Below are 57,671 nucleotides of genomic sequence, written 5' to 3'. Positions count from 1 at the left end.
ATTAGATCATCAAGGCCGTATCATAGCAGATGGAACGCCAAAAGACGTGATGATCACATTTGAGGGAGAAATGAAAGAAGCCGGCATCTGGCGTCCGAAAATATTTCCCGAGAAATGGTCCAATGTCTTACAAGATCCGTTTCATTCACTGAGTCAAACACTCTTGCAAACCTTTGAGGCGAGAAAAGAACGTCATGAGAAATTGTCATCAACAGATCGAGAGGTCATTATTCGCACAGATCATCTACAATTAAGCTACGGGAAAAAAAGCATTATAGATGACCTGCACCTTAATATAAAAGCAGGAGATTGGGTTGCGATCATCGGTGAAAATGGGAGCGGAAAAAGTACGTTTCTTAAACATGTCATCCGTTTAGAACCAATAAAGAAAGGTCACATTTTCTTAAAAGGAAAACACCTGAAAAAGTGGTCTGACCGAACATTATATGAAAAAGCAGGCTTTGTATTTCAAAATCCAGAACTTCAATTTATACAGGACACAGTGTTTGATGAAATCGCATTTGGTGGGAGACAGCGAAATTGGCCAGAGCCTGTTGTGCAAGAAAAAACGAATCAGCTATTGGTAGAGTTCGGCCTAGAGAAGCATAGAGATGCGCATCCTTTCACCTTAAGCTTAGGACAAAAAAGAAGATTAAGTGTTGCCACAATGCTTCTTTTTGATCAGGATGTACTCATTTTAGATGAGCCGACCTTCGGGCAGGATGAGAAAACGGCGAGGGAGTTAATCCGGCGTTTAAAAGAACGTCAACGACAAGGCACCACTATTATCATGGTCACACATGATATGGAACTCGTTGATGAGTGCGCTGATCAGGTGCTTGTTTTTCATCAAGGGGAGCATGTTTATGATGGTACGCCTTTTGATTTATTTTCTCATCAGGAACTTGTCACTTCCTGTGAGCTGAGAGTGCCGTTACATTACCGCTATATGGCTGAAAGAAAGGAAGTGATGACGATTGCAAAGTAATCACTCCTTTCTATCCACTGTAAACCCAGTCATGAAATTACTGGCCCATCTCCTTGCGATGTGCTGTCTGATGGCGATTTCTGATCCTAAAACGACGTTCATCATCTGGCTGTTTGCACTTGGAATTGGACTTGTCCTAGGCGGCTGGAATTTGAAATACCTCATCACCAGACTTGTACCTTATCTGCTCTTTTTCATTCTCGTGTTTTGGATGATCGCGGCCTTTGGCAAGGGAGATCATACAGTTTGGAAGTGGGCATGGTTTCATATCACAGAGGAGAGTTTAAGAAATGGGCTGACCATTTCTTTTAGAATGCTTGGGTTTGTGACATTTGGTCTCCTTTTTACATCAACAACTGATTTGACGGCCTTTATGATGAGCTTAATCCATCAATGCCGAATGTCACCCAAATGGGCATATGGGATGCTGGCAGGCTTCCGGTTTATCCCGTTGTTTCAAAGTGAATTGAAGCAAATGAAGGCTGCACATAAAATTAGAGGTTACAAGCAAAAAAACAGTTGGAAAGCCTTTATACGTTATGCACTCCCTCTTTTCACGCAAGGCGTACGGAAATCTGAACGACTAGCCATTGCGATGGAAGCAAGAGGCTTCACTGGGACGAGGGAGAGAACGTATTATCATGTCATCAGCACTTCATGGATCGACTGCATGTATCTTTTTTTCATCGTCATTAGTGTGTTGATATGCATCTTCTTCTTTTAAAAACAGCCACATTCTCTTGATAGAATGTGGCTGTTTTATATGTCTTAGGTCATTTGGTTGATATTAGTACACATTGCAGGCTGTAATAGATCATATAAAGAACCGATAAAGAGAGTGTACTGAGAAAAAGAGAGGATGAACGTGAGCGAATGTCACAGAGAATTGATAACATAATAGACGCTTTACCAATCGTTGGACTAGCTATGAGAGAGCAGCTAACCTTTTCTGTGTTAGGGAAAGAGAAGGTTCTTTATTATCAGCAGCACGGGAACATTGACTTAGGGTTTAAAGCAGGGGACGTTGTAGCTCCCGGGTTCCAAAACTTTTCAATGTTGAAAAATGGGAGAGAGCCATCGTTTATCCAGATTCCTAAAGAGGTGTACGGAATTCCTATGGACATCGTCGCCGTCCCGATTAAAGATGACAATGGTCAAGTGGTCGCTGCCTTCTGTGTAGCATATGACCAAACGAATCAACAACGATTAGAACACATTATGACGGAAAGTAACGATGCTTCCGAAAAACTAGTCGCGATGGTACAGCAAGTGGCTGCACATTCAGAGGAACTACAAGCGACAAGTGAACAAATTCTACAAAATACAAAAACCACTGTCGAAAATTCCTCTAAAATCAACCAAGTGTCTAATCTCATCAAAGGTATCTCTGATCAAACGAACTTACTTGGACTCAATGCATCCATTGAGGCTGCAAGAGTAGGTGAAGCAGGAGCAGGCTTTGGGGTGGTTGCTACAGAAGTGAGAAAGCTGTCTACTCACGCGAAGCAAGCAACGACTGATATTGAAACAGCGCTAAAAGATGTGCAAGGTTCTATCAAAGGAATGGAAGAAGAAATAGCACAAATTGTGGCTTCTTCTGAACATCAAGCAGAACTCGTTGGCACTTTCACAAAAATTATTGAGGGGCTGCACGAAACGAACGAAACGATGAAATCATTGGCAACAGACTTAGTGAATTATCAAGTGAAATAAATAAATGAATCACCAAACCTCCAGCCGTATCGGAGGTTTTTTAACGTGTTAAAGTGAGTTTTTTGTCACGATATTGACGGGTTTTTCACTGACAGGGAAGTTACACTTCTGTATGATAGAAAAAGAGAGACCTGTTTTGATCATTAGACCTATTCATAAGGAGGAAGACCATCTTGACACAATCAGCAAAGCTGCAAGAAGTACTTGCGCCTTACCGTCCATTGTTAGATCAAACTGAAAAACCACTGATTCAATTACAGATAAAACAAGGAAAAACAGGACCATATGACAGCAAAATAGCAGGTGATCCTTATTTCCCAAAAAACGACGAATATCCCGTTGATGGAGAAGGTCATCCTATGAAGCTGCTGGCACAAATCAATTTCGGCCAGCTGCCAAAGCTGAAAGATTACCCAGAAACAGGACTTTTGCAAGTGTTTATTTCTGTACATGATGATCTTTATGGGATGAATATTGACCAAAAAACAGAGCAAAAAGATTTTCGGATCAAATTTATTGAGGAACCTTTCTTAGCTGAAGAAGACTTATTGACTGATTTTTCATTCGTGAAAATTCCTGACGATTTTTATTTTCCAGTTACGAAGGAAGGTGCGATTACAGGTGAATTATCAAGCGAAGCGATCAGTGTAGGAGATTTCCGCTTTGAAAAAGTCACAGGAAAGCAAAGCTGGGATCTATTCGAAGATGCTGTTGGTATTGATGGTGATGAAGCAGATCAATTGCTAGATGAATTTTATGAGACAGCAAGTGGTTTTGGCCATAAAGTTGGCGGATACCCAGGTTTTACACAAGAAGACCCGCGTACCTATGTAGACCAAGAACATACTGTGCTATTATTGCAAATTGACTCAGATGATGAAGTGGACATGTTGTGGGGAGATTGCGGCATTGCTAACTTTTTTATCAAACCAGAAGACCTCAAACGAAAACATTTCGAAAATGTCGTCTATAACTGGGATTGCTCCTAATTTTGTAAAAAACACTCTTTTTGAAGAGTGTTTTTTGTCTATTTTTAGCCTTTTTGCCCCTAAATCGTCATTTCTGAGAGGTAATATGTCATTCTTTCTAGTTGACCGTATCAAAAAAAAATGTAAAATCATCTTAAAGTCCTCTTTTTTGAAAATAATAATAAAATGACATATCAATCAACAATGAAATGCTCGAAAAAGCGGAATGTACTGGGGGGGATCAATTGATCATTTCGAAAGTAATCAACAATAATGTGGTCAGTGCGTATGATGACGAGCAGCATGAGCTGGTCATTATGGGCAGAGGGATTGCGTTTCAAAAGAAAAGCGGAGACCCGATTGACGAAGAACGTATCGAAAAAGTATTTTCCATTCAAAATAAAGATATATCAGAAAAATTCAAAACCCTGCTTTATGATATTCCGATCGAGTATATGCAAGTGTGTGAGGCAATTATCGATCACGCAAGAACGACCCTTAACAAAAATTTAAATGACAGCATCTATGTCACATTAACGGATCATATTACCTTTGCTATTGAACGTCATCAAAAAGGAATGGACATTAAAAATGCCTTGCTTTGGGAAATCAAGCGGCTGTACAAAGAGGAATTCATGTGTGGTGTAGAAGCGATTCGGATCATACAGGACAAGCTCAACATCCATCTTCCCGAGGATGAAGCAGGCTTTATTGCGATGCATATTGTCAATGCAGAACTGAATGAGGAAATGCCGAATGTCATTCAAATTACAAAACTGATTCAAGATATTTTGAACATCGTAAAGTATCATTTCCAAATTGATTTGGACGAAGAATCATTAAATTATTTCCGTTTTGTCACGCATTTGAAGTTTTTTGGACAGCGTCTGTTTAACGAAACACAAATGGAAAATCAAAATGAGTTTCTGTATGAAGTGGTAAAGGAAAAAAATACAGCCGCTTTTCAATGTGCGGAGAAAATTAATGACTATGTTCAAAAAGAATACAACCGAAGTCTCATAGAAGATGAGATGTTATACTTAACTTTGCACATCGATCGAGTCATAAAAAGAAAATAAATCAAAAAGAAAGCGTTGACATATCAAAATTAACATGCTAATTTATAACTATAAACTCAATAACCCACAATCTTTTAGGATTGTTACTGGTCAAGCAGGCAAAACCTAAATCATTGTCCCTATCTTTGATAAGGCGTGATTTAGGTTTTTTTGTATCTAAAGGCTTATAAAATTGAATAACGATCAATCGCTATGAAGGATTGTTACTGGTTAAGCAGGCAAAACCTAAATATCGATTAATGTCTGAATCGCTATTTTTCGGGCATTAATGGATGTTTAGGTTTTTTCTATATCAAGATGAAATCAACGATTGGAGGGTAACACAATGAACCACAAACAAACAGCAAAAGAAGTTCTAGAGCTTGTCGGCGGTGAAAAGAATGTTAAGCATGTCACGCACTGTATGACAAGGCTCCGCTTCAACCTATACGATGAAAGCAAAGCGGATAAAGAGAAGCTGCAATCAACAGACGGCGTCATGGGCGTGAATCAAAGCGGCGGTCAATACCATGTCATTATTGGCAACGACGTATCAAACGTCTATCAAGCAATGATTGCTGATTCTGGGTTATCAACAGATGTAAAGTCAGGCGATTCAGAAGAAGCATCAAAACAAAATGTGATTTCAAAGCTTTTCGATTTTATCTCTGGTGTTTTCACACCGATTCTTCCAGCCATCGCTGGAGCTGGTATGATCAAAGGGATCTTGGCATTAATGCTGACGTTCCAATGGATCTCAGATAAAAGCAGCACATATGCGATTTTAACAGCTATCGGAGACGGAGCCTTTTACTTCTTACCGATTCTGCTCGCTGTAAGCGTAGCCAAAAAAATTGGCACAAATCAGTATATCGCCGCTGCCATTGCAGCAGCCGCACTGCACCCGCAGCTCACTGCTTTACTAGGTGCAGGAAATACAGAATTTCTAGGCTTGCCAGTGGTTGCCGTTGTGTACTCTTCATCGGTGATTCCAATTCTACTCACGATCTGGCTCGGCTCATATGTTGAAAGATTCGCGGAAAAATATAGTCCGAAATCACTAAAAATCATTCTTGTTCCAACAGTTACACTTCTTGTCGTGGTACCAGTTATGCTCATCGCGGTTGGACCGCTTGGTGGGATTATCGGAAATGGCCTTTCCGGTGGAATTGATTTATTGTTCAAACATGCAGGTATTTTGGCCGGACTCTTAATCGGTGGCTTTATGTCACCATTGATCATTACGGGCATGCACTATGCACTACTTCCAATCATGATCAACAACATTACATTAAACGGTTTTGACTTCATTCTTCCAATGATGTTTGTAGCGAATATGGCACAAGCAGGCGCAGCATTCGGTGTCTTCTTAAGATCAAAAAACAAAACATTCAAATCATTGGCGATGTCTACAAGTATCACTGCGTTAATGGGTATTACTGAACCTGCTATGTATGGTGTGAACATGCGATTGAAAAAACCGTTCCTTGCAGCCCTCATTGGTGCAGCAGCAGGCGGCGTGTTCATGTCTATCTTCAAAGTAAAGTCATATGTGATATCAGGATCAGCAGGTCTTCCAGGTCTCCCAACGTTCATTGGACCGACATTTGTTTACTCCATCATTGGATTAGTGATCGGCTTTGTTGTAGCAACCATCATGACACTTGTTCTAGGCTTCAAAGATGTACCAGTGAAAGATGATACAAAAGCAGACAAACCAGAAGAAAAGAAAGACACAGTAGCGCTTCAAAATGAAGTGGTACAAAGCCCGCTTGAAGGTCAACTCAAGCCGCTCAATCAAGTAAATGATGCAACATTCTCTAATGAAATCATGGGTAAAGGAACAGCCATTGTCCCAACAGTTGGACGTGTAGTAGCTCCGTTCAACGGCAAGGTTGAAACCATTTTCCAAACGAAACATGCCATTGGTTTAAAGAGTGATCAAGGCACAGAGCTTCTCATCCATGTGGGGATTGATACAGTAAAACTTGGCGGTAAACATTTCACAAGTCATGTGCAGTCAGGTGATCTCGTTCAAGCAGGAGATCTGCTAGTTGAATTTGATATCAAGGGCATTCAGCAAGAAGGCTATGATGTAACAACGCCAATTATCGTCACCAACACAAATGATTATGCACAAGTTAATGCGAAAACAGATGGGGCGATTACAGTAAAAGAGACATTGCTTACAGTCAGTGTAGAAGAAAATGAGGAGGGCATTCAACATGACCAATTTAGAAAAAACATTTCCTAAAGGTTTCTTATGGGGCGGCGCAGTAGCCGCCAACCAAATTGAAGGTGCTTATAACAAAGATGGAAAAGGCTTATCAACAGCGGATGTATCACCACACGGTATTATGCACCCATTCGATGAATCAATGAAGGACCTTAACTTATATCATGATGCGATCGACTTCTATCATCGCTACAAAGAAGATATTGCCCTGTTTGCAGAAATGGGATTCAAGTGCTTCAGACTATCCATTTCTTGGCCACGTATTTTCCCAAATGGCGACGATGCGGAACCGAATGAAGCGGGCCTCGCTTTCTATGAAAAAGTATTTGATGAACTGCATAAGCATGGAATTGAGCCAGTTGTCACGATCTCTCACTATGAAATGCCACTTGCACTTGTGAAAAACTACGGCGGATGGAGAAACCGTAAGCTTGTGGGTCTTTATGAAACATACGCTAAAACATTGTTCACTCGCTTTAAAGATAAAGTGAAATATTGGATGACTTTCAATGAAATTAACGTCGTCTTACATGCTCCTTTCACAGGGGGTGGCCTTGTATTTGAAGAAGGCGAAGACGAGAAAAGCATTCAATATCAAGCAGCGCATCACCAATTTGTTGCAAGTGCTCTAGCTGTTAAAGCAGGACACGAAATCATTCCTGATGCGAAAATCGGTTGTATGATTGCAGCGATGACAACTTATCCGTACAGCTCAAGACCAGAAGATATGTTTGCTGCGATTGATCAAGATCGTAAAACATTGTTCTTCTCAGATGTACAGTCAAGAGGCTATTACCCTGGATATATGAAACGTTATTTCCTGGAAAATAACATCAACATTGAATTCCAAGACGGTGACGAAGACATTCTAAGAAACCATACAGTCGACTATATTGGCTTCAGCTATTATATGAGTTTTGTGACAAGTACAGATCCAGAGGTACTTGGACAAGTGACTGGTGGCAACCTATTTGAAGGCGTGAAAAACCCTTATCTAGAAGCAAGTGATTGGGGATGGCAAATTGATCCAAAAGGACTTCGTACAACACTAAACCAACTATATGACCGCTACCAAAAACCATTGTTTATCGTAGAAAATGGATTGGGTGCTGTGGATCAAGTAGAAGAAGACGGCTCAATTCAAGACGATTACCGAATTGATTACCTAAGAAGTCATTTGCTTGAGGCAAGAGAAGCGATCGCAGACGGCGTTGATCTGATCGGCTATACAAGCTGGGGCCCAATTGATCTTGTCAGTGCATCAACAGCTGAAATGAAAAAACGCTACGGCTTCATTTATGTCGACCGTGACAATGAAGGCAACGGTACATTAGATAGAAAGAAAAAGAAAAGCTTTGATTGGTATAAACAAGTGATCGCGACAAATGGAAAGCATTTAGACGCATAAAAAAGAGAGACAAACCGCTGATCAAACGGTTTGTCTCTTTTTATTGTGAGTGGACTATGATGTCCACACTTGATCCGCAATCTCAATCACATGACGCAGCTTTTCCCATTGCTGTTCTTCTGTTAACAAATTGCCTTCCTCTGTTGAGGCGAATCCACATTGTGGGCTCAAACAGATTTGGTTGATGTCCACATATTGTGCCGCTTCCTCGATTCTTCTTTTGATCTGATCAACGGGTTCAAGTTCCCCATACTTTGAAGTGACAAGACCTAGTACGATTTGAAGGTTTGGATTTTTCACATAACGAAGGGGTTCGAATCCGCCAGAACGGTCATCGTCGAATTCTAAGAAGAGACCATCCAAATCGAGACCGGCAAAAATCGTTTCTGCCGCTGCCTCGTAACCACCTTCGGCTGCCCAAGTTGATTTAAAGTTACCACGGCAAATGTGCATGGTGATCACTAAATCATCTGGTCGATCGGCAACCGCTTCATTGATTGTTTTCGCAAACGATTCACGCAGTTCATCTTCCTCGCGGCCAAAAGCTTTGATTTGTTCATGTCCTTTTTCAGAAAAGAACACAGCCCAAGCTGTATCATCTAGCTGTAAGTAACGGCAGCCTGCATCATAAAAAGCACGGATGGCTTTTTTATAAGCTTGTGCCACGTCATGGTGAAAATCATCTAAGCTGTCGTACACACCTTCTTCAAGCTTTCCACGGAAAAAGAGCATATTCGGACTTGGAATCGTCATTTTAGCCGTATGATCACCCGCGATGCTGTGAAGGAAGCGATAATCCTCCAGCATTGGATGATCAGTAAAATCAATCTTACCTGTTACTTTGATGCCTCTCGCTTTTGTCGTCGTATTGTGGAATTGAATGCCTTGGTCTGCTTCAAATCCTTCGACCCCATCTAGCCCTTCTAGAAAGTCAAAATGCCACCATGCACGTCTGAATTCTCCATCTGTGACAACCTCTAATCCAATTTCTTTTTGCTTCTCTACAATACGAGTGATTTCTTCGTTTTCAATTTGTCTGAGCTGTTCTTTTGTCAGTGTACCGTCTGCTTTTTGCTTGCGTGCTTCCTTGATACGTTCTGAACGAAGTAAACTCCCTACTTGATCTGCGCGAAATGGCGGCTTTGTTGTTTTCTTACCAATGGTTTGTACTTGTGTCATGCTGAATCCCTTCTTTCTTCAGGTTATAAATCAAATAAAAAAGCTCTTCCTTGGATAAGGAAGAGCATCATATACTGTGAGATCTCTGCCTTATCTTCAAACAAGCATCAGCTTGCTTAAGGAATTAGCACCATTCTGTTCCTAGGAACAGCGGTTGCCGGGTTTCACAGGGCCAGTCCCTCCACCACTCTTAATAAGGTTACCTTTGATTTAATTTTCTTAATAAACACAATTATTCAATCTTTTTGAGAAAAAGTCAATGGTTTTTCCTATTTATTTTCCTACATAAACAAATCAGCGACGAGAACACCAGCTAATCCAACAAGTGAAAGAACAGTCACCATTAATGTCCAAGTTTTAAAAGTTTGGGCCATCGACAGATTAAAGTATTCTTTGTAAATCCAGAAACCCGCATCATTCACGTGAGAGAATGTAATACTGCCGGCACCTGTTGCAATCACCATTAATTCTGGGCTGACTCCCGTCAAACCAATCAGCGGTGCAGAAATGCCAGCTGCTGTGAGACCCGCGACAGTTGCTGACCCTAAAGAGACACGAAGGACAGCTGCAATCAGCCAAGTGAGGAGCAGAGGAGACAGTGTGCTTCCTTGCATAATCCCTGCAATGTATTGATCAACACCGCTGTCAATGAGCACCTGTTTAAAGGCGCCGCCGCCTGCAATGATCAATAGAATCATCGCAATGGAGCCAATTGAATCCGTAATCGACTTCATGACGTCCTGCATGCTCTTTCCTCTGCCAAGACCAAATGTGTAGATGGCAAGCAGCACAGAGATTAATAGGGCAATCGCCGGCTCACCTAAAAACTCAGCCGCCGGTAGCAGCGGGGAGGACGGGAAGAAAATTTCTAAACATGCTCTGAATGTCATAAGCAATACAGGTAAAATAGCGGTGAAAATACTAATGCCGAAGCTTGGCATTTCCTCTTCTGTAAATTCCTTTGGATTAAACAAGTCCTTTGGAATGTGTGCATGCAGTTGATCTTTCTTAAATAGTTTCGTAAACAGAAGTCCGCCTACTAAAACAGCAGGAATGGCTAAAATAATTCCAACCAATAAGGTTTGTCCCATATTGGCTTGAAATACATTGGCAATGGCTGTCGGCCCTGGGTGAGGAGGGAGGAAGCCATGTGTTGTAATGAGTGCAGCGACGAGCGGCATTCCCACATACAACACAGGAAGTCTTGCGGCTTGAGCAATGGTAAAGACTAATGGAATAAGAATAATGAATCCGGTTTCATAAAATAGAGCAATTCCGATAACAAATCCAGTCAGCATCGTCGCCCATTGGATTTTCCCGATACCAAAGCGGTCGATGAGTGTCATGGCAATACGTTGAGCACCGCCAGAATCAGCCATCAATTTACCAAGCATCGCTCCAAAGCCAAGAACCAACGCCAGATGGCCGAGTGTACTTCCAAGCCCTTTTTCGACTGAAGCAATCGCTTCAAGTGGTGACATGCCTTCTAAAACGGCAACGATTAAAGAGACAATAATCAACGAAATGAAAGCGTTTAACTTAAAGACAACCATGAGTAAAAGTAATAACAAAACGCCAAGTCCGATAAAAACTAACGACATGATCTTTCCTCCTTTGTGCTGCATAAGGGAGCGTGAACGCCCCCTCTGCTTTATCCTTCAAGTATGTCTACTGCTTCTTTTAACGTATCCTTTGAGCCAACATTTCCCGGGAAAATCACATAAGACATAAATGGGAATTTGCTTTCTTCTCCTGTTTGCCAAACGGGAATACCTGGTTTGATTTGACCTGCGACGGTCGCACGTTTGACACTGAGTCCTCTTGTTCCAATATCGCTTGAGGTGATTCCGCCTTTGGCAATGAGGTACTTAGGGCGAATGGAGAGGCGCTGAACAATGCTTGTCACAGCATCACTAATCTGAACAGACAGTTTCAATTCTTCCTCTTGACGATCGTCCCCAAGATCAAGCCGTTCTCTCCTTGTATAAACAGCAACCGATTGCCCGGTTGTTAAAAGCCGTTCAGTTTGTTGAATCACGCGGTCAATTTCCTCTTGAAATGCTTCAGGTTCTAACACGAGGTGTGTATCAAATTCAATAAATGCAATGTCTTTATTTTGCTGCAGCGCTCGCAATTGTTCGGTTGTTTTTTTGACATGGGAACCGACCATGATGAGGCCACCGTGCGTGCTTTCTTCCTGTATTAAGTCTTGTCTAGTTAATAGTGCTTGATCCTCAACACCGCCAAGCACTTTTGTGAGAGCTGCCGCACTTCTAAATAGAAAGTGCTGACCTGCTTTGATGGCATCTATGAGGGCAATGACAAAGACTTTGACATCGTCATAGTCTACTGCATTTACAACCACTTTTTGAAAATCCTTCACGGTCATCAGCTGATCCTTGATTTGTTCAATACGTAAAGCCCGGATATCTTCTAAAGAAATATAAGTAGTGTTTTCCTTAGTGAACGATCCGTTTGATTTCTCTTCGATCCATTCTCCGAGGTGAGAAGATTGAAATCCGAATGTACGATCCAATGCAAATTCTGTGTCACCAGCAGGAATTAATTCGTGACCTTCCTGTACGTAGTGAATATTGCCAATCGTAAAGCGGCCGCCTTCTTTAAAAAAGGGAAGAAGGATTTCGCCGTCAAATTGGCGGGAGCTTTGCTGTTCAATGGTCGTTCTGAGAATTTCAGTCTCTAGCGGGAAGTGTCCACGTAGGGTGGAGTCCCCCCGGCTGACAATGATGAAATCTTGATCAAGCCGTTCAGCCGTTTTCACAATCGTTGATGCGATCGTTTCATGAAGAACCGCCGTTTCTTTCTCTGTAATACTGCGAGAGTTGGTTAAGATAAAGAACATACGGCTGTCTTCAAGAAAACCAGCTTCAATGCTTTTCTCTGACCAATCGGTGAAAACAGAGACGCCGTGTACGGTTTGAATGCCTGTTGGGTCATCGTCTAATACAATCACTTTATGGTGAAAATGGTTTAGTGCTTGTTCGTATGCTGATTGAATGCGGTCTGAATCCGCTTTCGGAATGGCATTTAGTAACTCAATGCTTTGTTTCATAGAACCTCATCCTTTCTTCACTTCAACATGAGCCATTTTTTCGTAATATTGAACGATCCCACCGTGATCAAGTCCAGACTTTCCGTCCGCTTTGAGGGCGTGGAAGATTTCCAGCAGCTGACTAGAAAGCGGGAGAGGAACGCCGATATCGTGGGCAGTTTCCATGACATTGGTTAAATCCTTTAAGTTGATGTCAATACGTCCGCCAGGCTCAAAGTTTCGTTCTAAAATGAGAGGAACCTTCGCATCGAGTACAGCACTTCCTGCCAGTCCACCTCGGATGGCTTCATACATTTTATCAATCGCAATGCCAGACTTAGCGGCAAGGACGAGTGCCTCGGACATGGCAGCGATATTTAAGTTGACGATGATTTGATTCGCAAGCTTTGCGGTTGTCCCGCTTCCATTTGATCCAACTAATACGACATCTGTGCCCATGGCATAGAGGACATCCTTTACTTGTTCAAAAATCTCTTTTTCTCCGCCCGCCATAATCGCAAGTGTCCCGTCTATCGCCTTTGGCTCTCCGCCACTGACAGGAGCATCGATAAATTCGACCTGATGCTGTTTTGCCAGTGCCGCTAATGCTCTAGAAGTAACAGGTGAAATAGAGCTCATATCTATAATGATCGTGCCAGGTTTTGCTGTAGCCAATATGCCTTGTTCACCTGCTACGACTGCTTCTACATGCTCACCTTTTGGAAGCATCGTGATTATGATATCGCTTTCAGATGCTGCCTCAGCAACTGATGCAGCGGCATTTGCGCCCAATTCTTTTAATGCTAGAACAGCTTCTGTATGAATATCGAAAACAGTCACAGTATGACCGGCTTTTAATAGATTGAGTGCCATAGGTTTCCCCATAATGCCTAATCCAATGAATCCAATTTGTTTTGCCATTTTGTCCGCCTCCTATTTAGAAACCCCTTACAAAAAGCGCTTTCTTTTCTTTTTGTTAGTATATATACTATCAATTTAAATTAATAGTAGGAAATAAACTATTGTTCATTTAATGTACATGACGAAATAGGAATGTGTCAACGGAAAATATGAGAAAAGTCACAAAAAAAGACCGGAAACAGCTCCGGTCTATGGTCGATTATGTTTTATTTTTAGCTACAGCTAATCGAGAACGTTTGACGTTGTCGATTGCATTTGATCCTAATTCTAAAACAGCTGTGACGTACAAAACATCAATAATCACAAGCTGATTAATACGAGAAATCATTGAGTCAGAACGATAGGTTGTTTCTCTCGATGAACTGAGCAGATGAAAGTCGGATTTCTTGGCGAGCTCTGATTTCGGATAGCTCGTAATCGAGGCGACCGTTGCACCTTTTTCCTTTGCAAATTGCACGGCATCAAGGATTTCTCTACTTTCCCCTGAATGTGAGATCGCGACGATAAAATCATGTTCCGTTGCATGTGTTGCAATCATATTCATCATATGAGGATCACTGCATAGACTCACTTCAAAGCCAAGCTGGAGAAACTTATGATAGGCATCTCCGGCAATAAAACTGGAGGCACCTGCTCCAAAGAAGACGGTTTTATGTGCCTGTTTCATTTGCTCAATAAATTGTGTCACAGCTTGGTCTTCTAAAATATGTTTCATATCCTGAATAGAGTTGGTTGTTAACTCTATGACCTTATGTTTAATATCTGCGACACTATCAGATGCTTCGATCTCACCGTATATGGATTGAGGTGTATTGGTCGCAATATCCTGCGCGACATGGACACGAAACACTTGATAGGACTCATAGCCAATTTTTCGCAGAAAACGAAAGATCGTCGTTTCACTTGTGTTGCATTCAGCAGCGAGTGCACTAATCGAATGAAGCACAACTTTCTGAGGGTTTTGTAAAATGTAATTGGCAATCTTTTTCTGGGTAGGGGACAAACTATGAAATGTTGTCCGGATATGACTAAAAATATTCTCTTCTATGATAAACACCACACTTCATCTAACATTCTATCTTAAGCATACAGGAACTTATGAAAACGGTAAACAAACCTCACATGAAAAATAAAGAATAATATGGAAGGAAACACTTCTTTTGGTTCTTTTGTCATGGTATACTCAATTGGTAATAGACAAAAATGGGGGTTTTTACTATGACAATGAAAAAAGGCCTAACGATCAGCCTGCTCATTTTTTCGCTGATTGTTTCATTGTTTGCGCCAGTTGGATCTGCGGATGCCAAACAAGTGAAAAAAGCAAAAGTAAGTACACACTATTATAAAAAGAAAAAAACGTTTAAATATGCACAGGTGAAAAACCTTAGTAAGGCGCATATGAAAACCATCAATCGTGATTTAAAAGATGATATTGCATTCTCTTATTCTACGTACTTGTTCTTAAAGGACGAAGCGAAAAAAGAAGGCATTGGGAAGATCACATACGAGAGATCGTTTAAAACGAAATTTAATAATGGGAAGAAACTAAGTATCCTAAACTATGATTACATGAATGACGGTAGCATGCACGGGGATACGATGGTTACGAGCATGAACTATGTGTTAACAAAGAAAAAAACAAAGCAACTGTACTTTACAGATGTGGTAAAAACAAAGAAAAAGCGTACAAAAGTAAGAGATTATATCTATAACTACACAAAGAAGCATAAAAGTAAATTCTATGCGAATCTGAAAAAAAGCGATATTCAAATCGGCTACGACACGCAGTACCACTTCACGAAAAAGGGAATCGCTGTTGTCTTCCAGCCATATGAAATTTCACCGTACTATGTAGGAATTCCTATGATTCAAGTACCTGCGAAGGTGTATAAATAAAGAAGAGAAACGGCCATGAATTTGGTCGTTTTTTTATACATAAAAAGAGCCCCTGGTGATGAGGCTCTTCTTTTTACATTTATACTTGTTTGGGTGCATCGTTTAGTGGGTGACGGCGTTTGCCGTTGTAGTGGCGGCGCATACGAAAGATTTCAAACTCCGAAAGCTCTGCGCTTTTTCGTTTTTGGGTGCGGTTATCTTTTTTGAAAGAGAATAGTAAGTAGCAGCAAAGTGAAGCGATAATCAATAAAATCATCATATGACATTCCTCCAATTCATCCTATTCTTTAAGTGTAGACAGGGTGAGTGATGTTTATAACTGAAAATAGTTAGCAAATAGCGTTTAGTTCTAAAGGTTTATTCTAGCTGCTTTTTTAGGTCTAAGATACTGGTTGTTTTTAACTATTATATTTCCAGTTATTGCACTCGTCAAGAAGAATTTTTCTGGGGTTGTCTCTATTAGTACGATTAAGTGTCATAAAAGTTTCAGAAAATTGTAAACTTTTATTAAAAAACCGTTCCCGAACAGGAACGGTTGTAAACATGTTTATGCTTTTTCTTCAAATAAACGTGCAATTTCCACGATCACTTCTGACGCTTTCAGCATGTTCTCTACAGAGATGAATTCATATTTACCGTGGAAGTTTTCCCCGCCAGTAAAGATGTTTGGCGTTGGAAGTCCTTTATATGAAAGCTGTGAGCCATCTGTACCGCCGCGGATTGGTTCAATGACAGGTGTCACTGAGCGGTTTTCCATGGCTTCATGAGCGATGTCTACGATATGTTTGACTGGCTCAATTTTTTCTCTCATATTGTAATATTGATCCTGAATGCTAAGGGTGATGCTGTTTTCGCCGTAGACCGCTTTTAAGTCGTTTGCGATTTTTTCAAACAGTGCTTTGCGCTTGTTGAATTTCTCTTTATCAAAATCACGAATAATATATTGCAGCTCTGCTTCTTCTACTTCTCCTACAAACCTTGTGAGGTGGAAAAAGCCTTCGTATCCTTCTGTGTATTCTGGAGATTCATCTGAAGGAAGTTTGTTGTGAAAGAGCATGCCGATCTTTGCAGCACTGACCATTTTGTCTTTTGCTGTCCCTGGATGGACGTTGTTTCCTTTAATTGATACTTTTGCACCTGCGGCGTTGAAGCTTTCATATTGAAGCTCTCCTAGCGGGCCGCCGTCAATCGTATAAGCATAAGAAGCGCCAAAGGCATCAACATCGAATTTGTGAGGTCCTCTGCCGATCTCTTCATCTGGTGTGAAGGCGACACGAATTTTTCCATGCTTGATTTCTGGATGCTCAATCAGGTAATGCATGGCGGTCATAATTTCTGCGATACCTGCTTTGTTATCTGCACCAAGCAGGGTCGTGCCATCAGTCGTGATGAGCGTATGTCCTTGGTATTTTTGTAAATTTGGAAACTGTGCTGGAGATAATACGATATGTAGATCTTCGTTTAACGTGATGTCCCCGCCTTGATAGTTCTCATGAATCTGCGGTTTCACGTTCTTGCCAGTGAAGTCAGTGGCTGTGTCGATATGAGCTAGGAAGCCAATGGTTGGCACTTCTTTGTCTGTGTTAGATGGGATCGTGCCCATGACATAACCGTTTTCATCCATTGTCACTTCTTGAATGCCGATGGATTTCATCTCTTCAACTAGCTGCCTTGCTAGGTTCAGCTGTCCTTCAGTGGATGGGCAGCTCTCTATGTCTGCATCAGACTGTGTATCCACTTTTACATAACTTGTGAATCGCTGGATCATTTCCTCTTTCATCAATACGTCACTCCTTTTGTAGAATATGTTCATTTTATCATGTCTTGAATGCGCTTCATAACAAGAAAGGCTTTCTCTGGCAATTAGAGAGGAAAAAGACCTACTTTTATTTTGCGATGTGCTGAATGGTTCTTTAGGGTGATTTTTTTGGGTGTCTTTTTATTTATAATGAGGACATATAAAATCATCCATTTGTACGTTAATTTGGGAGAAAGGGGTGCGAAAGTTGGATTCTAGTCAAACACTTGCACTCGCTCAAAAGTTCCAGGAAGCTGCTGATGGCATTCGGCAGTCGAAGCAGCTGCTTGAGAATCGGCTGAAGGCAGTTGGATCAGGCTGGCAAGGGGAAGCAAGAGATAAATTTGATCAAAGCTTTGAGGAAACAGTGGCACGCTATGATCAATTTGAAAAGGACTTGCTTGAAACAAGTCAGGAACTGCGGGATGCTGCTGTCAAAATCGAGGAACGTAAAGCTGAAATCGCCAGAATGGAAGAGCTTGAGCGAAAAAGGCGAGAAGAACGGAGAGAAAGAAACCGAGAAGGGAGATGATGTGATGGCGCGTGACATTGTAGTAGATCCAGATCAGCTGACAGGGCTGGCGAATGATTTTGTAGGAGAGCTTTCGGCCATCGAAACAAAGCACCACGATTTACATAGTGAACTGGATGGCCTCATCCTAGGCTGTGATCCCCGTTATCGAAGCTGTTTTTCTGGAGTAGGAGATGCATGGGGTTCTGGACAAGCCTTAATGAGCAAATTGAGCAGTGACGACATTGCCATTCGTCATGCAACGGATAAAATGGTCGAAGCTGATGATATTTTAAGGAAAATGTACAGTCTGTATGATCAATATGGTACACTCACGAGCCTAGCTGGTATTGTGATGATGCAGGCAAAATACTATGGACTTGGCATGACGACCTTTATTAAAGAAAATGGCCGCTATGCTGCGCAGCATTCAAAGCTCCTTCTTGATGTGACCGGACGGGTAGAAGGAACGAGATTTGACCGGTTGGCAAGGATTTGGCTGAGTAAAAAAGAATTATTAAAACGATCCAATTGGTCGATGGCTGACCTTGTCCATAAGAAATTTACGAAATTTTATCCTAGCGATACAGTTGCGTTCACGAACAGTGTACGTGATTTCACAAAAGGAAGTATCAATTGGAAGGACACGGCTGGCATCAAGTCTGTTCTGAAAAATGGTGCAAGGTTTGCGAAAGGAAATGCCATCATTGCAACGGTCGTCACGGGTGCAACAGAAACGGTTGGCTGCGGTCTGAAAATTGCGGAGAACTATGCGGAATTTGGGGATCAGCCAGAAGTTCTCAAGCGTGAAAATGCAAAGGCTGTTGGAAATGCAGTGAATAATACGGTCTTTATTGCAGGCGGATCTGTTGCAGGTGCCGTTGTGGGCGGCGCTCTTGGAAGTTTTGCAGGACCGATTGGAACAGTCGTTGGCGGTGCGATAGGATCAGCAGTAGGTGGCTTTATTGGTGAAAAAGTCGCCAAGCTTACTTCTGGTTTTGCAGAACAGGTCGCAGTGAAATTAAAAGACCCAATTCATGCGGTTGTCGATAAAGGAAAAAAAGCATTTGAACTGGCAGGTCAAGGTGTTAAAGCAGTCAATGACACCATTGATCAAGCAAATCAGGTGATACATAAAGGAATAGAAAAAACAAAAGAAACCGCAGATTCGCTGTTGAAAGGTGCAGGTGATTTCTTGAAGGGCGCATTTTCTTTTGGATAAGGAGAGATCAAGTTGGATCAGCTAAGTCTAAGTATCGAGGAACTCATCTTTAGTTTTTACAGTGAAGGCTATTTTGAGCAAGGGATGTCTTTAAAGGAAGCCTATTATCCAGATGTAGAGGATGAACGTCTTGGGTTTTTATTTGAAATTGCATGTCGCTCTTTGCTGGCAAAAGACGTGCTGGAATTTCGAAATAGACAATACCGTTATAAAGAAAAATACCGGCATTTCATTCAAGCCATGAACGATGCATCACATACCGTGAAAGCTTCAAGGTTTGGTGCATTAGATGAAGAGGTCAGTACGTCCTTTCATACGACTCAGGCAGGTGTGTATTCACACCATACGCTTTATGATCAACAAGTGCATCAGATTCACAAACTAAAAGACGACCAGCAGACTGTGGAGCAAGTGACAACCTTTTTGAACATACACATGAGCGAACACCTTACACCAGTCATCAATTTGAAGGCGGAAGAATTTGAACTGCTGTTAGAACAATCCAGTCAAGGGAATGATGATTGGCCTTCTTTTCTAAATAAAGCAGAGAACCAAGAGCTTGTGCGGGCATTTGTTTCTGATGTAAGGGTCAGAAAAGGAAAAATGGATTCTTTGATGAAGGTCACTTATGATAAAAATAATACGCCGGATGTAGAGTCTATGATATTTGTTATTCCGGGGCAGAAGCATTCTTGGCTAGTGTCGGGCATGAAGGAAAATGAATTTCGGATAGAGACGGCTCATAGGGACGGATTACGTTCTATATTCTAATGGAGAAAAGGAGAATGGCGCTTGAATCCAAGTGAAGTAATAGAAGTGAGGAGCAGACCCTTTCTAAGAGTATGGGCATTCTTAGCAACGGGCGGATTTGGCATCATCGGTATTTGGTTATTTTCAGAAGCTCTTACATTTGAATCGAATTATACGTTGTTTTTATTTTTAGGCGGATTATTAGGCATTGTCTATGGGTGGATCTCTTTTTTGATGATTCTTCCGGCTTTTACGAAGAGGGGAAATGTGATTTTTCGCATTCAGCGAGGAGAGAATGGCGCTGTTTTATACCGGCAACAAACAATCCCTTTTCAAGACATACAATCTATTGATATGCGCAGGCATCGTTACAGTATCAGGGGATTTCTGTTCATGGATGTGCTCATTCGGAAAATTGATGGGAAATTGATCAAGATTCCGGCGTACAGTATTTTAGATGAAGAAGTATTTGAGCAAACGGTGAAACAAAACATTTATCCATATTTACATGAGACTGCCCAAGAGAATTGGAAACAGCAGCATGGTCATGGTGAAAAGCAGAATCAATAGATGTTTTTGCCATCATTCCATGAGGTGAGACGCCACTTTTTTTAAGAAATCGTGTAAGATGTCAGTAAAGACTGAACAATCAAGAGGTGATGAGAGATGGACAAAGAAATGGTAATTGACCTCGTCACAGAACAAATGGCACGAATTCGAAAAGAAAAAGACTATACACAGGACCGCATGGCTGAGGTGCTTGGGCTATCCAAACGGCATTTGCAGCAGGTAGAAAAGAATCGTCTTCGCCTCAACTGGACGCAATCTGCGGCCGTATGTGCATTATTCAGGGATAGTGACATTTTAAAAGGGACACTTGGGGATGATCCGCTTGAGATTTTGGAAGTCGTCGCCCACGATGAATTGCATTTATCTGTTGAACGTACGATTGGCGGAAAGGTTTGGTGGCGGACGTCTGTGAGAAAAGGTACGTTTCGTCTTCAGCAGAATGTGCTAAGTCAGCATTACCGCATCTTAGATGATGAGAATTATCGCTATTATAGTTCCTTTAATAAAGAAGAAGCGAAGCGGCGGTTAGAGGAATTAAGTGAGCTGTCGTAAGCAGAAAAAGAGAGGTCCCTCTATGACAGGGACCTCTCTTTTTTGTGTTGTTTATACTTTCAGAGTGTTTTTCGCCCGAATAAAGGCAACAAGCTGTTTGATTTCTTCATCTGTTAGTGGAACGCCGTCTACATGGATGGTTCCTTCTTTTGCTTCCGTCAGCTCAATTTTGATATCAGAGATTTTGCGTTGTATCTCTGGCTCGTCCGTTCTACCAAGTAAAAAATCAATGGACGTATCATACAAATCAGCCAGCAGTTTCACTGCTTCAAGCGAAGGTCGTCGGTACCCAGATTCGTAACCGGCATAGGTGCTTTTGGCGATACCTAGGCGATCTGCCGTATGCTGGAGAGACCATTTTTTCTTTTTTCTAAGGGTGGTTAAACGATCGAGTATCATACATGAACGCTCCTTTATATACAACAACAGTATATCATATTTTGACAAAGAGTGTACGCGTTATGCGTAATAATTTCTTGATTAATTCGCGTTATGTGACTATAATGGCAATGAAGGTACGCGTAAAGCGTATATTATAGAATAGCACAAGCTGGCTTATAATATGTGTGACAAACGAAGTAATTTTACTGAAAGAGGTGGACCTGTTGAAGAAATTATTGCTTTTAACCACTGGTGGGACGATTGCATCTGTAGAAAGTGAAAATGGTTTAGCTCCAGGTGTTAAAGCTGAGGACCTTTTAAGCTATTTAAACGAAATTAATGCAGACTACACAATGGACACTAAGTCCCTAATGAGTATAGATAGTACCAATATGCAGCCTGAATACTGGGTTGATATCGCAACAGCCATTTATGAAAATTATGATCAATATGACGGATTTGTCGTCACGCATGGTACGGACACAATGGCCTATACATCAGCAGCACTATCGTATATGCTGCAAAATCCTGATAAGCCAATTGTCATTACAGGATCACAAATCCCAATTACGTTTAAGAAAACAGATGCGAAGAAAAACATTACAGATGCGATTCGTTTTGCATGTGACGGTGTTGGCGGCGTATACGTCGTGTTTGATGGCAGAGTCATTCAAGGAACTCGCGCAATCAAACTAAGAACGAAAAGCTACGATGCATTTGAAAGTATTAACTACCCATATATTGCATCGATTGAAAATCATCAAATTGAATACAATAGCAAAGTAAAAAGATCATCAATGAAACCGCTTAAATTAGATGCATCCTTGAACACAGACGTTTGTTTACTAAAACTGCATCCAGGACTGAAGCCTGAGTTTTTAGATTCAATCAAAGGGTTGTACAAAGGAGTCGTCATTGAAAGCTACGGCAGCGGCGGAATTCCTTTCGAAGGAAGAAACCTTTTAGAAAAAATCAACGAATTGCTGGAAGAAGGCATTTCTGTTGTGATCACCACTCAGTGTCTCGAAGAAGGAGAAGACATGAGTGTGTATGAAGTAGGACGTAAAATCAATCAAGAACTGGTTGCTCGTTCAAGAAACATGAACACAGAAGCCATCGTGCCAAAGCTCATGTGGGCATTAGGTAAAACAACAGATCCACGAGAAGTGAAAAAGATTATGGAAACGCCAATCGCAGAAGATTTAGTGATTTAACTATTCTATAGAAAGCAGGTCATACGAGATGGTTCAAGCAACTTATCGTTACGAGAAGGATTTTCTAGGTGAAAAAGAAATTCCCGCAGACGTGTATTATGGTGTTCAAACGCTTCGTGCAAAAGAGAATTTCCCGATTACAGGATATCGCATGCATGAAGAACTCATTCGAGCGTTTGCCATTGTCAAAAAAGCAGCAGCTCAAGCCAACATGGAAGTCGGACGTTTATATGAAGGAATTGGAAATGCGATCGTTCAAGCTTCAGATGAAGTCATTGAAGGCAAATTCCATGAATATTTCATCGTAGACCCGATTCAAGGCGGCGCAGGAACGTCTATGAATATGAATGCCAATGAGGTCATTGGAAACAGAGCCCTCGAGATCATGGGACATCAAAAGGGCGAATACATTCATTTAAGTCCAAACACACATGTGAACATGTCACAATCGACAAATGATTCGTTCCCAACGGCGATCCATATTGCAGTGCTCAAGCAGTTAGACATTTTACTTGAGACGATGCAGGCCATGCATGACGTATTTCAAAAGAAAGCAAAAGAATTCGATCATGTCATCAAAATGGGGCGTACTCATTTACAAGACGCTGTTCCGATCCGTTTAGGACAAGAGTTTGAAGCATACAGCCGTGTGCTGAGCCGTGATATTAAACGAATCAACCAATCAAAACAGCATTTATATGAAGTAAATATGGGTGCGACAGCTGTTGGGACAGGCCTCAATGCAGATCCTCGCTACATTGAAATCGTCGTGAAGAAGCTTGCTGATATTTCTGGACTGCCATTAGTAGGCGCAGAGCACCTCGTAGATGCGACGCAAAATACAGATGCATACACAGAAGTATCTGCTGCCTTAAAAGTATGCATGATGAACATGTCTAAAATTGCGAATGACCTTCGCTTAATGGCATCTGGCCCACGTGCAGGTCTTGCTGAGATTGCATTGCCAGCCCGTCAGCCGGGATCATCCATTATGCCTGGAAAAGTCAATCCAGTCATGGCAGAGCTCATTAACCAAATCGCATTCCAGGTCATTGGGAACGACCACACCATCTGTCTTGCTTCTGAAGCAGGCCAGCTTGAGTTAAATGTGATGGAGCCTGTTCTGGTCTTTAACTTGCTTCAATCTATTAGTATAATGAATAACGGATTCCGCTCATTCACAGATCACTGTTTAGCGGACATCGAAGCAAATGAAAAACGTTTGAAAGAATATGTCGAAAAAAGTGCAGGTGTCATTACTGCGGTAAACCCTCACTTAGGCTATGAAGCCGCGGCTAGAATCGCAAGGGAAGCCATTTTAACAGGACAATCGATCAGAGATCTTTGCCTGCAAAATGATGTGTTAACAGAAGAAGAACTTGATATTATTTTGAATCCTTACGAGATGACAAAGCCTGGTATTGCGGGTGCAGAGCTCCTAGAGCGATAATAATATCAAAAATTTTATTTTATTAATATGTGGAATTGCCTGTGAAATAGAGAAAAACAGGCAATTCACTTTCTTTCGAATTGACACACTTTTTTCACAATATTTTGAAAACGCTTAACGCACGCACAAAGGGAGGAAACAAAATGAAAACACCACGTCTACCGTCTATTTTAGAAGTCGTGTCTGTACTTGGCTTATTTTTAGCAATTGTTTTATCATTCACTCTTTACTTCAAACTAGATATTCAGCTAGCATTGTTTATCTCATGGTTTATGGTCATTGCTTTAGGGATTCGTTTAGGGCATTCATACAAAGACCTTCAAAATGCGATTACAAAAGGGATATCGAATGGTTTAGAGGCTGTTTTAATCTTAATTGCAGTAGGTGCACTTGTTGGTACATGGATTGCCGGCGGTGTTGTACCCACGTTAATTTATTACGGACTGGAATTTATTCATCCTAATATCTTCTTATTAGCTACACTTGTCATCTGTGCGATTATGTCCGTTGCAACAGGAACCTCTTGGGGTACAGTTGGAACAGCAGGGATTGCGATGATCGCAATTGGTGAAGGATTGGGTATCCCATTACCGATCGTAGCTGGGGCTGTTTTATCTGGTGCTTATTTTGGTGATAAATTATCTCCTTTATCTGATAGTACTGTGCTCGCTTCCTCTCTTTCAAAAGTGGACGTGCTGGCGCATGTAAGAGCCATGATGGTCTTATCCATACCAGCCTTTGTGATTACAGCGATTATGTTTACGGTTACAGGTTTTATGTATGGCGGACGCAACATTGATCAAGGTAAAGTAGAATTTTTGAAAAATGCCCTTCAAGATACATTCACAATCAACATTTGGATGATCATCCCAGCAGTAGTGGTTGTATTACTGCTCGTATTTAAGAAACCTTCAATGCCTGTTATCGCTATTGGTGCCCTTCTTGGTGCAGTCTGGGCAATGGCATTCCAAGGAATGAACCCGGCAGATGCGCTTGGAACAGCTTATAATGGCTTTTCTATTAATTCAGATGTAGATTTCTTAAATACGCTGTTAAATCGTGGCGGTATTGTGAATATGCTTGGATCGCTAGTGGTCATTATTCTCGGACTTGGTTTTGGTGGCGTTCTTGAATATCTCGGCGTCTTAAAAGTAATTGTCGCTACTTTCGAGAAGAAATTATATAATGCAGGAAATGTAACCCTGTCTACACTTGTTGTTGCATTCTTCGCAAATATCTTCGGCTGTGCGATGTACGTTTCATTAATTCTTACACCGAAAATTATGGAAAAAAGCTATGATAAATTGAAAATAGACAGACGCGTTCTATCTAGAAACGCTGAAGTCGGTGGAACAATGACGTCTGGTATGGTTCCGTGGTCAGATAACGGAATTTACATGGCAGGGATTCTAGGCGTCTCGACATTCTCTTATTTACCATTTATGTGGTTGAGCTTTGTTGCCATTGGTCTTGCCATTATCTACGGATATACAGGAAAATTCATTTGGTACGTCAAAAATCAACAAGACTCAGAAGAATCGGCATCATAAGCCGCTGCAAAAGCCGCCCCTCCCCCGGGCGGCTTTTGTTTGTCCTAGGACCGTAAGACTATGTGTGTTTCCAGAAGGGTGGTTGTGTATTTTGACCCCCTATAAAAGAGGTCTTAAGGTGTGGTATGAAGCAGATTGAAAGCATATTTATACCATAAAAAGGGCACAAATCCCTATTCAAACATGAGTCTTTGAACCTTATAATAACAATATTGGAAAAAGTGCGATTCACCATTACGCTCGTTTAGAGGGACTCTAAGCAGCGTTTTTATTTTTGACAGGAGGAGGAACCCATATGAGCTTATCGGATATGCTGTCTGCCCTTAACGGTGGCATTTCAAATAAAAAGGCAGAGATCGAAGAGAAAATTGCTCGACTCAAAAAGGCAAAAAGTAAGGTTGAACGTGAACAAGATGCCGCAGAAACAGACCTAAAACAAATCAAGCAGCCAAAGCTTGGGGCCTCTTGGAAAGGTGAGCGGAGCCAAGATTTCAAATCAGAGCGAAATGAAGCGCATGATGCGCTGCAAACGATCGTAAGCGATAAATACCCACGCTACGTGAGCCGAATCGAATTCAAAATCAGTACACTAGAAGCAGAGCAGGCTGCCTTATCCTTTGCCAGCTCTTTAGCTGGAGATGCCGCACGTTTGGCTGAAAAAGGAGAAGACGCAGTAGAAGACGCAAAACGCTTGATCTCAAAAGCATGGAGCAGCTTGTAAGCGAGCTTCATGCTGAACAAATCTGGAGGATATCATAATGGGACAAATTAAGTTAAACTACCAAACAGTGATGGATAAACTAGATGAAGTCTCCCAAGCAGTTGAAGCTTTAACAATGAAAAAAGCAGCAGATAAAGCTGGTGAAAACAGCCTTGAATTTGTAACCAAATGGACGTCACGTGAAGCAGAGGTGGGCGAAATGGTCTCAAGCTTTAAAGAAGCCTTGATCAAAAACGTTCAGGATACACGCTCAAATGTGAAGACGCTAAAAGAACAGGATGAAGCGATTGCGGCAAAATCATAAGCCCCAATCGTTTTATTGATAGCGTAGCTGAGTACGATGTAAAATATAGTCTTAAAGACTCATATATAATTCGGGATTTATGACCTTAGATTATTCCGTTTTTCTTCCAAACACCATGTTAAAAGGACACCTTTTCCCTATTTAAGCCTAAGGCTTTTCGCCTTATACTATACTTAATGAAAGCGAACGATAGAAATGTCAGGACTGGAAAAAGCAGATGATCTGCTCGGTTTCAAAAATGCTGACGCCGTGCTTTCTTATGAGGTCTAATAGAGGTGGATGACATGAGTTTATCCGAGATGCTGCACCATCTGCATATGGGGATTGAAAACAAACGTGCAGAATTTGACGAAATGATCTCTCGGTTAAAGACAGCCAAAAGTAATATTCGAACAGAACAAGATCTTGCGCAGTCTGACATAAAGGAAATCAAGAAGCCTGCTCTAGATTCGTCATGGAAAGGTGAGAGAGGAACGGACTTTCACCGTCATCGGAAAGAAGCCTTTCACGTGCTGCACGACATTGTGAACAATGAGTATGAAACCTATATTACGGAGATAGACCAAAAAATTATGCACTTTGAGTTGAAAAAAATGGAACTCGCTGTCGCCAGTAATTTTGCAGGAAGAGCCCAAGATGTGATGGAAAAAGGCGAGGATTTTGCAAAGGATGTCAAACATTTAATTGAACGGGGCTGGAAAGCTCTTTAATAAAATAAACGAAACAGCCGGCTGAACAAGCGGCTGTTTTTTTGATTTAGTCACATCCACCGCTACCACCAGAATCACCACCGCAGGAGGCATCAGAAGCGTTATGTGTATACGAATCAGTATAGTTACTGGTTGTTGAACTGTGATGTGCTGAATGCTTAGAAGATGAACGCTTATCTTTTGGTGTAAACATGTGGGCGGTAATGGCGCCTAAAGAAGCTAGTATGATGATGATAACAAACATGATGTATCCCTCCTCTTGTTTCATATTCATACGTTTGAGCCATAACAAAGTTCCCCGTCGGAAAGAAAAACTGGGCAAAGAGTTCTATTTTCGTTTATGATGATAGGCAAAAGTAATTGACCAAGGGAGGGGAGTCTATGTTATCTCTACGTCAGGAGGAGCTGTTGAGGCGGTTAATGCAGGCAGAGCAGGAGCTGACAGGTGAAGAAATTGCACGCCTGATAGGCGTCACATCACGAACAGTTCGAACAGATATGAAAGCGCTTAAATCGATATTAGAAGCACATGGGGCAACACTTCATATGAAACGTGGAGCAGGGTATACATTGACTGTCGAAGATTATGGAGCATTTCGTACTTTTTTGAAAAACTCAATGAGAGAAAGAAATGAAAAAAAGAATCAAGTCATTCCAGATCAGCCGGAGGATCGTATCTCTTATTTATTGAGAAGGCTTTTATTGTCCGAAGACTATATGAAATTAGATGAATTGGCCGAGGAATTATTTGTGAGTGAATCTACTGTGAAAAATGACCTGAAAGCAGTCAAGCATATTTTCTCTTTACATGGCCTCTCTGTTGCACACCGTCCTAAATATGGACTGAGGCTGACTGGAGATGAAATGAAATTAAGGTATTGTCTAGCTGAGCATGTGTTTCAGCAGGAGCATCCGAACCCTGCCCTTTTACCTGAAGAAACATATCAATTGATTCAAGATATGGTGCGTTCACGTACAAAGGCAAGCGGCCTTCATGTGTCAGAGATCGGTTTAAGCAACTTAGTGACACATATCGCCATTGCGTGCAAACGAATTGAAGAGAAAAAATTGGTCATGATGCCGGAAGGAGAACTCAAAGATATTCAAACACAGCCCGCTTTTCAAGTGGCGAGGCAAATGGCAGAAGATATGCGTCACGTACTCGGTATAGATTTTCCATTATCTGAAATGGCCTATATTGCGATTCATTTAATGGGGGCAAAAATGATGGCGTATGGAGAAACGGGCCACACGCTATTTCACATGCTTGATGAAGAGCATTTCCGTTTAACTCACCAATTACTTGGTTATGTCGAAGTGCACATGTCACTTGATATTCAGACAGACAAGGAATTGATTGTGGGACTAAGTCTTCACCTGAGATCAGCGATTCATCGGTTCCGATATGATATGAACATCCGTAACCCCTATTTATCGGACATAAAAAGGCATTATCCGATTGCTTTTGAAGCAGGTGTCTATATGGGAAGATGGTTGAAGGAAAAAGAGAATGTAGAGATTCATGAAGATGAAATCGGATATTTGGCGCTGCATATTGGTGCTGCCATAGAGCGGACAAAAACTCAGACTGTGAGGAAAAAATGCTTGATTGTGTGTGCAACGGGTGTCGCGAGCAGTCAGCTTCTTCTCCATAAGTTGAAGGCCGCCTTTAGCGAAAGGCTAGAGATTGCTGGAACTGCAAGTGTCAGTGACCTTTTGTCGTATGACTTGAGAAGTATCGATTTGATCATTAGTACCATCCCGCTTCAGAACACATTACCTGTGCCAGTGATTGATGTACATACGATCCTCAGTGAAGACGATATGTCGAGGCTGAAACGATTTGTACATGGATCACAAGAAATGGGGGTCTTGCGATATATCAGTCCGAAGATGACTTTTTTTCAGCAAGATCTACAAACAAGGGAAGAGGTTCTTCAATTTTTCGTGAATGTATTGCAGGAACAAAACCGAATCCCGGATGATTTTGAACAGCTATTGCTGGAAAGAGAGGAAGTGTCACCTACGTCGTTCGGTCATTTGGTCGCGATCCCTCACCCAATCAAACCGGCAACAGAGGATACGTTTTGTGCGATCTGTACGTTGAGAAAACCAGTGCTGTGGGGCGACGATCGGGTACAGGTCGTCTGTTTGTTAAGTATACAGAAGACGTATCAGAAAGAATTGCAGTCACTCTATCAATTTCTTGTGCGTTTGACAGAGCAGAAGGAAGTGGTGGAGCAAATCATCAAAGCTGCTTCATTTGAAGAACTGACGGCGGCGCTGCACGTGTTGGAACAGCCAGATGAAAAAAAAGGACACCCATTTCCGCATCTGTGAGGAAAAAGATTAGATGTTAATGAAAGCGCTTTTAAAATAACATCAAAAAGGAGGATGATCACGAGTTTTTGTAAAGGGGGAGACGGATCATGAGCTTTAAAGAGAGAGCGGCCGACGTCATGGGACATGTCGCTTATCGTATTACAAATCAGAAATATATTATGGCGATTAAGCAAGCATTTGTCACATTAATGCCAATCATCATTACGGGGGCTTTTGCTGTACTGGTCGCAAATATGATCATGAGCCCGGAAACGGGGCTTGCCCATTTTGAGATATTCAGGTTTTTAGCAGAGCTTCAGCCAATTATGAAGGCAATCAATTATGCCACGCTGAACTTTTTAACGATCGGGGCTGTGTTCCTCATCGGGATTGAGCTCGGGAAAATCAATGGACATAAATCGTTATTCCCAGGATTAATGGCATTGATTTCATTTATATCCGTTATTCCGACGACACTTCTTCTTGAAGTCGATGGATCGATGCGTGAGGTTGTTGATGTGCTGGCGAGGCAATTCTCCGATCCAAAAAGCTTATTTTTGGGTATGATCATTGCCATCGTCTCTGTAGAGATTTTTTGTAAGCTTACCGAGGTGAAGTGGCTGCAAATTAAGATGCCAGATTCTGTTCCATCAAATGTGGCGACGTCTTTTTCTTCACTTTTCCCATCAATTATTACGATTACTATCATTAGTTCATTCGGGTTTGCGTTTCACCGTGTGACAGGCATTTATTTGCATGAAGCGGTGTATAACGTCGTGCAGCGTCCGCTTGAAAGCGTTGTGCAGGGACTGCCTGGTATTTTAACGTTAATGTTTGTGGCTCAATTTTTCTGGGTGATCGGTATTCATGGCAACCAAATGATTAAACCGATCCGCGAGCCGCTGTTATTAGGATCAATAGCAGTGAATATGACAGCATTTCAAGAGGGAAAAGAGATTCCAAATATTATCACGATGCCATTTTGGGATGTGTATATGAGCATTGGTGGCTCGGGTGTGACGATTGGTCTGTTGATCGCCATTTTTATAGCAGGAAGAAGGGAAGAGATGCGTAGCATTGCCAAGCTTTCATCAGGACCTGGACTGTTTAACATCAATGAACCAGTTATTTTCGGATTACCTGTCATGTTGAACCCTGTGATGGCGATCCCGTTTATCGTCACACCACTCGTGACAGGTACGATTGGTTATATCGCAACCGCTACAGGTTTTGCCGGGAAAGCGGTGGTGATGGTGCCGTGGACGACACCTCCGATTGTGAATGCTTGGCTGTCTACCGCTGGCAGTATGGGGGCTGTCATCACACAGCTCATCTGTATTGTTGTCGCTGTTTTCATCTATTTACCTTTTGTCCTCTTATCCAACCGGAAGCCAGAAGCAGCACCTGATTCAGAATAGAAGGAGGGCTCATGAATGAACATGCAATTTAGATGGTATGGCAAAGAAGATCCTGTCTCCCTTTCATATATTCGGCAAATTCCCGGCATGAAAGGGATTGTCAGTGCAGTCTATGATGTGCCGGCTGGTGATCTGTGGCCGGAGGAAAGTATTGCTCATTTAAAAGCGGAAATCGAACGTCACGATCTTGCTTTTGAAGTCGTAGAAAGTCTCCCGATCCATGAAGATATTAAGCTGGGAAAGCCTAGCCGGGATGTTTATATCGAGCATTATCAAGAAAATATCCGCAGATTAGCAAGGCATGGTGTGAAGGTCATTTGTTATAACTTCATGCCAGTCCTTGATTGGACACGAACACAGCTCGATTTCCCACTAGCTGATCAATCGACGACCCTTGTTTATTTTCAGCATCAGCTTGAACAGATGGATATAGAAAAAGATCGATTTTCCTTACCAGGATGGGATACGTCTTATACGCAGGAAGAAATGAGAAAGTTGATGGCTGCATACAGGGCATTGGGTGCAGAAGGGTTGTTTGAGAACCTAGACTATTTCTTGGGAAATATCCTTCCAGTTGCAGCGGAAGAGAACATGAACATGGCACTGCATCCAGATGACCCTCCTTGGAACATATTTGGTCTGCCCCGCATTGTCAGCTGTGAAGAACAAATAGATCGTATCCTTCAGCTCGATGAACGCTCACAGCATGGACTGACCTTTTGTTCCGGTTCCCTAGGCTGTAATGCGAAAAATGATGTTCCTTCACTTGCGAGAAAGTATGCCAAAAAAGGGCGTATACACTTTGCTCATTTACGCAATGTCAATTTGTATGAAAACGGTGATTTTGAAGAGTCGGCACACCTGTCGTCAGCAGGTAGCCTCGATATGGGAGCGATTGTGAAGTCATTGTTTAAGGAAGGATTTGCTGGCTATGTCCGGCCAGATCATGGACGAATGATATTTGGTGAGACGGGCAGACCAGGCTATGGATTATACGACCGAGCACTTGGAGCTATGTATTTACAAGGGATGTGGGAAGGACTTCAAATTCACACGAAGAAAGGTCAGGTGGCAACATGAACAAAATCGACATACCCAATGACTTTATTCTAGGTGCTGCGGCTTCTGCTTGGCAGACGGAGGGTTGGAAAGGGAAGAAACCGCATCAGGATTCGTATATAGACCTTTGGTATAAGGAGGGGTATCACGTATGGCACGAAGGATACGGACCAGTAGGAGCAACGAATTTTTACGAGCGCTATCCTGAAGATGTAGCCCTTATGAAGGAAATTGGGTTATCTCATTACCGGACATCGATCAATTGGTCGAGGTTTCTCATAGATTACGAGAATGGCATTGTAGATGAGACCTATGCTCGTTATATTGATGATTTCATCAATGAATTACTTGAAGCAGGTGTAGAGCCGATGTTTTGCTTAGAGCATTATGAGCTTCCTGCCGTTTTGCTTGAAAAGTACGGCGGTTGGTCATCTAAACATGTTGTCGAGCTGTTTGTTCTGTATGCAGAAAAGGTGTTTGAACGCTATGGAGATCGGGTCAAACATTGGTTTACCTTTAATGAACCAATTGTTGTTCAGACTCGTGTGTATCTAGATGCTATTCGTTATCCTTTCGAGCAAAATACGAAGAAATGGATGCAGTGGAACTATCATAAAGCCTTGGCGACAGCAAAAGTGGTGAAGCTTTTTCAGGAAATGGGCTTGAAGGAATCAGCCGGTGCAAAAATTGGGGTCATTCTCAATCCAGAAGTGACGTATGCGAGATCGACTGCTCCGCATGATCAAGAAGCGGCCCGCATGTATGATTTGTTTTTTAATCGCGTGTTCTTAGATCCCTCCATTAAAGGCGAGTATCCAGAAGAACTGCTTGATGTATTGAAAAAGCATGACATTTTTTTCGATGCAACGGAAGAAGAGCTTCAGCTCATTAAAGATCATACAGTCGATGTGGTCGGTCTTAATTTATACTATCCGCATCGCGTTAAGGCACCTAGCAAGGCTTGGAACGAAAACACACCGTTTCATCCATCTTATTATTACGATCTATTTGAGCTCCCAGGGAGAAAAATGAATCCATTCAGAGGCTGGGAAATCTATCCGAATATCGTCTATGATATGGGTATGAGAATAAAAGAAGAATACGGCAATATCGAGTGGTTTGTGGCTGAAAACGGTATGGGGGTCGAGCAGGAAGAGCGGTTTAAAAAAGAAGACGGCATCATTGATGATCAGTACCGAATTTCATTTATCAGCCAGCATTTGAAAAAAGCCCTCCAAGCGAAAAAAGAAGGTTCAAACTGTAAGGGATATATGCTCTGGGCTTTTACGGATAATGTCTCGCCGATGAATGCATTCAAGAATCGCTACGGATTAGTAGAGATCCAACTGGAGAATGAACGGAATCGTCAGATGAAAGCGTCAGGGTACTGGTACAAAACATTAATCCAAACGAGGAAATTAAGGGATGAACCAGATGTCATTTATCAATAGGAGTGATGGGATATGAAGCGAATCATTCTCGCTTGTGCAGCAGGAATGTCGACGTCGATTGTGGTATCTAAAATGAAGGCAGCCGCAGAAGGAAAAGGGCTGGATTATGAAATTTATGCGATACCTGAAGGGGCGATTGCGGACGAATTAGAAGAGCATGGGGACGATGTAAAGGTCATTTTGCTAGGACCGCAAGTTAGCTTTATGAGAAAGGCAGCAGAAAAAACAGCGGCACCTTATCATATACCTGTCGATGTGGTAAATGTCAGATTATATGGAACAGCGAACGGAGAAAAAATTCTAGAACATGCTCTGAAACTAGCAAATGAATCTTGAGCAATCGGAGGAGAAGCAGATGACGGTATTAGAGGAAATGCAGGGAGCGGCCTTTCAAATCATTGCCCATGCAGGTGAGGCACGAAGCCATTATGTAGAAGCCATTCGTCTAGCAAGAGCGGATGACTTTGAAGCAGCGCAGCAGTTGATTGAAAAAGGGGAGGAAGCGTTTCGAAGCATCCATGACCTGCACTTGTCACTGATACAAAAAGAGGCGGCAGGGGAACAGCTTCCCTTTTCTTTACTGCTCATACATGCAGAAGACCAAATGCTCACAACAGAGACCATCCATCTGCTTGCCATTGAAATGATCGAAATGTGTAAAAAAATGAATACCCTGTCAAAATAGATATCAGTTATTAACCAATTTCTGTTATAATCATTCGGTAGATAAAGAGAAAGCAGGATTGGTGAATGAAAAAAACATGTATGTGGCTTGCAGTTGGTTTAGTCATGCTGCTCATTTCGGGCTGTATGGGTACGAAACAGCAAACAGAAGGAAACCAGCAAGCCATCAAAGAGGTAAAGGGTCAAGTACAAACGAAAGAAACAACAGAAACGCAGCAAATTGAAGCGGCAGAGATAGACAAACAAAACTGGATTCAGCAAAAGGAACCCGTTGCGCTTCCAATCTTGATGTATCACAGTATTTCCAGCGGTAATTCGTTACGTGTGCCAAAAAGCGAATTTGCGGCTCATATGAAATGGCTGAAAGACAACGGCTATGTCACGCTGTCGCCGAAAGAGGCATATCAAGTTCTCGCGACCAATTCGACACCAAGTGAAAAGTATGTTCTTATCACATTTGACGATGGATACACGGATAACTACACAAAGGCATTTCCGATTTTAAAAGAATATGGAATGAAAGCCACGATTTTTATGATCGAGCAGTCCATTAGCCGTCCGCATCATTTAACCGATGCTCAAATGGATGATATGATGGCGCATGGTATTTCAATAGAGAGTCACACCATTCATCATTTAGAACTCAATCGTTTAACACAGAAGCAGCAGGAAGAAGAATTAAAAGGATCGAAGGTATTCTTTGACCAGCGGTTTTCTCAACAAACGATCATGGTCAGCTATCCGGTCGGTCGCTATAACGAAGACACACTGAAGCTGGCGAAGGAAGCAGGATATGAAATGGCTGTGACCACTGAACCAGGACATGCGAAAAAGGAACAAGGCATGATGTCCTTACACCGCCTTCGCATTTCACCAGGACTTTCACCCGAAAGCTTCGGCAGGCTGATAGAGGGAAATTGATCAATATTAGATCACAGATGTTTCACATGAAACATTTTACGACACGTTTCGTGGAGATGCTTTGTGGATCGACAACATCATAGGGCTTGAGTACACATCTAGGTATATTCTTAGACGTGATCGTCACACATAATGTTTTTTAAATGATGTGAAAAGGGAGAGAGCAAAGATGTCAAATTTTCTTGGAATTGATCATGTCCAGTTAGCTGCCCCAAAGGGGAGTGAAGAGAAGGCACGTTTGTTTTTTGGGGAGATTCTAGGAATGAAGGAAATACCTAAGCCTGTTCACCTAGCAAAGCGTGGTGGTGTTTGGTTTCAGTGTGGCAATCAACAGCTTCACATTGGCATTGAAGATCAGTTTCAAGCAGCGAAAAAAGCTCATCCAGCTTTTCAAGTAAAAAAATTATCAAATTTAAAAGAGACATTAATGAAACATCATATTCTTATAAAGGAAGATCAGCCGTTAGATGGAGCCATCAGGTTTTATGTAGATGATCCATTTGGAAATCGAATTGAATTTTTAGAGAGACTGTAGAAAATAAATCTTGTGAGAAACAATAAGGATGTCGAGAAAATCTCGACATCCTTATTTTATGAAAGTATGTTATTGATAAACAGGATAACCCGTTATCTTTATATCTTTTCCGAGTGGTTCAAGAGAGAGTTGATCCAGTTCAATTGCATCACTCATGAGGCGTATGCCTTCGCCTCCGAAAAAAGAAGGAGAGAGTCGACCGCCAATGAGCTTGGGTGCCATGTAGATGACGAGTTTATCGACAAGCTGCTGTTCTAAAAATGAGGCATTGATTTGTCCGCCGCCTTCAATCATCAGGGAGGAGATATTTCTTTCTCCAAGCACTTGAAGCACTTCTTGCAGGGGCACCCGCGTGTCGCTGTCTGTCATGAAGACACGGACGCCAGCTGCTTCTAAAGCGGCTCGTTTTTCCTCATCGGCTTGTTTTGTTGTAAAGACCCATGTTGGCGCCATTTGATCTGTGACCACCTTTGCTGTCAGCGGGATAGACAGCTTAGAGTCTAAGACAATTCGAATTGGATGATGACCGTTTGGAATCCGTGCTGTTAATGAAGGATCGTCGTGAATGACGGTTTGCGCACCGACCAAGATGGCATCGTTGATACTGCGAATGTGATGTGCATCATAACGGGACGTCTCTGATGTAATCCACTTGCTGTCAGACGTAGCAGATGCAATTTTTCCGTCTAACGTAATGCCCGCTTTGAGCGTCACGAAAGGTGTTTTTTTCGTAATAAAGTGATTAAATACTTCATTCATCAGAATGGATTCCTGTTCAAGTACGCCCGTGATAACTTGTATGCCAGCGTCTTGTAAAATGGCAATCCCGCGGCCAGCGACCAGCGGATTCGGATCAAGTGCCGCCACGACAACAGTTTCGACGCCAGCTTTCACAAGTGCTTCAGCGCATGGGCCTGTGCGGCCATGATGGGAACAAGGCTCTAGTGTCACATAGATCGTGGCACCTTTTGCCTTATCTCCAGCCATTTTGAGCGCATGGATTTCTGCATGTGGTTCGCCGGCCTTCATATGCGCCCCGACCCCAACAATTTCATTTTCTCGCACAATCACAGCCCCGACGAGCGGATTGGGAGATGTCTGACCTTTCATTGCTTCGGCATTTTCAAGGGCTAGTTTCATATATCGCTCATGATGTGGCAATCGTACGCACCTCTTGATCCGCCTTCATATGGCCTGAGCGGTTAATTTTTGTCTGCAAGTATTTCTCATTGAACTCAGAGACATCACCCCAAAGTGGAATCCGTCCAGAAAGAGAAAGGCCTGCATGACTGATAGCATCGGTCTTTTTCGGATTATTGGTGATAAGTCTGACTGGTTTTGTACGCAATGTTTGAAGAACAGCAATCGCTTCTTCATATTGACGTGTATCATCTTCAAAGCCCAGTGCTTCGTTTGCTTCTACTGTATCGTAGCCGTTTTCTTGCAAGATGTAGGCCATGGCTTTACTGAAAAGACCGATCCCGCGTCCTTCATGGTTGGCTAAATAAAACAGTGCGCCTGCTCCATTGTCCTCAATCATTCGCATAGACTGTTTCAATTGGAACCCGCAATCGCAGCGTTTGCTTCCGAAAATATCGCCGGTGTGGCAGATGGAATGCATGCGGATCAGCGCTTCATCAGCATGTTCGAAATCTCCGTAAACAAGGACACTTGATTGCTGGTGATCTGCAAGCTCACGGGAGGAAAGGCTTTCGATTAAAGCTTCATCTGATAATGGTTCTTTCCCGTCATCTTTTAACCATGAATACCAGTTAAACATGACCGTTCTACCGTCTAAATTCACTGGCAGTTTAATAGGTCCAGTGATATATATAAATCCGTCTTCTTGCTGTACTCGTTTGATTTTATCTTTTAAAATGGCTGTTTTAACCTCTGTGTGTTTGTCCATATTCTGCACCTTCTTTTTTGTCTGTTTCTTCAATCTGTAAACGAACGAGAACGCCAAATGGATCAATAAATTCGTTACTTTTTCCTGTCGTGTTCATGTGAACGCCTGCTTTTGTCAGACGTTCGACGACGGATGTTCTATCGTCTTCTTTTGGGAAAACCAGTGTATAGCTTCTAATTCCTGAAAAACGTGGATCTATGGCTCCTTTTCTCCCTCGTCCCCATGCATTAAAGGCAAGGTGGTGATGATAGACGCCACCAGCAACGAATAAGCTGGCTGGGGGAGCCATTCGGATATGAAAACCGAGCGTGTTCACATAAAAGGAATCGGCTTCTTCTGGGTTGAGATGGAAATGCAAGTGTCCCATGACTGTACCAGCCGGGAGTCCTTCCCAGGTGGAATCAGCGGCTTCTTGCAGGAGACCATCTCCATCAAGCGGAGCATTTCCGCCACCTTTCACTTCTCCATGCTCACCTACCCATATGTCCTGAGGACGATCAGCATAAATTTCGACGCCGATGCCATCTGGATCACTTAAATAAATGGCTTCACTGAAAAAGTGATCGCTTGCTCCAATTAAAGGATAGCCTTTTTTGAGCACATGCGCCAGCCATGTGCCCAGGTTTTTTCTGGTAGGTAATAAAACCGCAAAATGATAAAGTCCTGGCTCATGATCCGGCTTCTCTTTCAGCTGCACATCTTCTTTCAGCACAAGGATTGGTTCCTTTGCGTTGCTGCCAAGCGTGACAGTAGAATCCGTCTGTTCTAATAAAGTAAAACCTAAAATGTCTGTATAAAAAGGCAAAGAACGCTCAAAGCTGGACACATGTAATTCTGTTACACCTAATCTTACCTGCTCTATTGTATTCAAAGCTCGGTCATCTCCTTCATGTTATATGCATCTGCATGTTCAATGGTTTATTGAAAATTGATAAAATGATTACCTTGTTACTTTTAGTAACTAAACTATATAATAGTTAGTGACTTATTTCAAGTAATTAATTATGTTATAATGAAAAAAAGTAGAGAAAAGCAGGAGGGAGTAAAGTATGGCTCAAGTAGATGGCTGCCCAATTACAGATGCCATGGAGATTTTAGGGAAGAAGTGGGTGATTCTCATCATCAATCAGCTTTTGACAGGGCCAAAACGTTTTTGTCAGCTAGAAAATGAAATGAACATCAGCGGACGGTTATTATCAGAAAGGCTGAAAGATTTAGAAGCTGAAGGCCTTGTTGAGAAAAAAGTATATCCCGACATTCCCGTGCGGATTGAATATGAACTAACAGAACAAGGAAAGAAAATTGAACCAGTCATACGGGAAATGTATGCTTGGTCTTTAGAGCGAAAAAATAGTGAAAAGGGTGAACATGTCCCTTCTTAATCGATTTCGATCAGTGTCCCTGATCGATTTTTTTTGTGATTTTCCAGAAATCTAAGTCAATAGTATGAAAAATGATGTTGACAATAATTTCATTCATCATATAATATCAAGGAGAAGAGGGTTCTTTTCCCTGTAATGGAATGGGGAGGTTATGCCATGGTATCATGAATGGGACAGATTACCTAAACCGTGTATCACTACATCATGTAGCAACAGACATCTTTGACTTGTCGAAAGCAAAGATTTATTTTTTGAACTCAATTGATAATGATTATCATAATCATTTATGGGTGTGATTCATACGCTGATAAAGGTTATTTTTTTTATTGTCTATTGAGAATAATTATCAATATCATTTAGGAGGATATATATGAAATCACTTCGTTCAGCATCACACGTCTTATTATTCTTTAGCTTTGTTCTATTGTTTGCTCTAGCCCCGGTTAGCTCTGCCTCAGCAGCAGGCTTAGCAGATGGTCAATATTCAGCACAATATGTGGTATGGAAAGCAGACAGTGATTCAACGTCAACAGCAAATACGTATTTTGAAAAACCAGCTAAGCTTGTTGTGAAGGACGGAAAAATCAAAGCGCAAGTCACGTTAACGAACAGCTCTTGGATTACAAGCTTTAAAACCCTCGATCAAGGTGTCTACAAAGATGCGAAGGTGATCAGTACAAACACAGCTGTTAATAAGAGAACGGTAGAGTTCAATGTCAACAGCCTGACAGATGTTGTACCAGCAAAAGTGAGTGTGACTGTACCGGTCATTGGATATACAGGCAATTACGATATTCGCGTCAAGTTTGATGCAGCAACTGTTCAATAAAAAGGGAGGAAATTCATTTGATGAAAAAATGGATCAGGATGCCAGCCTTCATGGCTGCATTGCTGCTGGCACTTATACTGCCTTTTTCAAATGCACAGGCTGCCTCATTAAATGATGGTACATACTCCGTCAATTACACTGTGATGAAGGCGGAAGGAACTGCAGTTTCGATGGCAAATGATTACTGGCTGAAGCCGGCAAAAGTGATCGTGAAAAATGGCAAGCTAACGGTTCAAATGACCATTAAAAACAGCAGCTGGGTAACGGAATTTAAAGTGCCGGGAAATGGCGGCTATGTCGATACGACGGTTCTATCAACGAATAAGAAAGCCAATACAAGGCTTGTTCAATTCCAAGCACAGAGTTTGTCTAAACCAATCAAGTCAAAAATCCATGTCACAGTCAAATCGGCTGATTATGATCATGACTATACCATCCAACTGAAATTCGATGAAAGCAGCATCAAGTCACTTTCTTCTGACAGTTCAAAAGAAACAGCAGGTGCAGCAAAACATCAAGAATCATCAAAGGAAACAACCAAAACAACTGATTCATCCACCAAAACAAAACAAGAAGAAAATCCTCAAACTGGTGATACAAGCCAGATGGGATGGCTCCTTGTGCTTGTCTTATGTTCAGGCGGGTTTTTAGCGAGAAAGTGGATCATCAAGCATTAACGGAAGGAAGTGTCATCTTTTGAAACGTCTTTTTCATCTACAGACAGCTATTCTGCTCGTTTTATTCAGTTTGTTGACTGCGTTTCAGCTGCCTCAAGGAACGGCTCAGGCGGCATCATTGGTTGATGGTGAATATACGGCCGGATTCACCATTTTAAAAAATGGCAGCACTGAAGCATCCATGATGGATACGTATACAGAAAAGCCAGCTAAGCTCATCATCGAAAATGGCAAGACGACTGCCTATTTGACGCTGAAGCAAAGCAAAGAAATCACAGATTTCAAGGTCGAACAAAATGGCTCTCTCGTCACCACTGAAACGGTCAGTGAAGATGAGACAGCGAATACGCGTGTGATCAAATTTGATGTAGCCGATGTATCAGCCAAATTAAATGGCTGGGTCAAAATTTACTGGGACTTAGGAGGCTTTATTTACGATGAGGCGTATGACGTACAGATCGCTTTCGACGAGAGCAGTCTCACACTTGTCACGCCTGCGAAGCCAGACGATAGTGAAACAACACCAGATGATCAAAACGGTACGACGCCAGGCGACAGTGAAACAACACCAGATGATCAAAGTGGTACGACACCAGGTGACAGCGAAACAAAGCCGGATGATCAAAGCGGCACAACACCAGACGATCAGCCGACCACTCCTGATAATAACAACGGCACAACACCAGTTGATTCAGCGCAGAACCAATTAAAAGATGGTGTGTATCGTATCAACTACAGTGTGCTGAAGGGCGATGAGGATGAGGCATCTCGGATGAGCCAATACTTCTCACATCCAGCTTCGTTAACCGTTAAAAATGGAACGCAAACCGTTTCCTTTACGGTGAAGGACCATACGTCAGTTGATTCTTTGAAAATAGAGAAAAACGGTTCTTATCAAGAAGTGAAAAACGTGAGCACAGATCAAGCAAAGAACACAAGAGTGGTTTCATTTGAAGTGTCTGATCTGAAAAAAGCAGTTAACGGAAAAGTACACATTGTGGTAGCAGCCGCTCACTATGATCAAACGTACGATATTCGTTTTCAATTTGATTCAAAAAGTATCGTTCCACTGAAGGACGGTCAAATAGAGGAAGAAACACCGGCTACACCAGAAACACCAAAACCAAATAAACCAGCACCAGACACAACGAACGGCGGAACGAATCAAGAGACAGTTCAGCTAAAAGACGGGGTGTACAAGCTTCCTTTCTCAATGAAGAAAGCAGACAAAGATGAGCTTTCTCGCATGAACGATTACGTCGTGAGCCCTGCGACATTGGTGGTGAAAAATGGCCGCCATTTCGTTTCATACACTGTGAAGAACAGCTCAGCCATCACGTCGTTCCAAGTAGGAACCGGCGGTAAATTTGAAGAGACGCTAGTTGCAAAGACTGATCAAAAAGCAGATACACGAGTGATTCAATATGAAGCGAAAAGTGTAAGCAGTGATCAGGCAGCACGCGTGAAAATTGACATTCCAGCTGCCAATTATCATGAGCAGTACGATGTCAAACTTGTCTATGATACGAAAGGCATTTCACTTGGTGAAGGAAGCGGAATTGCGACGGTGATCGGAGACGATGAGAGCATCGGCTTTGTGAAAAATCCGAATGATCACGATTCTCAACCAAGCCAGCTTGCGAATCTCGCCCCTGAGGAAACGGGTGCAGAGCAGATGACCTTTACGCCATCAGATGACCAAACCAAGTCTGAGACAGGTCAGCTGAACCCAAAAACAGGAGATACTTCACTTCTTTGGGTGTACATTCTTTTATTCGGCGGATCACTATTCGTGCTCGTCAGAAAGTATCAAACTCGTACAAGATAAAGAATCTATGTTAAGTGAGGTGCGCCATTCATCTCGGCGCATCCACTTCCTTTTTTTCGAAAGGAGGCTTCTGTTTTTTGAAGCATCGAATGTTATGTACCCTGATCACGGCTCTATGTGTGTGCGTCTTCTTAGCAGGCTGCTCACAATCAGCTGAAAGCTCAGCGAAAGGCAAAAAAAGCGCAGCATCAAGTGCCCGCATTGTGGCAACGACTGTAGCTGCTGCTGAGATCATGGATGCGCTAGAGGTAGATCTTGTCGGGGTGCCAACAAGTCAAAAATCCTTGCCGGCTCGATACAAAGGACTCCCAGCAGTCGGTAACCCAATGAGCCCAGACATGGAAATCATCCAATCACTTCAACCGACAGATGTCCTGTCTGTCACGACCCTTCAATATGATTTAGAAACGCCTTTTCAACAAGCTTCTGTCCCTGCGACATACCTCAACCTTGAGAGCCTGGACAAGATGGAGAACGCCATCACAAAGCTTGGAGAAAAATATGATAGAAAGACGCAAGCGAAACGCATTGTGGATGATTTTGAACAAAAAAAGAAAGACATACAAGAGAGAACGAAGGGAAAGACGAAGCCATCCGTTCTCATTTTGCTTGGTGTACCAGGCAGTTATTTAGTGGCAACAGAGAATTCGTATATCGGTGATCTTGTGCGTATTGCAGGAGGAAAGAACATCGTAAAAGGTGAGAAAATGGAGTATTTGGCATCCAATACGGAGTATTTACAAAAAGCCAATCCAGATATCATTCTCCGAGCCGCACATGGGATGCCGGATGAAGTCGTCAAAATGTTTGATCAAGAATTTAAAACAAATGACATCTGGAAACATTTCCATGCGGTCAAACAAGACCGGGTGTACGACCTCGAAGAAAGCTTATTCGGGACAACAGGCAACTTAAAGGCAGCAGAGGCATTAGATGAATTGACTCGTATGTTGTATCCGTCATAAGCGGCGAATCTTAATGATAAAAGGACGTTCAAGATGAAAAAAACAGGGATTTTATTTCTGATAGTCAGTCTCTTACTAGCCGGCGTATTTATTTATTCCGCCATTACGGGGAGCATTCATGTTACACCAATTGAATTATTGGAAGGGCTTATGACCGGTCAACATGCACAGGTAGAAATCATTAAAGATTTAAGAATCCCCCGCATGCTCATTGCGATGTTTACAGGGGCGGCTTTATCTGTCTCCGGTGTCCTCTTGCAGTCTGTGATGAGGAATCCATTAGCAGATGCCGGTGTTATTGGTATTTCATCGGGAGCTAGCTTCTTTTCTTTAATGGCGATTACAGCGCTTCCTCAATTTTATTTCTACTCTCCTTTATTTTCAGTTTTAGGCGGGGCAATTGCCTGCTTCCTCGTATACGTGTTGTCTTGGAAAGGCGGCTTAAGCCCGATTCGAATGATTTTGGTGGGGATCGCCATCAATGCCATGTTTACAGGGATGGCAGAAGCGTTTGTGACCATTTGCAGCTATTTCAATATCACCATTAATCAGTCGGGACAGTCGAATCTGACGATGAAAACGTGGGGAGATGTCCGTTTAATCGGTGTCTATGGCGTCATTGGGCTTGTGGTTGCGCTTTTCTTTAGCAGATGGTGTAACTTGCTTGCCCTTCAAGATAAGACGGCGAAAAACTTAGGATTGCGTGTGACCAGAATGCGCCTTTTGATTTCAATCACGGCGGTGTTATTAGCAGCGGTGACTGCTGCGGTAGCGGGCGTGATTGCCTTTGTCGGTTTGCTCATTCCCCATATCTCTAGAAGGCTCGTCGGCTCGGACCATCGGGTACTGATTCCATTTTCTGCGTTAAGCGGGGCCTTGCTCATTTTGACGGCTGATACGCTCGGCAGAACGCTTGTGGCACCAAATGAAATCCCTGCTTCTACAATCATGGCTGTTATTGGCGGGCCGTTTCTGATCTTTTTATTAAGAAGGGGGGATCGTCTTCATGGACATTCGTGAGGTGTCGTTTTCCTATGATCGGCAGAGGGATATTGTTCAATCGGTCACCACGCACATCGAAAAAGGGAAAATTACGACCATTATCGGTCCAAATGGCTCGGGCAAATCCACGTTACTTTCTTTGATGGCACATAACCATTGTCCACATAAAGGACAGATACATTTAGATGGGCAAGAGCTGAATGCGTTCAAGCCCAGGGAACTCGCGAGAAAGCTGGCAGTCGTACATCAGCAAAATGAAGCGCCGCTCGATTTAACGATCGAACGAGTCGTGGCATTTGGGAGAACGCCCTACCAGACGATGCGCGGCAGTGACAAGGGAGAAGATGAGAAAGCAATTGAGTGGGCACTGTCCTGTACAAAGCTGACGGATAAGCGAAAGGTGCCTCTCGCCTCATTGTCAGGTGGAGAACGGCAACGTGTATGGATTGCGATGGCTTTAGCGCAAAAAACACCGATCCTTTTCTTAGATGAACCGACGACTTATTTGGATATGTATTATCAATTTGACATTCTGGAGCTCATTCGAGAGCTCAATGTTGAGCATGGATTAACCATCGTGATGGTCCTGCACGATATGAATCAGGCGATTCGCTATAGTGATGTCATCATCGCCATGAAAGATGGACAAATTATCCGCGAAGGACGGCCAAATGATGTGTTAACAGAAGAGATGGTGCGGCACATTTATCATGTGTCCGTCACAATTAAGCAGGATGCAGAAACAGGGATGTATATCGTGCCTGTAGGCATATAAGTTGTGCAAAAAGCAGGTGAGACAGTGTGAAACGAGGGAAAAGGATCGGGCAGCGAATGCTGACGATCGTCTGTTTAGGTGTTTTTCTATATAGCGGTACTGCCATTGGCTTGGAGCTCTTTGGCTATTATCAAAATCGTCAGGTGCTTGCAAAGGCTCAGACACTTTACACACACGAGGATGGAATGAAACAGCGAAAACCTGGAGAAATCCGTCAGTCATTTGATGATTTGCGAAAGGTGAATCAAGACATTGTCGGTTGGATTGATATGAAGGACACGATGATTCAGTATCCAATTGTTCAGTCAAACGATAATGCATTTTATTTAACTCGTAATTATGTAAAGGATGACACACGGGCAGGCAGTATCTTTATGGATTATCGTAATGACGTCTTGCATGAAAGTCCCAATACAGTGTTATACGGTCATCGGATGAGGGATGGGTCTATGTTTGCTGGTCTCACAAACTATTTGAAAAAAGATTTCTTCCAAGATCATCGCACATTTCAGTACGATACGCTGTACCAAAGCTATGAAGCAGAGATTTTTGCTGTGTATGAGACGACAGTCGATTTCGATTATATTCAGACTGATTTTCAGGATCTTGGTGAATATGCGCACTACTTGCAAGCTGTGCGTAAGAAGTCCATCTATCAAACGAAAACAGACGTATCCACAGATGACTTGATTCTCACATTATCGACCTGTGATCACGTGCTGGCACCTAAAAACAAGCGTCTCGTGGTACAGGCGAAGCTAAAGAAAGTTTACTAGAAAAGGAGAGACAGACGGTTGAAATGTTTACATGTGATTTGGGCAGGACTCGTCGTCGTGCTTCTCCTCGGCGGATGCAGTCAGGCGGCGCCTGTCGAGAATGGGAGCGGGCAAGGTGCGCTCAACATTCAGGATTTTGCCGGCAGAACATTATCGTTTCATGAATCACCTGAACGGATCGTCTCGTTGTCAACTGGCGACATGAGCATCATTTATGCTCTAGGTGGTCAGGTTGTCGGCCGGCCAACTGCCGAATTGCCAGACAATCTACAAAAGGCAAAGTCCGTACAATCAATTGGCACAACCCATCAATTTGATGTCGAGCTGATCACGAGTTTAAAGCCCGATGTGGTGCTTGGGAATGAATCATTAAACAGCAAGGATATCTCTACTATAGAAGGAATTGGTTCACAGCTTCTTTTGACAAGTGCCAACTCAGTGAAGGACATCCAGCATCAAGTTACTTTATTTGGTGATTTACTTGGAAAGCAGCAAAAGGCCAAAGCACTCAATGCTCAAATCGATCAGCGGATCAAGCAAGTGAAGCAGCCTGAGAAAAAAGTAAAGACACTCGTTGTATATGGTGCGCCCGGCACATATATGGCGGCACTTCCACAATCTTTAAGCGGTGATCTGCTGCGGATCGCTGGTGGGGCGAATATTGCTGAAAATGAACCAGCACTCGAGAAGTTTCCGCAATATGCACAAATCAATGCAGAAAAGGTAATCGAGGCCGATCCGGATCTCATTTTGCTGATGACACACAGCAATCCTGAAGATGTCAAAGCAGGCTTTATGAGTGAAATGAAGCAAAATGCGGCGTGGCACGATGTATCAGCTGTCAAAAATGGACACGTTGAGATTCTGCCAAGTGACCTATTTGGGACAAATCCAGGCGCAGAAGTCATCAGAGCGATTGATGAATTAGAGAAGAAATTGAAGCGATTGTCATCATGAAGATGAATGCAGAACTAGATTTTCAAAAAAGGCAGTCAAGACGAAAATGGCTGTTACCAGGATTGTTTTTCTCTTTATGTGTGGGCGTCTGTCTAGGACTTGCGGTAGGTTCTGTCCAATTGTCGCTGACGGATTTAATGGCTGTGTTCACGGGATCAGGTCTGCCTGTTCATGAAAAAATTGTCATGGATTTACGGCTGCCGCGTGTGCTCATTGGTTTTCTCGTTGGGGCCTGTCTCGCAGCATCAGGGGCGATTTTACAAGGAGTTGTCCGAAATCCACTTGCTGACCCTGGGATCATTGGTGTGACTGCGGGCGGCGGGTTAGCTGCTGTACTCAGCATGATTGTTCTCCCGCAGTTCACGTATTTGCTTCCGGCAGCTGCTTTTCTGGGCGCCTTATTAGCAGCTCTTGTCGTGTATATGCTGTCATTTGATCAAGGGGTTTCCCCGCTTAAATTGATCTTGGCAGGTGTTGCCGTCAATGCCCTGCTTGGTGCGGTGATGAATGGGTTTATGGTGCTTTACAGTGAGCGTGTGCAGGCTGTTCTGCCTTTTCTATCAGGGGGATTAAACGGGCGGAGCTGGCATCATCTTAGCTTTGTGTCGCCATATGCGCTGGCTGGATTATGTCTTTGTTTTTTCGCCATTAAACCGTCCAATCTCCTTTTGCTTGGCGATGAATCGGCTCAGCTATTGGGCCTTCGAGTAGAGCGGACTCGATTTTTTCTCATTGCGCTGGCCGCTCTTTTAGCTGGAGCGGCTGTCAGTGTCAGTGGTTTAATCGGATTTGTCGGGCTTGTTGTACCTCATTTTATCCGTCTTTTAATCGGAGATGATTACCGGTATTTGCTGCCGATTTCAATGCTTGGAGGGGGCGTGCTTGTGGTCTTTGCCGATACAGCGGCACGGGTCTGGTTTACACCGGTTGAATTGCCTGTAGGGATCTTGCTTGCCTGCATCGGTGCACCTTTCTTCCTCTATTTATTAAAAAAGAAAGGGAGGGGTTAAGATGGATGTCATTGCAATGGATGACGTGAGTCTCAGTCAAGGCGGTTTTCGGCTGTCTTCCATTTCAGCAGCTGTTCCTAAAGGGAGTGTAACCGGAATCATTGGCCCGAATGGGTCAGGTAAGTCAACTTTTATTAAAGCGGCCGCACGACTGACCTCAATCGAAAGCGGCATGATTTACATTCACGACATCCCGCAAAAAGAGATGACGGCACAGGAGATCGCCAAGGAGGTGGCGGTTCTCATGCAAACAAGAACCGCCATTCCATCGATGACAGTACGTGAGCTGGTCGCACTTGGACGCAGCCCGCACCGTTCTATCTGGAAAAAAAGCAGTACGTCAGATCATGAAGCGATTGAGTGGGCGCTTGAGGTGACGAATAGCCGCACCAATGAAAACAGAATGCTTCATACATTATCAGGCGGAGAAAGACAAAAGGCATATATTGCAATGGCACTGGCTCAGAAGACAGAAACCATCATTCTCGATGAGCCAACCACTTATTTAGACATTGCGCATCAGCTTGAATTACTGGAGCTGCTCAAACAGCTGAATCAAACACATGGTATCACCATTTTAATGGTTCTCCATGACTTGCAGCAGGCCGCAAAATATTGTGACCGTCTCATTGCTATGAAGCGAGGTCAAGTGCATCAAATTGGCTCACCAAAAGAAGTGTTAACAGAAGACTTTTTCAAGGAGGTTTTTGGGATTCAGGCAGAGGTTCACTTAGACGGTGAGCATCCGCTCATTATCCCAATCGCCTCCATTCAACAACAAAAGGGAGATGAACCAAACATGATTATTGTAAACAACCAAGTAAGAGTAGAAAAAGGCAGTGCCGACCACCTTGTTAAACGGTTTAACAAGCAGGGACAAGTAGAATTTATGGAAGGCTTTTTAGGAATGGAAGTATGGGTCACTCAGCAGACAACTGATTACGATGAAGTGACCATTCACACCCGCTGGAATCGAAAAGAAGACTTTGTGAATTGGACAAAATCTCAGGCATTTGGTGATGCGCATGCTCATGGAAAGGCGAAACCTGAAGGCCTGTTAAAAAACAAAATTACGTACTATGAAGTGCAAGTCACAAGACCCGCTTTACAGAAAAAAGCCTAAATATTCAAAAGCGCTGCAGCGAAGAAGCAGCGCTATTTTTTTTGTGATTGTCTCTTTCCGTCACATATTTTTGACAAAGTATTCAAACAACTGACACAATCCTATCCAAATTTTAGGTAAAATTTACTTTATTTTTGAAGCACATGGGTGTAAAGTACAGGTATAAATAACTAACCGAATGAAAATCAAGAGTAAAATTTCACCGAGTGAACTATATCAAATGGACTTTCACTTGTGAATCATTGAACAAATAGTGAACTTTTTGTGAAATGGTGAGCATAAATATCTCGAATCATTCGGCATGCGAAAGTAAGGGAGGATGTAAGGCTGTGAGTGAGCTGTTTTTAGCAAGATTTCAATTTGCCTCAACGACATTATTTCATTTTATTTTTGTTCCTATGTCTATAGGTTTGGTATTTATCGTTGCATTGATGCAAACCCTTTATGTGGTGAAGAAAAAAGACATCTATAAAAAGATGGCAAAATTTTGGGGTCACCTTTTCTTAATTAACTTTGCAGTAGGTGTGGTGACAGGGATTCTGCAAGAATTCCAGTTTGGGATGAACTGGTCAGATTATTCAAGGTTTGTCGGTGATGTCTTTGGTGCACCGCTTGCCATTGAAGCGCTATTGGCCTTTTTCCTTGAATCGACCTTTATTGGTCTTTGGATATTCGGCTGGGACCGTCTACCGAAAAAAATTCATTTGTTATGTATTTGGCTCGTTTCTCTTGGTACGATCTTTTCGGCGTTTTGGATTTTACTTGCCAACTCATTTATGCAGGAGCCAGTTGGATTTGTGATTAAAAATGGCCGTGCAGAAATGAATGACTTTGGGGCGCTCGTGACAAATCCGCAACTTTGGGTAGAGTTCCCGCACGTTCTGTTTGGTGCATTGGCAACCGGTGCTTTCTTTATCGCGGGTGTTAGTGCCTATAAAATGATCAAAAAACAAGAAGTGACCTTTTTCAAAAAATCTTTCCAGATTGCCATGGTGCTTGCTTTCATTTCTGGCTTAGGTGTGGCGTTCTCTGGACATGATCAAGCGAAGCACTTAATGGAATCACAGCCGATGAAGATGGCAGCAAGTGAAGCCCTTTGGAAGGATAGTGGAGATCCAGCGGCTTGGACACTATTTGCCAACATTGATACAGATAAAAAAGAAAACTCTGCGGAGATCAATATTCCGTTTGCTTTAAGTTACTTGGCCTATTCGAAGTTTAGTGGAGATGTGCCAGGCATGCTGACCCTTCAAAAAGAATATGAAGCAAAGTTTGGTCCTGGGGATTACATTCCTCCAGTCAAAACAACCTTCTGGAGCTTTAGAATCATGGTGGGTGCCGGCATGTTGATGATTTTTGCTAGTATGATTGGTTTGTATTTGAGCTTTAGAAAAAAACTAGAATCAAACAAATGGTATTTACGCTTCATGGTATGGATGATTGCGTTCCCGTTTATTGCAAACTCAGCGGGCTGGATCATGACGGAAATTGGGCGTCAGCCGTGGACAGTCTTTGGTATGATGACAACCGCACAATCCATTTCACCAAACGTATCGTACGGCATGTTGCTATTCTCAGTCATTAGCTTTACGACCATTTATCTGATTCTTGCCATCGTGCTTGCCTACTTATTCATTCGAGAAATTAAAAAAGGTGCACATTCTGAAGAGAATACAGATCAAAAGGATGAAACGGACCTGTCTACAGATCCATTTGATGGAGGCGCATATCATGGCATATCTTAACGAGATTTGGTTTATTCTTGTCGCAGTATTGTTTGTTGGATTTTTCTTCTTAGAAGGATTTGATTTTGGTGTCGGGATGTCCATGCAGCTGCTTGGAAAAGATGCACATGAGCGCCGCATTTTAATCAATACGATTGGCCCTTTCTGGGATGCAAATGAGGTCTGGCTGATTACAGCTGGCGGGGCTATTTTCGCCGCTTTTCCTCACTGGTACGCTACGATGTTCAGCGGATACTATATTCCATTTACGATTCTCCTATTAGCGCTCATTGGGCGGGGGGTCGCCTTTGAATTTAGAGGGAAGGTCGAGAAGGCTTCATGGATCAAAACGTGGGACTGGATCATCTTCTTTGGCAGTCTGCTTCCGCCATTTTTACTCGGAGTGCTATTCACAAGTATGTTACGAGGAATGCCAATTGATCAAGATATGAATATGTACGCTGGATTTACAGACTTCGTCAATCTTTATTCAGTGATCGGCGGGGTAGCCGTGACGGTGCTTTGCCTCCTGCATGGATTGATTTTCGTCACACTCCGCACTGAGGGTGATTTAAGAAATCGTGCAAGAAAGCTCGGTCAGCGTGTTTTATTGATTGCACTACCAGTTCTTGTTGTATTTGTTGGTGTGTCTATTCTTGAAACGGACATTTATACCGTGCGTCCGATCATCACAATCCCTTTAACTGTACTCATTGTGGTTTGTTATGTAGCGGCTCTATTCTTTATGAGAAAAGAGCGTGATGGATGGACATTTTTATTCACAGGTGCAGGTATTATGGTGACGGTGACCATGCTTTTCACAGCATTATTCCCGCGTGTCATGATTAGTTCGATCAACCATGCATTCGACCTCACCATTCAAAACGCTGCATCAGGATCTTATTCACTGACGGTCATGACGATTGTTGCCATTTCTTTGCTACCTTTTGTGCTTGGGTATCAAATCTGGAGCTACTATGTCTTCCGTAAACGTGTAAGCGGTAAGGAGCCAATGACTTACTAATGGATAAACGTTTGCTTCAACTAAAAGGAATGAGGGGGCTTCTTGCCCTCTTAGGTATTGTGTCAATCATCCAAGGAGCAAGTATTATTTTTCAAGCACAGTGGCTGGCACATGCCATAACAACGCTGTTTGACGGGAAGAGCCTCATGCAGGCAACGCCTTATGTCTTGCTGTTTCTTGCTGCCTTTCTGGTGCGGCACGGTCTCACCTTGATGCGGGAGAAGGTCATGTTCACCTATTCTTCCCGAATTGGAGCAGACGTGAGAAAGCAGCTGCTGGACCAGCTGTTCCGTTTAGGGCCAGCTTTCACGAAGAAAAAAGGAACAGGAAAGCTTGTGACATTGGCGATGGAGGGCATTGCCCAATATCGTCAGTATTTACAGCTGTTTTTGCCGAAAATGGTGAACATGGCAGTTATTCCGGTGATGGTGCTTGTCTATGTTTGGACATTAGATGAAACATCTGCTGTCATTCTCATTGTCACGCTGCCGATTTTAATTGTTTTTATGATTTTGCTAGGACTTGTCGCTCAGCGTAAAGCGGCCAAACAATGGAGATCGTATGAGAAATTATCCAATCATTTTACTGATTCTCTCCGTGGCCTTGAAACGCTTCGCTACTTAGGGATTAGCAAAAAGCATTCTCGCAATATTGGAGAGGTCTCAAAGCGTTATCGAAAGGCGACGATGAGTACACTGAAAGTCGCCTTTCTTTCATCTTTTGCTCTCGATTTCTTTTCTATGCTGTCCATTGCGACTGTCGCTGTATTTCTCGGCTTGCGCTTAATTGAAGGAGATCTTTTGTTATTGCCCGCTTTGACTGCACTGATGCTTGCGCCAGAATATTTCTTGCCAGTCCGTGAAGTGGGAAATGATTATCATGCGACGTTAAACGGTAAAGAAGCGAATGAGGCGATTCAAGTGATTTTAGAGGAAAAGGGCTTCCGAGAGCAGGAGACACAATCCGTGCAGCTGAACGAGTGGAATGAGCAATCTGAGCTCATACTGCAAGATGTCAGTGTCTTGCATGATGAACATGCTCCTTATTCGATTCGGGATGTCGATCTCATTGTGAAAGGAAAGAAAAAGATTGGGATCATCGGTGCCAGTGGTTCGGGGAAATCGACGTTAACGGATATTCTCGGCGGTTTTGTTGAACCGTCTGCAGGTGAAATGATCCTAAACGGAAAGCCGCTTGCTCATTTACAGCTGGCGGCATGGCAAAAAGAAGTTGTTTATATGCCGCAGCATCCTTATTTATTTCACATGACACTGAGAGAAAACATTCGTTTTTATGAACCGAATGCAACAGATGAAGACGTTGAAAGAGCGGTGCAAGAGGCAGGTTTGTCTCAGCTCGTAGCTGATCTCCCCAATGGACTGGATGAGGTCATTGGCGAACAGGGCAGAGGACTGAGCGGTGGACAAGCGCAGCGGATTGCCCTCGCTCGCACAGTGCTCGGCCAGCGATCCATTATGCTGTTAGATGAACCAACGGCTCATCTGGATATTGAGACAGAGTATGAATTGAAGAAAACAATGCTTCCATTGTTTGAAAATAAACTTGTGTTTTTAGCCACACACAGACTTCATTGGATGACGGATATGGATGAAATCATTGTGATGGATCATGGGACGATTGCAGAGATGGGGACTCATGAATCATTAATGGAAAGAAAAGGTGTGTACTATCAATTGGTACAGGAACAAATGGGGGCGGTCACACATGGTCAGTAAAGGCTGGTTTATACCTTATATCAAGGAGAATCAAAAGCTGTTTGCCTTGGTGCTTTTTTTAGGGGCGATTGCGGTATTTTCTGCTTCTATGCTCATGTATACGTCAGGGTTCCTCATTTCAAAAGCTGCCACAAGACCTGAGAATATTTTGATGGTCTATGTCCCAATCGTGGCAGTACGTACCTTTGGTATTTCACGCTCAGCGGCTCGTTATGCAGAGAGACTGGCGAGTCATCAGCTCATTTTGACGATGATTGAAAAAATGCGGGTACGTCTTTATGACATGGCTGAACGAAGTGCCAAACAGACAAAGCTAGGAACAGGTGAAATGCTTGGGCTGTTGTCAGAAGATGTGGAGAGATTACAGGATGCGTATTTAAAAACAATCTTTCCATCCATCGGTGCGCTGCTTTTATATGCCGCTTCGATTGGAGCACTTGGGCTTTTTTCATGGCCTTTTGCCGGGTTGATGCTGCTTTATATGGCGCTGCTCGTATTTGTATTCCCATACATCACAGTACTTGTGAACCGGGCGCGACAAATTGAAATGAAGAAGGGCAGAAATGAACTGTACAGCCATTTAACAGATGCTGTCATGGGCGTGAGTGACTGGTTGTTTAGCGGCAGACAGAACGATTTTGTTGAGGGCTATGAACGAAAAGAAGCAAAGCTATTAGCACTCGAATCGGCAAAGCACCGGTTTATCCGTCTGCGCCAATTTTTAGCACAGCTAGTCATTGGAGGAGCAGTCGTCCTTGTCGTGTATTGGAGCGGCTCAGTCGTTCAGGCTGGTTCTATGCCGCACACGCTCATCGCAGCCTTTGTGCTTGTGCTGTTTCCATTAACAGAAGCCTTTCTTCCGCTGTCAGATGCAGCAGGCGATATTCCTGTTTATCAGCATGCCGTCAGCAGATTAAATCATTATGAAGAGCAGTCGTATGAAGGATTAGTGGAGAGGAAGGCAGCAGACGAGACACCCGTCTCTGATGGCGTTGAAGCGGTCTGTTTTGATCAAGTCACCTTCGGATATGAAGTAGATCAACATGTACTAAAGCATTTTTCGTTTTCCCTGAAGCAAGGTGAATCGCTCGCTCTCTTAGGAAAAAGCGGTGCAGGCAAATCGACCATTTTAAAATTGTTAGAAGGGGCAGTCGTGCCAAATCAAGGGGTTGTCAGCATTCAGGGGAAACCGGTACAAAGCATTCAAGAGGAGATATCCTCTTATGTGTCTGTGCTCAATCAACAGCCCTATTTATTCGATACGTCTGTTTTAAACAACATTCGCTTAGGTTCTCCAGAAGCGACAGAAGAGCAAGTAAAAGAAGCCGCGCAGCAAGTGCAGCTGCACGATTACATTGAGTCTTTGCCAGAAGGTTATCACACAGGTGTACAAGAGACAGGGGTTCGTTTCTCTGGTGGAGAAAGACAGCGTATGGCTCTAGCACGGATTTTGCTGCAAAACACACCGATTGTTGTATTAGATGAGCCAACCGTCGGGCTTGATCCACGCACAGAGCGTGAATTGCTTGAAACAATCTTCCGTGTGTTAAAAGGAAAAACAGTCATTTGGATCACCCATCATCTCACTGGCTGTGAGGCATGTGACCGTATGATGTTTATTGAAGGTGGACGCATTGAGATGGAAGGGCACCATCATGATTTGCTGAAAGAAAATGTGCGTTATCAAAAGCTGTATGAAATGGATCGTCCATTTTCGAACGTGTAAAAAATGTATGACAAGAACGTTCGGACAGAAGATTTCTGCCCGAACGTTTTTTGAGTTTAAGGGTTTACTTTTCCTACACCCGCATTTGATACAACTTCTGATTTCACATTGTTCACGTTAAGCAAAGAGTAGTTATAAGGAGGGTTGTACGTACCTGTTGAAGACGTTGGCAGGCTACCTGTGCTGTTAATATATGAGTTGTTGATGACATGCCATGTACCGACTTGACGGCTGTCCCAGCTGCCAATGGCATTGTTTGTATTTTCAAATACGTTGTGCTCAATTCTCATTTTTGCGCCCATACGAGAGTTAATCGCAGTTGTATGGATGCCTTTGTAGTAGTTGTTATACACATGACCTTCTCCGTAGCGCATAGACGGTACACGAGAGTTCAAGTTTTCAAAGCGGTTGTTGTGGAATGTGATTTTTCTGTTGTAGTTATCGTTATCGGAGCTGCCCATCAGCATTGTTTTCCAGCTGTCATGGACATAGTTCCATGAGAACGTAATGTAATCGGAGTCATTTTTCACATCGAATAACCCATCATAGTCATCTTTCCCAGAGTTCAAAGTGTTGTAGAGTTCATTATGGTCGACCCATACGTTTTTAGAGCCACCTTCGATTCCGATGGCATCTTTATCACCGATTTTGCTGTGATGGATTTTGAGGTTGCGGATGATGATGTTATTGGCACGCCATACTTTAATACCAATCCCATTAAATTCGCCGTTTTTCCCTTTACCGACGATGGAGACATTGTTTGTATCTTTCACATCAATTTTATTGGCCGAAGTATTAGAAGGAGTAATCGTTCCGTCTACCACGATTTTCAATTTTTCATTTGTTCCTTTGCTTTTGAGGGCAGCTAATAGTTCATTTCCGGTTTTCACCGTCACCGTTTTACCGCCTTCACCGCCTGTTGTACCGCCATTTAATGTGGAGAATCCTTGCTGATTAAAATTGGCCATAATCGAAGGGCTTTCTGGATATTTCGTTGCTGCTTTTGCCTCCCCATTTGGCGCAAATAATGAAGTCACGAGACCAACCGCTAACACACCAGCTAACATTGGAACTTTTTTCTTCAACATGAACATCTCCATTCTATATTTTGTTTTAATGTAAACGTTTCCAAAATAAGCTGCGATTCAACCGCTCCTCCTTCCTTCGCCAGCATCGCCTCTTTCGGAATGTAGGAAGAGCATAGCACGCAAAAAGGTATCATCGGCTAAGAATTGGAACGAAGTATTCCACGATTTTCAAGGAAACTAAGTCAATGATTATTTCAATTTATCTACATGAGACAAGGATCATTGACGATAGGTATTGGGGTAACCTAGTGATTATGAAAAGGACGTTCTTCTTTTCAAGGAAAATCAAGATGATTACGAAAGCGTCATTTTGTTAGAGACAAAGACATGTCATAATCATTACATAAGAAAAAAATGGATATCAAATAGATCCATGCGCTAAACAGTAGGTAGAAAAGGCTCCAATTTAAAAAAAGAAGGTCTATTTTAAACGATGCGATCACCGGTGTCGTCTAATCAATAAGAGATAGAAAGGAAGGAGGGACGTGTTTGGAGCAGACCGAGGAGACTTTATGGATCAAGCGGGCAAAACAGGGGGATGATGCCGCATTTACCGCCCTTTATCGGCATCATTATTCGTTTCTTTACCGTTATTTGATGAAATTGACCCTTCAACAAGAGCTGACAGAGGAGATTATGCAAGAAACGATGCTCAAAGCGTACATAAAACTTTCTTCTTTTAGAGGAGATTCATTATTTTCAACATGGCTCATGTCCATTGCATCTAGACAATTTTTAGATCATCAAAAGAAAAGAAAACGTGAACAAACGAGAGAAGGAAAGGCGAATCAAGAAGCCATCCGCCGGTTCAAATGGGATGTTCAGCAAAAAGGCCATACTTGGCATGACATGTGGGATGCTCTAAATGAGTTAAAGGCTCAGGAGAGAGCACCGATCCTTCTCCATTACTATTATGGCTTTACTTACCCTGAAATCGCTTCGATGCTCGGGGTGAGAGAAGGTACGGTGAAATCGAGGGTTCATCATGGGATCAAGAAAATTCGAAAGGAGTGGGACTGATGAAAGAAGATCGTTTCGCCGATCGTTTAAAAGAGGGGCTGCAGGAGCTCGATGAACAAATCGAAGTAGAAAAGCCGAGTGAACAAGCTTTGATGTTGATGCTAAAGCAGGCAAAGGAAAAAGAGAAAAAACGTTTTAAACAAGAAGTGCTGGCGTACATCATCGTCAGTCTGACCATCATGACACTTTTTGCAGCTGCCATTACTCATTTGCCCATCATCTTCATTCTTCTCCAAGTGGTGAGCGTGCCACTCTGTGTGGTTGTCGGCATCAAGGAATATCAACATATTAAAGGAGGGTCCTCCTTATGAGTCAGACGGAAATGATCATCTTATTGTGCGCATTACCGTTACTGTTTGCACAGGGATTTCTCTTATTTATGGATGCCAAGAAAAGAGGGCGTTATAAATGGTTCTGGGGCATCATTGGGTTAATCAACTTCCCATCTTCTTCTATTTTATATTGGCTGTGTGTTGTCTTACCTGATCGTAAAAGAGGAGAAAAGCTCAGGAAAGATTGAAAGACGTTGTAAAACTTTTGACCTTTTTTTTGAATGATCATCATCTAGAAAAAATGAA

General features: G+C 42.6%; 58 protein-coding genes and 1 riboswitch (1 of these 59 running past the window's edge). Of the genes, 45 read left to right on the top strand and 13 right to left on the bottom strand.

The genetic code is table 11. From position 1 onward, the window contains the following. From MKY11_RS18885 to MKY11_RS18855, 7 genes are all read left to right on the top strand, one after another. A protein-coding gene (locus MKY11_RS18885) for an energy-coupling factor transporter ATPase (protein WP_342501691.1) crosses the window boundary here: on the top strand, window positions 1–988 show its 3' portion. Its footprint begins 611 nt before the window's first position; only the last 988 of its 1,599 coding nucleotides appear in the window; its start codon lies off the left edge, out of view; its stop codon occupies window positions 986–988. Beyond that, window positions 978–1,712, top strand: coding sequence for an energy-coupling factor transporter transmembrane component T (locus MKY11_RS18880; RefSeq protein ID WP_024719222.1), 735 nt, complete (start codon window positions 978–980; stop codon window positions 1,710–1,712). The genes MKY11_RS18885 and MKY11_RS18880 overlap by 11 nt, the downstream gene beginning before the upstream one ends. A gap of 149 nt (window positions 1,713–1,861) precedes the next feature. Beyond that, complete coding sequence (locus MKY11_RS18875) at window positions 1,862–2,701, top strand: methyl-accepting chemotaxis protein (protein ID WP_047947031.1); 840 nt, start codon at window positions 1,862–1,864, stop codon at window positions 2,699–2,701. Between the two features lie 173 nt (window positions 2,702–2,874). After that, entirely contained in the window at window positions 2,875–3,690 is an 816-nt protein-coding gene (locus MKY11_RS18870; protein ID WP_039165018.1) for a YwqG family protein, read from the top strand. A gap of 224 nt (window positions 3,691–3,914) precedes the next feature. Then, entirely contained in the window at window positions 3,915–4,748 is an 834-nt protein-coding gene (locus MKY11_RS18865; protein ID WP_017368351.1) for a PRD domain-containing protein, read from the top strand. A 325-nt stretch (window positions 4,749–5,073) separates the two neighbouring features. Continuing rightward, a complete protein-coding gene (locus MKY11_RS18860) occupies window positions 5,074–6,981 on the top strand; it encodes a beta-glucoside-specific PTS transporter subunit IIABC (RefSeq protein ID WP_342501690.1) in 1,908 nt (635 codons plus the stop codon). After that, a complete protein-coding gene (locus MKY11_RS18855; protein ID WP_060781566.1) occupies window positions 6,953–8,371 on the top strand; it encodes a glycoside hydrolase family 1 protein in 1,419 nt (472 codons plus the stop codon). Before MKY11_RS18860 ends, MKY11_RS18855 begins: the two co-directional genes overlap by 29 nt. A 54-nt stretch (window positions 8,372–8,425) precedes the next feature. Here MKY11_RS18855 and MKY11_RS18850 read toward each other — a convergent pair whose 3' ends face one another. The 5 genes from MKY11_RS18850 to MKY11_RS18830 all read right to left on the bottom strand — a co-directional run bounded on the left by MKY11_RS18850 (window position 8,426) and on the right by MKY11_RS18830 (window position 14,580). Next, the gene (locus MKY11_RS18850) at window positions 8,426–9,550 is read right to left on the bottom strand and encodes a 5-methyltetrahydropteroyltriglutamate--homocysteine S-methyltransferase (protein ID WP_342501689.1); all 1,125 of its coding nucleotides are present in this window, start codon (window positions 9,548–9,550) and stop codon (window positions 8,426–8,428) included. 87 nt (window positions 9,551–9,637) lie between these two features. Beyond that, window positions 9,638–9,750, bottom strand: a riboswitch (SAM riboswitch). Between the two features lie 81 nt (window positions 9,751–9,831). Further along, window positions 9,832–11,151: a gluconate:H+ symporter gene (locus MKY11_RS18845; protein ID WP_008345676.1), complete on the bottom strand. Its 1,320-nt coding sequence runs from the start codon at window positions 11,149–11,151 to the stop codon at window positions 9,832–9,834. Window positions 11,152–11,201: 50 nt separating this feature from the next. Next, window positions 11,202–12,623 (bottom strand): four-carbon acid sugar kinase family protein, encoded by a 1,422-nt coding sequence (locus tag MKY11_RS18840; protein WP_342501688.1) that lies wholly within the window; start codon window positions 12,621–12,623, stop codon window positions 11,202–11,204. A gap of 6 nt (window positions 12,624–12,629) precedes the next feature. Continuing rightward, window positions 12,630–13,523 (bottom strand): 2-hydroxy-3-oxopropionate reductase, encoded by an 894-nt coding sequence (gene garR / locus MKY11_RS18835; protein ID WP_342501687.1) that lies wholly within the window; start codon window positions 13,521–13,523, stop codon window positions 12,630–12,632. 199 nt (window positions 13,524–13,722) lie between these two features. Then, window positions 13,723–14,580: a MurR/RpiR family transcriptional regulator gene (locus tag MKY11_RS18830; protein WP_024719230.1), complete on the bottom strand. Its 858-nt coding sequence runs from the start codon at window positions 14,578–14,580 to the stop codon at window positions 13,723–13,725. A gap of 161 nt (window positions 14,581–14,741) precedes the next feature. Here MKY11_RS18830 and MKY11_RS18825 point away from each other — a divergent pair, with 161 nt between their 5' ends. Then, window positions 14,742–15,419, top strand: a complete 678-nt coding sequence (locus MKY11_RS18825; protein WP_342501686.1) for a DUF3298 domain-containing protein — start codon at window positions 14,742–14,744, stop codon at window positions 15,417–15,419. A 79-nt stretch (window positions 15,420–15,498) separates the two neighbouring features. On the opposite strand, the gene MKY11_RS18820 is transcribed toward MKY11_RS18825, so the two are convergent. Further along, on the bottom strand, window positions 15,499–15,678 hold the full coding sequence (locus MKY11_RS18820) for a hypothetical protein (RefSeq protein ID WP_008345664.1): 180 nt from the start codon (window positions 15,676–15,678) through the stop codon (window positions 15,499–15,501). Between the two features lie 288 nt (window positions 15,679–15,966). Then, complete coding sequence (gene pepT, locus MKY11_RS18815) at window positions 15,967–17,199, bottom strand: peptidase T (RefSeq protein ID WP_008345662.1); 1,233 nt, start codon at window positions 17,197–17,199, stop codon at window positions 15,967–15,969. 226 nt (window positions 17,200–17,425) lie between these two features. Here pepT and MKY11_RS18810 point away from each other — a divergent pair, with 226 nt between their 5' ends. The 5 genes from MKY11_RS18810 to MKY11_RS18790 all read left to right on the top strand — a co-directional run bounded on the left by MKY11_RS18810 (window position 17,426) and on the right by MKY11_RS18790 (window position 20,822). Beyond that, window positions 17,426–17,749: a WXG100 family type VII secretion target gene (locus MKY11_RS18810; RefSeq protein WP_017358661.1), complete on the top strand. Its 324-nt coding sequence runs from the start codon at window positions 17,426–17,428 to the stop codon at window positions 17,747–17,749. 4 nt (window positions 17,750–17,753) lie between these two features. Further along, on the top strand, window positions 17,754–18,950 hold the full coding sequence (locus MKY11_RS18805) for a glycine zipper domain-containing protein (protein WP_017358662.1): 1,197 nt from the start codon (window positions 17,754–17,756) through the stop codon (window positions 18,948–18,950). A gap of 12 nt (window positions 18,951–18,962) precedes the next feature. After that, entirely contained in the window at window positions 18,963–19,721 is a 759-nt protein-coding gene (locus MKY11_RS18800) for a hypothetical protein (protein ID WP_173408408.1), read from the top strand. A 21-nt stretch (window positions 19,722–19,742) separates the two neighbouring features. Continuing rightward, on the top strand, window positions 19,743–20,270 hold the full coding sequence (locus MKY11_RS18795; RefSeq protein ID WP_024719538.1) for a YfjD family protein: 528 nt from the start codon (window positions 19,743–19,745) through the stop codon (window positions 20,268–20,270). A 96-nt stretch (window positions 20,271–20,366) separates the two neighbouring features. After that, window positions 20,367–20,822 carry a helix-turn-helix transcriptional regulator gene (locus MKY11_RS18790; RefSeq protein WP_008345651.1) on the top strand — a complete coding sequence of 152 codons (456 nt, stop codon included), beginning with the start codon at window positions 20,367–20,369 and terminating at the stop codon, window positions 20,820–20,822. Window positions 20,823–20,873: 51 nt separating this feature from the next. Here MKY11_RS18790 and MKY11_RS18785 read toward each other — a convergent pair whose 3' ends face one another. Continuing rightward, window positions 20,874–21,221: a helix-turn-helix transcriptional regulator gene (locus MKY11_RS18785; RefSeq protein ID WP_017368336.1), complete on the bottom strand. Its 348-nt coding sequence runs from the start codon at window positions 21,219–21,221 to the stop codon at window positions 20,874–20,876. Window positions 21,222–21,427: 206 nt separating this feature from the next. Between MKY11_RS18785 and MKY11_RS18780 the strand changes: the two genes are divergently transcribed. The 6 genes from MKY11_RS18780 to MKY11_RS18755 all read left to right on the top strand — a co-directional run bounded on the left by MKY11_RS18780 (window position 21,428) and on the right by MKY11_RS18755 (window position 27,152). After that, entirely contained in the window at window positions 21,428–22,417 is a 990-nt protein-coding gene (locus MKY11_RS18780; protein WP_017358664.1) for an asparaginase, read from the top strand. 28 nt (window positions 22,418–22,445) lie between these two features. After that, window positions 22,446–23,867: an aspartate ammonia-lyase gene (gene aspA, locus MKY11_RS18775; protein WP_017368335.1), complete on the top strand. Its 1,422-nt coding sequence runs from the start codon at window positions 22,446–22,448 to the stop codon at window positions 23,865–23,867. 143 nt (window positions 23,868–24,010) lie between these two features. Continuing rightward, window positions 24,011–25,417, top strand: a complete 1,407-nt coding sequence (gene nhaC, locus MKY11_RS18770; protein WP_041507995.1) for a Na+/H+ antiporter NhaC — start codon at window positions 24,011–24,013, stop codon at window positions 25,415–25,417. A 295-nt stretch (window positions 25,418–25,712) separates the two neighbouring features. Beyond that, a complete protein-coding gene (locus tag MKY11_RS18765; protein WP_008345637.1) occupies window positions 25,713–26,138 on the top strand; it encodes a DUF5082 family protein in 426 nt (141 codons plus the stop codon). Window positions 26,139–26,175: 37 nt separating this feature from the next. Then, entirely contained in the window at window positions 26,176–26,442 is a 267-nt protein-coding gene (locus MKY11_RS18760; RefSeq protein ID WP_039165060.1) for a YwqI/YxiC family protein, read from the top strand. 284 nt (window positions 26,443–26,726) lie between these two features. After that, complete coding sequence (locus MKY11_RS18755; protein ID WP_168948362.1) at window positions 26,727–27,152, top strand: DUF5082 family protein; 426 nt, start codon at window positions 26,727–26,729, stop codon at window positions 27,150–27,152. Between the two features lie 46 nt (window positions 27,153–27,198). Here MKY11_RS18755 and MKY11_RS18750 read toward each other — a convergent pair whose 3' ends face one another. Then, a complete protein-coding gene (locus MKY11_RS18750; RefSeq protein ID WP_024719535.1) occupies window positions 27,199–27,396 on the bottom strand; it encodes a hypothetical protein in 198 nt (65 codons plus the stop codon). Between the two features lie 137 nt (window positions 27,397–27,533). On the opposite strand from MKY11_RS18750, the gene MKY11_RS18745 reads away from it, so the two are divergent. From MKY11_RS18745 to MKY11_RS18710, 8 genes are all read left to right on the top strand, one after another. Continuing rightward, a complete protein-coding gene (locus MKY11_RS18745) occupies window positions 27,534–29,492 on the top strand; it encodes a BglG family transcription antiterminator (protein ID WP_342501685.1) in 1,959 nt (652 codons plus the stop codon). An 89-nt stretch (window positions 29,493–29,581) separates the two neighbouring features. Then, window positions 29,582–30,892 carry a PTS transporter subunit EIIC gene (locus tag MKY11_RS18740; protein WP_024719533.1) on the top strand — a complete coding sequence of 437 codons (1,311 nt, stop codon included), beginning with the start codon at window positions 29,582–29,584 and terminating at the stop codon, window positions 30,890–30,892. A gap of 15 nt (window positions 30,893–30,907) precedes the next feature. Then, window positions 30,908–31,972: a mannonate dehydratase gene (locus tag MKY11_RS18735; protein ID WP_342501684.1), complete on the top strand. Its 1,065-nt coding sequence runs from the start codon at window positions 30,908–30,910 to the stop codon at window positions 31,970–31,972. After that, on the top strand, window positions 31,969–33,402 hold the full coding sequence (locus MKY11_RS18730; RefSeq protein WP_342501683.1) for a glycoside hydrolase family 1 protein: 1,434 nt from the start codon (window positions 31,969–31,971) through the stop codon (window positions 33,400–33,402). The genes MKY11_RS18735 and MKY11_RS18730 overlap by 4 nt, the downstream gene beginning before the upstream one ends. A gap of 12 nt (window positions 33,403–33,414) precedes the next feature. Beyond that, window positions 33,415–33,738, top strand: coding sequence for a PTS sugar transporter subunit IIB (locus tag MKY11_RS18725; protein WP_008345616.1), 324 nt, complete (start codon window positions 33,415–33,417; stop codon window positions 33,736–33,738). 19 nt (window positions 33,739–33,757) lie between these two features. Then, window positions 33,758–34,087 (top strand): PTS lactose/cellobiose transporter subunit IIA, encoded by a 330-nt coding sequence (locus MKY11_RS18720; RefSeq protein WP_008345614.1) that lies wholly within the window; start codon window positions 33,758–33,760, stop codon window positions 34,085–34,087. 65 nt (window positions 34,088–34,152) lie between these two features. Next, entirely contained in the window at window positions 34,153–35,007 is an 855-nt protein-coding gene (locus tag MKY11_RS18715) for a polysaccharide deacetylase family protein (protein WP_342501682.1), read from the top strand. A 169-nt stretch (window positions 35,008–35,176) separates the two neighbouring features. Then, on the top strand, window positions 35,177–35,542 hold the full coding sequence (locus tag MKY11_RS18710) for a VOC family protein (protein ID WP_024719529.1): 366 nt from the start codon (window positions 35,177–35,179) through the stop codon (window positions 35,540–35,542). A gap of 69 nt (window positions 35,543–35,611) precedes the next feature. On the opposite strand, the gene ribD is transcribed toward MKY11_RS18710, so the two are convergent. From ribD to MKY11_RS18695, 3 genes are read right to left on the bottom strand one after another with little or no spacing between them, the layout of a single operon-like run. Next, window positions 35,612–36,703: a bifunctional diaminohydroxyphosphoribosylaminopyrimidine deaminase/5-amino-6-(5-phosphoribosylamino)uracil reductase RibD gene (gene ribD / locus MKY11_RS18705; protein ID WP_342501681.1), complete on the bottom strand. Its 1,092-nt coding sequence runs from the start codon at window positions 36,701–36,703 to the stop codon at window positions 35,612–35,614. Next, window positions 36,690–37,451: a GTP cyclohydrolase II gene (locus tag MKY11_RS18700; RefSeq protein ID WP_008345606.1), complete on the bottom strand. Its 762-nt coding sequence runs from the start codon at window positions 37,449–37,451 to the stop codon at window positions 36,690–36,692. Before MKY11_RS18700 ends, ribD begins: the two co-directional genes overlap by 14 nt. Further along, window positions 37,429–38,322 (bottom strand): VOC family protein, encoded by an 894-nt coding sequence (locus MKY11_RS18695; protein WP_039165081.1) that lies wholly within the window; start codon window positions 38,320–38,322, stop codon window positions 37,429–37,431. The genes MKY11_RS18700 and MKY11_RS18695 overlap by 23 nt, the downstream gene beginning before the upstream one ends. A gap of 178 nt (window positions 38,323–38,500) precedes the next feature. Between MKY11_RS18695 and MKY11_RS18690 the strand changes: the two genes are divergently transcribed. From MKY11_RS18690 to cydC, 15 genes are all read left to right on the top strand, one after another. Next, window positions 38,501–38,833 carry a helix-turn-helix domain-containing protein gene (locus tag MKY11_RS18690; RefSeq protein ID WP_007497926.1) on the top strand — a complete coding sequence of 111 codons (333 nt, stop codon included), beginning with the start codon at window positions 38,501–38,503 and terminating at the stop codon, window positions 38,831–38,833. Window positions 38,834–39,203: 370 nt separating this feature from the next. Continuing rightward, a complete protein-coding gene (locus MKY11_RS18685; protein WP_008345600.1) occupies window positions 39,204–39,662 on the top strand; it encodes an NEAT domain-containing protein in 459 nt (152 codons plus the stop codon). Window positions 39,663–39,682: 20 nt separating this feature from the next. Continuing rightward, the gene (isdC, locus tag MKY11_RS18680; RefSeq protein ID WP_110487238.1) at window positions 39,683–40,339 is read left to right on the top strand and encodes a heme uptake protein IsdC; all 657 of its coding nucleotides are present in this window, start codon (window positions 39,683–39,685) and stop codon (window positions 40,337–40,339) included. Window positions 40,340–40,358: 19 nt separating this feature from the next. Then, complete coding sequence (locus tag MKY11_RS18675; RefSeq protein WP_342501680.1) at window positions 40,359–42,167, top strand: NEAT domain-containing protein; 1,809 nt, start codon at window positions 40,359–40,361, stop codon at window positions 42,165–42,167. A 77-nt stretch (window positions 42,168–42,244) separates the two neighbouring features. Further along, a complete protein-coding gene (gene isdE / locus MKY11_RS18670) occupies window positions 42,245–43,132 on the top strand; it encodes a heme ABC transporter substrate-binding protein IsdE (protein ID WP_039165091.1) in 888 nt (295 codons plus the stop codon). A 33-nt stretch (window positions 43,133–43,165) separates the two neighbouring features. Then, window positions 43,166–44,152 carry an iron ABC transporter permease gene (locus MKY11_RS18665; RefSeq protein ID WP_007497915.1) on the top strand — a complete coding sequence of 329 codons (987 nt, stop codon included), beginning with the start codon at window positions 43,166–43,168 and terminating at the stop codon, window positions 44,150–44,152. Beyond that, window positions 44,139–44,909: an ABC transporter ATP-binding protein gene (locus MKY11_RS18660; protein WP_144679038.1), complete on the top strand. Its 771-nt coding sequence runs from the start codon at window positions 44,139–44,141 to the stop codon at window positions 44,907–44,909. Before MKY11_RS18665 ends, MKY11_RS18660 begins: the two co-directional genes overlap by 14 nt. A 26-nt stretch (window positions 44,910–44,935) precedes the next feature. Next, a complete protein-coding gene (gene srtB / locus MKY11_RS18655) occupies window positions 44,936–45,685 on the top strand; it encodes a class B sortase (protein WP_168948368.1) in 750 nt (249 codons plus the stop codon). A gap of 18 nt (window positions 45,686–45,703) precedes the next feature. Continuing rightward, window positions 45,704–46,642 (top strand): ABC transporter substrate-binding protein, encoded by a 939-nt coding sequence (locus tag MKY11_RS18650; protein WP_327872000.1) that lies wholly within the window; start codon window positions 45,704–45,706, stop codon window positions 46,640–46,642. After that, window positions 46,639–47,652: an iron ABC transporter permease gene (locus MKY11_RS18645; protein WP_096882038.1), complete on the top strand. Its 1,014-nt coding sequence runs from the start codon at window positions 46,639–46,641 to the stop codon at window positions 47,650–47,652. The genes MKY11_RS18650 and MKY11_RS18645 overlap by 4 nt, the downstream gene beginning before the upstream one ends. A 1-nt stretch (window position 47,653) precedes the next feature. After that, a complete protein-coding gene (gene isdG, locus MKY11_RS18640) occupies window positions 47,654–48,775 on the top strand; it encodes a heme oxygenase (protein ID WP_041507982.1) in 1,122 nt (373 codons plus the stop codon). 329 nt (window positions 48,776–49,104) lie between these two features. Further along, a complete protein-coding gene (locus MKY11_RS18635) occupies window positions 49,105–50,520 on the top strand; it encodes a cytochrome ubiquinol oxidase subunit I (RefSeq protein ID WP_058213460.1) in 1,416 nt (471 codons plus the stop codon). Continuing rightward, window positions 50,507–51,523, top strand: a complete 1,017-nt coding sequence (gene cydB, locus MKY11_RS18630; RefSeq protein WP_058337090.1) for a cytochrome d ubiquinol oxidase subunit II — start codon at window positions 50,507–50,509, stop codon at window positions 51,521–51,523. Before MKY11_RS18635 ends, cydB begins: the two co-directional genes overlap by 14 nt. Continuing rightward, window positions 51,523–53,259, top strand: a complete 1,737-nt coding sequence (cydD, locus tag MKY11_RS18625; RefSeq protein ID WP_342501679.1) for a thiol reductant ABC exporter subunit CydD — start codon at window positions 51,523–51,525, stop codon at window positions 53,257–53,259. The genes cydB and cydD overlap by 1 nt, the downstream gene beginning before the upstream one ends. Then, complete coding sequence (gene cydC / locus MKY11_RS18620) at window positions 53,249–54,985, top strand: thiol reductant ABC exporter subunit CydC (protein ID WP_342501678.1); 1,737 nt, start codon at window positions 53,249–53,251, stop codon at window positions 54,983–54,985. The genes cydD and cydC overlap by 11 nt, the downstream gene beginning before the upstream one ends. A gap of 56 nt (window positions 54,986–55,041) precedes the next feature. Here the strand turns inward: cydC and MKY11_RS18615 are convergent, their stop codons facing one another. After that, window positions 55,042–56,073 carry a pectate lyase gene (locus MKY11_RS18615; RefSeq protein ID WP_039165108.1) on the bottom strand — a complete coding sequence of 344 codons (1,032 nt, stop codon included), beginning with the start codon at window positions 56,071–56,073 and terminating at the stop codon, window positions 55,042–55,044. A 489-nt stretch (window positions 56,074–56,562) separates the two neighbouring features. Here MKY11_RS18615 and sigY point away from each other — a divergent pair, with 489 nt between their 5' ends. Genes sigY through MKY11_RS18600 form a run of 3 tightly spaced genes read left to right on the top strand, consistent with a single transcriptional unit; the run spans window position 56,563 to window position 57,613 of the window. After that, window positions 56,563–57,093, top strand: a complete 531-nt coding sequence (sigY, locus tag MKY11_RS18610) for an RNA polymerase sigma factor SigY (RefSeq protein ID WP_058337087.1) — start codon at window positions 56,563–56,565, stop codon at window positions 57,091–57,093. Beyond that, window positions 57,093–57,404 (top strand): YxlC family protein, encoded by a 312-nt coding sequence (locus MKY11_RS18605; RefSeq protein WP_045033786.1) that lies wholly within the window; start codon window positions 57,093–57,095, stop codon window positions 57,402–57,404. The genes sigY and MKY11_RS18605 overlap by 1 nt, the downstream gene beginning before the upstream one ends. Then, window positions 57,401–57,613: a hypothetical protein gene (locus tag MKY11_RS18600; protein WP_008345569.1), complete on the top strand. Its 213-nt coding sequence runs from the start codon at window positions 57,401–57,403 to the stop codon at window positions 57,611–57,613. Before MKY11_RS18605 ends, MKY11_RS18600 begins: the two co-directional genes overlap by 4 nt. Window positions 57,614–57,671: the final 58 nt, after the last annotated feature.

Origin of the sequence: Bacillus sp. FSL W7-1085 (genome assembly GCF_038595035.1) — a bacterium.
GTDB classification, from domain to species: domain Bacteria; phylum Bacillota; class Bacilli; order Bacillales; family Bacillaceae; genus Bacillus; species Bacillus altitudinis.
The sequence above is the reverse complement of the archived record's forward strand: the minus strand, read 5'-3'. Positions and strand labels throughout refer to the sequence as shown.

What these genes read in the sequence shown, in the direction of transcription:
- MKY11_RS18600 (WP_008345569.1), top strand. Translation starts at nt 57,401, where the DNA reads ATGAGTCAGACGGAAATGATCATCTTATTGTGCGCATTACCGTTACTG.
- MKY11_RS18615 (WP_039165108.1), bottom strand. Translation starts at nt 56,073, where the DNA reads ATGTTGAAGAAAAAAGTTCCAATGTTAGCTGGTGTGTTAGCGGTTGGT.
- MKY11_RS18685 (WP_008345600.1), top strand. Translation starts at nt 39,204, where the DNA reads ATGAAATCACTTCGTTCAGCATCACACGTCTTATTATTCTTTAGCTTT.
- MKY11_RS18690 (WP_007497926.1), top strand. Translation starts at nt 38,501, where the DNA reads ATGGCTCAAGTAGATGGCTGCCCAATTACAGATGCCATGGAGATTTTA.
- MKY11_RS18740 (WP_024719533.1), top strand. Translation starts at nt 29,582, where the DNA reads ATGAGCTTTAAAGAGAGAGCGGCCGACGTCATGGGACATGTCGCTTAT.
- MKY11_RS18875 (WP_047947031.1), top strand. Translation starts at nt 1,862, where the DNA reads ATGTCACAGAGAATTGATAACATAATAGACGCTTTACCAATCGTTGGA.
- MKY11_RS18750 (WP_024719535.1), bottom strand. Translation starts at nt 27,396, where the DNA reads ATGTTTGTTATCATCATCATACTAGCTTCTTTAGGCGCCATTACCGCC.
- MKY11_RS18760 (WP_039165060.1), top strand. Translation starts at nt 26,176, where the DNA reads ATGGGACAAATTAAGTTAAACTACCAAACAGTGATGGATAAACTAGAT.
- MKY11_RS18845 (WP_008345676.1), bottom strand. Translation starts at nt 11,151, where the DNA reads ATGTCGTTAGTTTTTATCGGACTTGGCGTTTTGTTATTACTTTTACTC.
- MKY11_RS18665 (WP_007497915.1), top strand. Translation starts at nt 43,166, where the DNA reads ATGAAAAAAACAGGGATTTTATTTCTGATAGTCAGTCTCTTACTAGCC.
- MKY11_RS18850 (WP_342501689.1), bottom strand. Translation starts at nt 9,550, where the DNA reads ATGACACAAGTACAAACCATTGGTAAGAAAACAACAAAGCCGCCATTT.
- MKY11_RS18755 (WP_168948362.1), top strand. Translation starts at nt 26,727, where the DNA reads ATGAGTTTATCCGAGATGCTGCACCATCTGCATATGGGGATTGAAAAC.
- cydD (WP_342501679.1), top strand. Translation starts at nt 51,523, where the DNA reads ATGGATAAACGTTTGCTTCAACTAAAAGGAATGAGGGGGCTTCTTGCC.
- isdC (WP_110487238.1), top strand. Translation starts at nt 39,683, where the DNA reads ATGAAAAAATGGATCAGGATGCCAGCCTTCATGGCTGCATTGCTGCTG.
- MKY11_RS18715 (WP_342501682.1), top strand. Translation starts at nt 34,153, where the DNA reads ATGAAAAAAACATGTATGTGGCTTGCAGTTGGTTTAGTCATGCTGCTC.
- MKY11_RS18645 (WP_096882038.1), top strand. Translation starts at nt 46,639, where the DNA reads ATGAAGATGAATGCAGAACTAGATTTTCAAAAAAGGCAGTCAAGACGA.
- MKY11_RS18725 (WP_008345616.1), top strand. Translation starts at nt 33,415, where the DNA reads ATGAAGCGAATCATTCTCGCTTGTGCAGCAGGAATGTCGACGTCGATT.
- MKY11_RS18855 (WP_060781566.1), top strand. Translation starts at nt 6,953, where the DNA reads ATGACCAATTTAGAAAAAACATTTCCTAAAGGTTTCTTATGGGGCGGC.
- MKY11_RS18825 (WP_342501686.1), top strand. Translation starts at nt 14,742, where the DNA reads ATGACAATGAAAAAAGGCCTAACGATCAGCCTGCTCATTTTTTCGCTG.
- MKY11_RS18605 (WP_045033786.1), top strand. Translation starts at nt 57,093, where the DNA reads ATGAAAGAAGATCGTTTCGCCGATCGTTTAAAAGAGGGGCTGCAGGAG.
- isdG (WP_041507982.1), top strand. Translation starts at nt 47,654, where the DNA reads ATGGATGTCATTGCAATGGATGACGTGAGTCTCAGTCAAGGCGGTTTT.
- MKY11_RS18765 (WP_008345637.1), top strand. Translation starts at nt 25,713, where the DNA reads ATGAGCTTATCGGATATGCTGTCTGCCCTTAACGGTGGCATTTCAAAT.
- MKY11_RS18820 (WP_008345664.1), bottom strand. Translation starts at nt 15,678, where the DNA reads ATGATGATTTTATTGATTATCGCTTCACTTTGCTGCTACTTACTATTC.
- garR (WP_342501687.1), bottom strand. Translation starts at nt 13,523, where the DNA reads ATGGCAAAACAAATTGGATTCATTGGATTAGGCATTATGGGGAAACCT.
- MKY11_RS18730 (WP_342501683.1), top strand. Translation starts at nt 31,969, where the DNA reads ATGAACAAAATCGACATACCCAATGACTTTATTCTAGGTGCTGCGGCT.
- MKY11_RS18805 (WP_017358662.1), top strand. Translation starts at nt 17,754, where the DNA reads ATGGCGCGTGACATTGTAGTAGATCCAGATCAGCTGACAGGGCTGGCG.
- MKY11_RS18785 (WP_017368336.1), bottom strand. Translation starts at nt 21,221, where the DNA reads ATGATACTCGATCGTTTAACCACCCTTAGAAAAAAGAAAAAATGGTCT.
- MKY11_RS18790 (WP_008345651.1), top strand. Translation starts at nt 20,367, where the DNA reads ATGGACAAAGAAATGGTAATTGACCTCGTCACAGAACAAATGGCACGA.
- nhaC (WP_041507995.1), top strand. Translation starts at nt 24,011, where the DNA reads ATGAAAACACCACGTCTACCGTCTATTTTAGAAGTCGTGTCTGTACTT.
- pepT (WP_008345662.1), bottom strand. Translation starts at nt 17,199, where the DNA reads ATGAAAGAGGAAATGATCCAGCGATTCACAAGTTATGTAAAAGTGGAT.
- cydB (WP_058337090.1), top strand. Translation starts at nt 50,507, where the DNA reads ATGGCATATCTTAACGAGATTTGGTTTATTCTTGTCGCAGTATTGTTT.
- MKY11_RS18700 (WP_008345606.1), bottom strand. Translation starts at nt 37,451, where the DNA reads ATGGACAAACACACAGAGGTTAAAACAGCCATTTTAAAAGATAAAATC.
- MKY11_RS18840 (WP_342501688.1), bottom strand. Translation starts at nt 12,623, where the DNA reads ATGAAACAAAGCATTGAGTTACTAAATGCCATTCCGAAAGCGGATTCA.
- MKY11_RS18860 (WP_342501690.1), top strand. Translation starts at nt 5,074, where the DNA reads ATGAACCACAAACAAACAGCAAAAGAAGTTCTAGAGCTTGTCGGCGGT.
- MKY11_RS18660 (WP_144679038.1), top strand. Translation starts at nt 44,139, where the DNA reads ATGGACATTCGTGAGGTGTCGTTTTCCTATGATCGGCAGAGGGATATT.
- cydC (WP_342501678.1), top strand. Translation starts at nt 53,249, where the DNA reads ATGGTCAGTAAAGGCTGGTTTATACCTTATATCAAGGAGAATCAAAAG.
- aspA (WP_017368335.1), top strand. Translation starts at nt 22,446, where the DNA reads ATGGTTCAAGCAACTTATCGTTACGAGAAGGATTTTCTAGGTGAAAAA.
- MKY11_RS18745 (WP_342501685.1), top strand. Translation starts at nt 27,534, where the DNA reads ATGTTATCTCTACGTCAGGAGGAGCTGTTGAGGCGGTTAATGCAGGCA.
- MKY11_RS18710 (WP_024719529.1), top strand. Translation starts at nt 35,177, where the DNA reads ATGTCAAATTTTCTTGGAATTGATCATGTCCAGTTAGCTGCCCCAAAG.
- MKY11_RS18720 (WP_008345614.1), top strand. Translation starts at nt 33,758, where the DNA reads ATGACGGTATTAGAGGAAATGCAGGGAGCGGCCTTTCAAATCATTGCC.
- MKY11_RS18735 (WP_342501684.1), top strand. Translation starts at nt 30,908, where the DNA reads ATGAACATGCAATTTAGATGGTATGGCAAAGAAGATCCTGTCTCCCTT.